Raw genomic sequence first — 57,671 nt, 5'->3', positions numbered from 1 at the left:
TTTTTGGTGGAGATAACGATGATGTGATCTTTGGACGGGAAGATAATGATCTGATGTTCGGAGATGGGGGTAATGATACCATCCGAGGGGGTTTGGGAGATGATACCCTCGAGGGGGGTGCAGGTGGCGATCTCTTGATTTCGGATGCCGGAAATGATGTTTTCTACTATAGCAATCAGGGTCAAGGGGTTGATATTATTAGTGACTTTGATCAGGCGGGTAACGATCAGTTCTTTATTTTTTCATCGGGAGTGAGTTTCCCCGGTTTGGTTTCAAATGTGGGTACGTCTACACCTCTGCAAAGTATTATTATCAGCAGCTTGGGTTCGGAAGGGGATGATATTACGGGCCGACAGTTGATCATTTTCCGAGATACTTTTGATGATGTTCAAGCGGTAAATGCTCAACTGAAAAATCAAAATGGTTCTAATGATAGTTCGGCGTTAATTGTCTATCGAAATAATCTCAGCTTCCCGGGTTTTCCAGGGAACTATGTTCTCGCTTTTGATCCAGACTTGAGCGATGATAGTTTACCTGCGTTTAACTTGGCTATTCTGGCATCTATTGACCCATCAACTGATAATATTAGTACGATTATCGGTTCGGACGACTTCACGATTATTTAGTGAGTCAGGGCGGGTTTATTAATATTGTTTTTGGGAAAATGTCAATATAAGTGAACCCGCCCCTAGAATGAATTGCCTGATTTTTTATGCTTTAATCCCTGGCTTTTTACGACTGATTTTTTTAAAAAGGAGTTAAAATTATGACCTCTACAGGTGTTGGTGTTTCAGAAATTTCTGCGGTTGTCGCTCGACGAGTTCAACCCAGTAATCGATTATTATTTGTAGGTGAAATTGCTGTTCTGGTTGAAACAGATACACCGGGTATTGTTCAGAGTATTAGTCCCGAAGATTTAGGATTTGGAACGTTAGTTAACCAAGGCGGACAACTGGTATTTGTTCCGAATGAAAACTATTTAGAAGCGGTATCGGTTGAAACGGGTCAACTGATTGTTTTACGTCCAGTAGAAGATGGCGGCTTTGAAACTCTTGCTGGTGATGCGGGAGAGGTTGAACCGGGGCCTGCGGGTTCGTTTCTGTTTACACCGGATGACTTTGAACCCCCCGAACCCGAACCTGACCCTGAACCGACACCCGCACCCACACCCGCACCTACACCCGCACCCACACCCGCACCTACACCCGCACCCACACCCGCACCTACACCCACACCTGATCCTGAACCGGAACCCGAACCTGAACCGGAACCGGAACCGGAACCGGAACCGGAACCTGAACCCGAACCTGAACCGGAACCTGAGTTTATCTTTATTCAAGGCGCTGGTGTGGGAACCGAAGATGGGGACTCAATCTTGGGTAGCGACTTCAATGACAATATTTCCGCCCTTGATGGTGATGATACCGTTTTTGGTTTAGCCGGAGATGACATTCTCAGTGGAGACGGAGGTGATGATGTTATTAACGGAAATCAAGGTAATGATGGCATTCAAGGCGGTGAAGGAAATGACTGTCTGCGAGGGGGTCAAGGTAATGACTTTATTTTAGGAGATGCAGGCGATGACTCAATTTTTGGGGATAAAGACTCAGACACGCTTTTAGGCGGAGTTGGCGCCGATACTATGTATGGCGGTCAGAATAATGATAGTTTAAATGGCGGTATTGGCGATGATGTTGTTTTAGGTGACAAGGGGAATGATACCGTTGTTGGCGGTGAGGGAAATGACTCTGTTTTTGGGGGTGATGAAAATGATCTCTTGTTTGGAAACTCCGGGACTGATCTCCTCGATGGCGGTATTGGCGATGATCAACTTTATGGCGGTCAAGGTGATGATAGTGCGATCGGTGGCGAAGGGAATGATATTATTTTCGGCGATGTCGGGAATGATACGGCTTTCGGAGGGGCGGGAAATGATCAACTTATCGGAAATGCAGGTGATGATGTTCTCAGTGGTGATATTGGCGCCGATGGGATTTTTGGGGGTCAAGGCGAAGATATTCTCAATGGGGGTAAAGGCCCTGATACGTTATCGGGTGATATCGGTAATGATCTGTTAATTGGCGATCGCGGTGCTGATGTTCTGACAGGTGGCGAAGGAAGCGATATTTTCTCTATTGGTTTGGTGCTAAATCAGTCTGAGTCCGGTGGTAGTATTATTATCGGAACTACAGGGGGTCAAACGATTGAACAGGCTGATATTATTACAGATTTTGATGCAGGTGTTGACAAAATTGGATTAACAGGTGGGCTTGTTTTTGAAGATCTATTAATCGAAGGACGAGGAAGCGATACGGTTCTGATTGATAAAAATACAGGGGAATTTTTAGCGGTTCTCCAAGGTGTTAGTAGTGCGAATTTCACCACCACAGACTTTATTGAAAACCCAGATAGTCCTATCACACCGACGCCTACAGATACACCGACGCCTACAGATACACCGACGCCTACAGATACACCGACGCCTACAGATACACCCACGCCTACAGATACACCCACACCAACTCCCACACCGACTCCCACACCAACTCCCACACCGACACCGACGCCTACAGATACACCTACACCGACAGATACACCTACACCGACAGACACACCTACACCGACAGACACACCTACACCTACACCTACACCCAGCCCCACTCCAGGGGGTTCACCTACGCCCTCACCTACTCCCCCAGAACCCACGCCTCCCCCTGCTCCCACTCCTACACCGAATACAAACCCTCCAGAACTCAGTGATGATAACTTCACTGGATTACAAAATGAGCAATTGACTATTAGTACAACTCAACTGTTAGAGAATGATTTAGCAGCAGGTGGACTGATCGATATTTTGACAATTACTCAGGTCGATAACACCACAGAAAATGGCGGAACAGTTACAATTAATAGTCAGTCGTTAATTTATACGCCCCCAGAAGGTTTTTCTGGTGTTGATTCGTTTACTTATACAGCCGTTGATAGTAATGGTCAAACGGGAACTGCAACCGTTTTTATTAATGTTGAAATCAATAATGATCCGCCAATTTTAGATCTCGATAGTACAACAGACGGAAACAATTTAACCACTACATTTACCGTCGGAAGAACTACCGTATCAATTGGCAATAAAGTTGATATTACCGATACGGATAATACCAATTTGGTATCAGCGACGGTAACACTTACCAATCCTCAAGATGAGGGTGAAACCCTAACTTTTACGGGTACTTTAACCAATGCAATTACAGTCGGTGATTTTAATCCAGAAACGGGAATCATTACGTTAACGGGAACTGCACTCCTCGCTACTTATGAAAGCGCAATCAGCAAAATAGTCTACAATAATACTGCGGAAGTTCCTGATACGACTAACCGTATTATTGAGGTGGTTGTTAATGATGGAATCGAGGAGAGTAATGTTGCTACTGCAACGGTACAAGTTAACTTTGCACCGGAGTTAGACTTGGATGAAACCGCAGAGGGAAGAGGTTTTAACACCAGTTTTACCGAGGGAGGTACTGCCGTTAATATTGCAAATTCTGTGAGTATTACTGACTTTAATAATACCAGTCTAGAATCGGCGACTATTGCGATTACAAACTTGCAAGATGGCGATGCTGAAAGTTTATCAGTGATCAGTGACGGAAGTTTACCTGCACCGATTAACTTTGGCTATAATACATCTACTGGAGTTGTTTCACTCACAGGTAGCGCAACGTTAGAAGATTATCAAACTGCAATTGAACAAATTGTTTATACAAATACCTCCGAAAATCCCACTGATGTTAGCCGAGAAATTGAGGTAACGGTTAATGATGGTTTGAGTAGTAGCAATATTGCGGTGACAAATCTTGAGATTATTCCAGTTAATGATCCGCCGGAACTTGTTCTCGATACGACTGCAACAATTACAGACTTTACGAATACATTTACAGAAGATGGAGGCGCAGTTAGTATCGCAAGTTCTGGGAATATTAGTGTTGTTGATCCAGATAATTCTAATATTGAGTCAGCGACCGTTACTTTGACTAACATTTTCGATGGTACGAATGATATTTTGTTGGTTAATGGAGTATTACCTAGCGGAATTACTGCTGGTGAATATGATACTCAGACTGGTGTTCTGAATTTAACGGGATCTGCAACGTTACTACAGTATGAAACCGCTATTGGTCAAGTGGTTTACAATAACCTCTCCCAAAATCCCAACACCACAACCCGCACAATTGAAGTGTTTGTCAATGATGGTGAACTTAGTAGCAATACGGCGACTTCAAGCATTGATATTATTGCAGTTAATGATCCGCCTTTGTTGGATGTAGACACGACTACAACGGGTACTGATTACGCTAGCATTTTTACCACTGGCGGAACAGGTACAGCCGTTGTTAATGTTGGAAATACCAGTGTTGTTGACCCCGATAATACAAATATTGCGTCAGCAACAGTGACGTTAGTTAATCCTCCAGATGGCGTCAATGAGGGTTTATCTGTTAGTGGATTACCTGCGGGGGTGAGGCCGAATTACGATACCTCTACGGGGGTTTTGAGTATTACCGGAAGTGCAACTTTAGCACAGTATGAGGCAATTTTGGGACGGGTTATTTATGAGAATGAAGATCCCGATCCCGATTTAAGCGATCGCACAGTTCAATTTGTTGTCAATGATGGCGAACTTAACAGCAATACTGCAACAAGCGTTTTAGAGTTTAACCGTCCTCCTATTGCTAATGATGAGGGTACTTTTGTTACGAATAACAGAGATCCTTTCATCATTGATGTTCTCGCAAATGACAGTGATCCTGATGGTGATCCTTTAACAGTATCTTCGGTAACGGGTTCAGGTGCTAATAATGTAACAACCGATGGTTCCGTTATAGAATATGTTCGGATCACAACGACTGGATTTGATCAGTTTACATACACAGTTAGCGATGGTCGGGGTGGAATAGATACTGGTCGGGTTGGAGTGAATATACAAAACTTTTCGAGTGACAATCCTCAAACTTTCACAGGAGGAACTCTCAGCGATAACCTCAATGGTTTAGGTGGAAATGACATTTTAGACGGTCTAGAAGGAAACGATACTCTAAGCGGAGATAACGATAACGATAACCTGATTGGAGGTCTTGGAAATGATAGTATTACGGGAGGTCTTGGAGTAGATAACCTAACCGGAGGTAGCGGAAGGGATTTATTCCGTTATGTGAGTTCTGAAGATGGCGGAGGATTACCTTTTAATGCGAGTTCGACGGATGCAATTAATACTCAAATTGGTTTAGGTCAGTTTGATGTGATTACTGATTTTGAGGGTTTGGGTTCAACGGGTGGTGATCAAATTAAACTGGAGTTTGGTACAACTATCAACATTGTTACTACTGTTCAAACTGATATTTCAACGAATATCCTAACTGAAGGGGAAGCGGGAATATTTGCGTTTGATGATGGTAGCGATACTTATCTGATTTATGATGGAGATGGTAATAATCTCATCGGTGATAATTCCCAGATTATTGCTCAACTTCAAGGTGTAACAGGAATCACGGAACTGTTAGCTGATGACTTGATTATTATCTAGCAAAATTTAGGGAATATTTTCTGTTAAAATCAGTAAGTGGGTGTCAAGAGATGCCCACTTTATTTTAGGGCTAATTTTCAATAAACAATCAAGTCCCCGGAGCGATCGCTTTGTCGAATTTGTCCCTGTTCCACTGGGTCTAAGCCCGCTAACAATAGCAGTTAATTGACTTTTCCCTATTCCCTCAGTCCCGACTTCAGTCCAATGCCTTGATGAGTATAAATCTAGGTTGACCGAGTGCCAAAGTTGACAAAAACTGATCACTAAAAAACCTTGATTTTAATCAAAGATGATCTTATAATTGTTACAGTTTGTTATAGTGCTAAACTATAAACAAACATTTGGTAGAAGCTTTTCCCACTTCCAGAATTGTGACAGTTTGAGTTCTGGAACAAAATTTATAGACGTTTTGATTTTGAACAGGAATCATTCCCGATTGTTCAGGATAGTTTTGAGAGTGCATCACGTCAAAGCGCCCGTAGACAATAGAGAAGAATTATCCTGAATGTCAGGGGGCATCGTTGAAAACCGATCAAAAGACGAACAAACTTTAATTATGGCTGTCAAGTCTCAACCCCTGAATCAAAAGGCATTAACCCTCGTTTCCTCTGATGTTTATTCAACATCTGAAACTGTGCAATCTCAATCTAATCTCTCAGATCAGTTCTCCCAACTCCAGATTGAAATCCAACAATTAACAGATACAATCTCTCAACTGGAAACGCCTTCAATTTTTCAACCCCCTCACAGACTGATGCCGTTAGAGGAGCGTTTACAACTCCATTTTCAGTCTATCAAAGGTGAAAAAGATCGAGTCAAACAGTTGCAGCAATCCAAGCAAACTTTAGCTTTGAAACAAGAGGAACTCAAGCAACTCGAACCGCAACTCAACCAACGCAAACTCGAAGCTGCTCAAGCCATTAAACGTTTAGAACGAGTAGCCCAAAGCGTTAAACAAACTGAAAGTGCTTACTCTCAAGCGATTGAGGAGTTTCAAGTCATGGCTGAACTGGCTCATCAAGCTTTAATAGAAGCCTACGGTCAACAGGGCCAGTTTATGCTAGAAACTGAGATGACACCGCAATACTTGGCTCTGGGCAAATCTCTTCCTCAACTCACGCCAAGTTCCTAAATTCAAAAATACTCCGATTTGTAGGGCTTATACATCAGAAATCCTCAACAACTTTCTGATCTGTAAGTCCTTTAAATTTGGTATTATACAAGATTGTAAGCTCAATAAAGCTAACCTCATCAAAATTGATGGATAACTCTGCAAGATTTTTAGTCAGTGTTAAACTGCTAAAAGCAATTCTATTTCCAGAATGAGGTTATGTCTGCAACGAATGTATTAGGGAATGAACTCGAAGTGTGTTGTACCTCTCCGATGACGGGGTTTTATCGAGATGGAGTGTGTAATACAGGTTCGGGTGATTTAGGCGCTCATGTTATTTGCGCTCAAGTCACGTCAGAATTTTTGGAGTTTTCCCGCAGTCGAGGAAATGATTTGATGACACCCAATCCGTTATTTAATTTTCCCGGTTTAAGAGCGGGTGATTGCTGGTGTCTGTGCGCTCAACGCTGGAAAGAAGCTCTAGACGCAGGAGTTGCTCCACCTGTACGCTTAAAATCAACTCATGTCCTCGCATTAGAGTATGTTAGTTTAGAAGAACTAAAAGCTCATGCACTTGATGTTTAAAGGGCAAGAATCAACATTTATTTTAAGACTGAGTAGAACGTGAAGTTTTCTCATCTGTCATGTTTTTTAGAGAAGATTTAGCAAAATGATCATGTTCTGCTAGTCTTTTATTTTGAACTCTTCTGTGCGGTCAATTTTACTGAATAGCCAGATTCAAATAATCATCAGTTCAGCCGTTATAACCGATGAATAAAAAAGCAGAAATTAGGATAAAACAAAGAAGGAAAAAACTAAAATTGTCAGAAGAAAAATTTAAAAAAGCATTTCAAAATCTGCCGTTAGCTATCAAAATTAGCAGTCCTAATGATGGAAAAATAATTGATGTCAATGAAAGTTTTCTTCGGCTGATGGGTTATTCTAAATCAGAAATCATTGGTCGAACGAGTCTTGAGCTAAAACTCTGGAATAATCTTGAAGAACGTACTCAAATTATTCAAAAGTTAAAACAACATCAAAGAATCGCTAATCAGGAAATTCAATGGTGTACAAAATCTGGAAAAATTATTGATGTAGAACTGTTTGGAGAACAAATCGATTTAGACGGACAAACACGAATTTTACTGATCGGTTCAGATATTACCCAGCGCAAGAAAGCTCACAGAGAACGAGAACTGCGTAAAGTGCATTTGCAATTTCAACAAGTTGTAATGATGGAATTGTTCCAATGTCCAGAAATTCATAATGGAAATCTACAAGCTGCACTGCAAACGATCACTCAAATTGCGGCTCATACGTTAAATATTAGCCGAGCGGGAATTTGGTTTTATAATCAGGAATGCTCTAAAATTACTTGTTCTAACTTGTATGAACTGTTACTGAGCCAACATTCTCAGGGTCAAGAAATTTATATTTCCCAGTATTCCACTTATTTTAAAGCGATAGAAAACGAACAACTGATAGCGGTTGAAAATGCTTCCACTGATCCTCGAACTCAGGAATTGTTTCACTCTTACCTACTCCCTTTGGGGATTACATCAATGTTAGATGTTCCGATTTGTTCAGGGGGTAAAACAGTGGGAATTTTGTGCTTAGAACATATTGGAAAACCGCGAACTTGGCAGCTAGAAGAACAAAATTTTGCAGCCTATTTAGCTTATATCACATCTTTGGCTATCGAAACTCGCGATCGCGCTAGAGCGGAAACTGCATTGAGACAGAGTGAAGAACGATTTCGTCAACTTGCAGAAAATATTGAAAGCATTTTTTGGATGATCGATCCTCATCAACAACAAACGATTTACGTTTCTCCCGCCTATGAAAAAATTTGGGGTCGTTCTTGCCAAGAATTATATCATAAACCTCTATCTTATCTTGGGGAAGCGATTCATCCAGGAGATCGTGAGTCTGCTTTAACAAAAATGACTCAAAAGTTTCAATCCCATCAAGATTTAGAATATCGAATTATTCGACCTGATGGTGAAATTCGCTGGATTCGCGATCGCTCTTTTCCGATTCGCAATGAAGCCGGAGAAATTTATCGGGTTGCTGGAATAGCAGAAGATATCACTGAACGCAAAAAAGCTGAAAAGACACTTCAACATCGAGTCGAACTTGAACAACTTGTTACCAGTATTTCCACACAATTTATCAATCTCAATGCTGATGAAATTGAGAGCGGAATTCAAGGGGCTTTGCAGCGAATCGGTGAGTTTATGGGAGTTGATCGGAGTTATTTATTTTTACTCTCTGAAGATGGCATCTATATGAGTAATACTCACGAATGGTGTGCAAGCAATATTTCACCTCAGCGACACTGCTTACAGAATATTGCGGTTGAATGCTTTCCGTACTTACTGGAAAAACTGAAGCGATTTGAAGTGCTAAATATTCCTAATATTGCTGATCTTCCTGACGCTGCAATTTTGGAAAAAAACACCTGGATGAAACAGTCTCTTCAATCTATTCTCTGTGTTCCGATAGTTTCTCGCAGTCAACTGTTTGGGTTCGTCGGATTTGATGCAGTTTGTTATCGTAAAACCTGGAGTGAAGCTAGTATTAATATACTCAAATTAATCGGAGAGATTTTTGTCAGCGCCTTAGAACGTCAACGGGTTGAAGAAACATTACAATTAACTCAATTTGGAGTAGATCGAGCGATTAATGCGGTATTTTGGATTGATAAAAATGCTCATTTTTTATATGTCAATGAAGCGGCTTGCCAGTCTTTAGAATTTTCTCAAGAAGACCTTTTAAAAATGACGGTTCACGATATTGATCCGGAGTTTCCGTTAGAAAGTTGGTCAGAATATTGGCAGAAAATCAAAGCTCAGGGTTCAATGACATTTGAAAGTTTGCATTGCACAGCAAGTGGTCGTATTTTTCCGGTTGAAATTACCGCTAATCATCTTATATTCGGAAAACAAGAGTTTAACTTTTGCTTTGTCCGTGATATTAGCGAACGCAAACAAGCTGAAGAACAAATGCAAGCTTCATTAAACGAAAAAGAAGTCTTATTGCGCGAAATTCATCACCGGGTTAAAAACAATCTTTATATTATCTCTAATTTACTCGATTTACAATCAGATTTAGTTCAAGATGAAAGATTATTAGCTTTCTTTTCTGATAGTCAAACCCGCATTCAAAGTATGGCATTAATTCACGAGCAACTCTATCAATCAACGGACTTAGGACAAGTCAATTTTGGTGATTATATTCATCGTTTAGTCGATAATCTCTTTTTCTCATTGGGCGATACTCAAGGTTTAGTTAAATCAATCGTTGATGTAGAACCCATTAAAATTAATTTAGAAACTGCTATTCCTTGTGGTTTGTTGATTAATGAATTAATTACCAATTCTTTAAAACACGCTTTTCCTCATGGTCGTTCGGGAGAAGTTTATGTAGAATTGTATAAAGATTTAGAACAAAAACTTCACCTGAAAGTTCAAGATAATGGGGTGGGAATTTCTTCTAATCTCGACTGGGACAATTTAACTTCATTAGGACTAAAGTTAGTGCAGATTTTATCTAAACAATTGAGAGCAACCCTGAACCGAAACTTTAGTCAGGGTACCTCTTTTGAATTAATTTTTGCTCAATTAAAGTACAAATCTCGATTTTAAAACGCTTAATTTCTTCGAGAAGGGAATCGCCTTTGTCGAGTTTCAGAGGGCTGCTTTTCTAACGAAACGACTTCAGCTTGATTACTTTCTCGAGCGACTCGAATCAATAATCCAGCCAAAGCTAAACTCGCTATCATCGAACTTCCACCATAACTAAATAGCGGTAAAGGTAAACCCGTAGTCGGTAACGCCCCCGTCGCCACAGCAATATTTAAAATAGACTGACCCACCATCACCACCATCACGCCAACAGCGATTAATTGATGTTCAATTTGACGAGCATTTAAAGCCACTCTCAAGGCAATTGTAGCATAAACTGCCAACAGCAAAAATAAGAGAAGACCGCCAATAAATCCAAATTCCTCAGCATAAACGGCAAAGATAAAATCACTATATTGAATGGGTAAATAAAACAGCTTTTGCTGTGATAATCCTAACCCCGTTCCCCAAACTCCACCTGACCCGACAGCCAGCAAACTTTGAATTAATTGATAGCCATCATTCATCGGGTCAGCCCAAGGATTGAGAAAAGACAAAATCCGACGTCGTTGATACTCTTTAAAACTGACACTAATGGTTGCTAAAAGTATCCCTCCTAAAGCCGTTCCTCCTAAATAAATGAGAGGGAGTCCAGCCGCCAAGGCAATCAACCACAACGTTATACCAGATAAAGCTGTTGTACTGAGGTTAGGTTGAATTAAAATGCTTAATAAAACAATTGAAAAAATGCCTAACCAAGTGAGTCTAACTTTCCAAGTGAGGCGGTTCCAATCCGAAAAAAAGTGAGAACCTTGTAAGACTAAAAAAGGCTTCATCAACTCAGACGGTTGTAACAGCAAAGGACCCAGAGAAATCCAGCGCGTCGCCCCATTAATTGAAGTTCCCAAACCCGGAATTAAGGTCAGAACCAGCAACCCAAGAACGCTAAAAAGACCAACTCGCGCCGTTTTTAAGACTGAATAAATGGGAGTTCTGACAATGATATTAAATCCTACCATTCCGACCAGCGTCCAGAGGACTTGTCTTTTGAAGTAATACAATCCATCTCCATGTTCAGCATTCGCAATCGGATAGGAAGCCGAAAAAACCACCACCAACCCGACACTCAGCCAAAGAAACGTTAACCACCGTAAGAGGCGGGCTTCCATTGACCAATGTTCGACAGTGGGATCAAAAAAGGGAATCAGATATCGCCAGTTCATGGGAGTCGGTTTAGCTTAACAATGACAAAATTTGCTGTAGCGAGGATTTGACAGTCTGCGAGATTACCCCCTGAGTAGGAGTTAGCATAAAAAAGCGCTTCTGTCTATCTTATTTACAAACGATTACAATACTAAGAATAAACCCAATTTGGAAAGGCATCGTGATCTCTAACCTTGCTCAAAACAGTTCTCGCCAAGCCCAAATTGTTGAAGTTGTCTTCCGCAACGGTTGGGACTATATGCGCGGCTTGCTAACAGGTGGCAAAGCCGATGAACCCAATTTACCAACACCTGCGGTCCTTCGCAATATTTTAATCGAGTTAGGCCCGGTTTATGTCAAGTTAGGACAATTACTCAGCACCCGTCCTGATATTTTACCCGCCGACTACATTGAAACCCTCTCCACTCTACAAGCTCAAGTTCCGCCTGTCCCTTGGGTAGAAATGGAAGCTTTACTGTGGGGAGAGTTAAAACAGCCATTAGAAAATGTATTTGCTCAAATTAACACTGAGGCTGTCGCCGCAGGTTCTATTGCTCAAACCTATCGTGCTACCCTGAAAACGGGTCAAGAAGTCGCCCTGAAAGTTCAACGTCCGGGTATTGATCGGATTATCGAACAAGATATTTCTGTTCTCAAAGGTTTGGGAGAATTAGTTGCTTTAACGGACTTCGGCGAAGATTATGATATTGTTGCCTTGGCTGAAGAATTTGGCAATGCGTTGAGAGCCGAATTAGACTTTAGAAAGGAAGCGATACATACGGATCAACTGCGAACCAATTTATCTGAAAGTCGTTGGTTTGACCCGACAAAAATCATGGTTCCCAAAGTCTATTGGGAGATGACAACAGCGAAGTTATTGGTGTTAGAGTGGTTGAATGGAAAACCGATTTTAACGGCAAAAGTAGACGGTCAAAATTACAACGGAGATGCTACGGCCGAACGCCAAGCAATTAGTACCCTCGTTTGTCGCGCTTTCTTCAAACAATTTTATATTGATGGTTTCTTTCATGCTGATCCTCATCCGGGTAATTTATTTTATCTAACCGATGGTCGAGTCGCTTTACTAGACTGTGGAATGGTGGGTCGTCTTGATCCCCGGAGTCAACAAATTTTAACGGAATTGCTCTTAGCGATTGTCGATCTCGATGCTCAACGCTGCACTCAATTAACGATGAAAATTGCTGAGTCTGCCCGTCCTCCCAGTTTAGCCAAGCTGGAAAATGACTATGCAAAAATGTTGCGAAAGTATTATAACTTGAGTTTGTCTGAAATCAAGTTTTCTGAGGTTTTTTATGAGATTTTAGCCTTGGCTCGTCATCATAAAATCAAACTTCCCAGCAGTTTAGGATTGTATTCTAAAACGTTAGCAAATTTAGAAGGAGTAGCCCGATCTTTCGATCCGCAGTTGAATTTGTTGGAAGAAATTAAGCCGTTAATGACGGATTTATTTCAACGTCAATTGTTGGGAGAAAATCCGATGGAAACGTTATTAAGAACTGCATTGGATATGAAAAGTTTATCTTTGCAGTCTCCTCGTCAAGTCGAACAGTTATTAGATCGAGTCACCTCTGAAACGCTCAAATGGAATATAACCCTGAGTGAGTTAGATCCCCTGCGTCGTAGTTTAGATGATTCTGCTAATCGACTTTCATTTAGTATTGTTGTTGCAGCCCTGATTATTGGAGCGGCAATTGTCACGACAGGCGCACAAACTCCTCAACTTACTATTTTAACAAATGCTTTGTTTGGGGTTGCGAGTTTCTTTGGATTATGGCTGATTGTGAGTATTTTACGTTCAGGTCGTTTAAAATAGTATTGATACGCTCATAAATTCGGGGAACTTCAACCATCAGATCGGGAAAATTAACATGGCATACAGTGAATTTACCCTCAAGAAAGTCAAGTCAGAATTCGGTCTGCAAACGATTGAAAACTTCTCTCTATTTAGTGATGCTATCCCCTTGAAACTGAGCGATTATTTACAACAAACCTTACAACGAAATGTTCCGCTAGCCCTGGCTATTAATACCGAAAAAGCGCGATCAGAGTTGATCATCATTAATATTCTGCTCGAAATTAAAGAGAGGCTTTCAGATCGGATTAGTCTGTTTTCAGGGATTGATTTTAATGTAGATAAAGAGCGGGGACTCACTGGATTTTGTGACTATATTTTGAGCGCTTCAGCAGAACAATTCTATTTAGAAAAACCTGTGATTGCCATTGTTGAGGCTAAAAACGAGAATATTGTATCCTGTCTGGGACAATGTATTGCTGAAATGTACGCGGCTGATGTTTACAATCAGCAAGAAAATATAAGCTTGCCTTGTATTTATGGGGCAGTAACAACGGGGGATGAATGGAAGTTTTTAAAGTGGGTTGAGAAGACTGCTTATATTGACCGCGATTCTTATTATATCAGCGAGGTTGATAAGATTCTCGGTATTTTGTTCAACATGGCACAGCATCAAGTTTGATATTCTTTAGGTTTAATCCAAAGTGCTGTAAAAAATATTGGTGTACCGCCAATCAATCCTAATATTAACCATCGATTGAAACGGCGACCTTTTTGTTTGGCAATCAGTGCAGCAATTCCGCCAATCAGACAATGAAAAAACAATAAAAATAGGGCAAGTTGGGAATCGATTTCAACATTAAACATTCAGAGAAGGCTTGGTTTTATCTAATGACGACTTTCTCAGCATAACATAAATTCACTCAAAAGATAATTAGGATTAAAAACCCGGTCATACCCTGTCCGGTTGCTCAATTCTGTTATGGGGGAAGGGCGGGTTTAAACAGTGACCAGTGAACAGTAAACAGTGACCAGTAGGGGCGGGTTGCGAGTCAATCTATGTTTTCCTAGAAATAATAGACATAAACCCGCCCTTAACAGTGACCAGTAACCCGTGATAACTGTAAAAACTGATAACTGATAACTGTATAACTGTAAACTGTAATGAACCCGCCCCTACACAATGATCATTGATTAATCGGAGATGATATCACTCTTAGGAAACCGGGTTTTTGGGTTGATCTCTAGGGATGAAATAATCGACTATTTCTTCTGTTTTTTCGCGGCGGGTGCTTTAGGTTTGGGTGGGCCGAAATAGCCTTTAAAAATCTCATGGGCGATGGGTGCAGCCGACACCGAACCATAACCCCCCGCTTCTACCGCAACCGCGATCGCAATTTCCGGTTTATCTGCTGGCCCAAAAGCAATATACATGGAATTATCGGGTTTTCCTGGCATTTCTACTGTACCTGTTTTACCCCCCGTTAACGGAATCGTACCATCATTTAAACGTCGTCCAGTTCCTTCTTTGACCACATCAATTAACCCCTGACGAACAACATTTAGAGTAGCAGCAGAAATCGCTGTTTTCACTCGTTGAGTTTCCTTTGTATTCGTTTGAGAGGCTAATAAATGAGGTTGAACTCGCCATCCGCCATTGGCAACGGTTGAAGTCATCACCGCCAATTCTAACGGCGTGACTAACACTAACCCTTGACCAATTGACATCGAAACGGTATCCCCTAAATACCAAGGTTCACCGTAATTTTTTTCTTTCTCCGCAGGGGTTGGAAGTTGACCATGATTGGCGCCATCTAGTCCTAAAAGATCTAAATTAATTGAACCGCCAATCCCTAATTCTCGACCCCATTTAGAAATTTGTTCGGGGCCTGCTTTCATTCCGACTTGATAGAAAAAGGTGTTGCTACTCACTGCTAACGCCTTTCTAAATCCAATCACTCCATAACCCGATTTATTATGTTCGTGGAAGGAAATATTACCGACTCGAAGTGCCGCCGAAGTCATCAATGTAGAATTGGGTTTAAACTTCCCAGATTCCATCCCCGCGATCGCAGTAACAACTTTAAAGGTACTGCCCACAGGATATCCTTGTACCGCACGATTAAGAAGTGGATTTTCTCCCCCTTGCAATTGATTCCATTCTTTCGTTGTTAACTGACGAGTAAACTGATTCGGGTCATAATTTGGACTACTTGCCATCACTAAAACAGCCCCGGTTCTGACATCAATTGCCACCACTGCACCCCGTCTGTTACCTAATTGTTCTTCTGCAATTTTCTGTAATTTGTAATCGAGAGTCAGTTGAACAGGTTTTCCAGAAATAGGAGATTGTAAGCCTAATTCTTGAATTTCATTTCCTCGCGCATCGACTTCGACTAAGCGATTTCCCCAAGCACCTTCTAAGTCAGAATTCGCTTTACTTTCAACGCCTGATTTCCCAACTATCATCCCCATCGGATAATTGGGGTTGGCTTTGAGTTCATCGAGGGTGGCTTCTCCAATGTATCCTAATAGATGAGAGGCTAAATTATTATTCGGATAGTTACGCCTGGACTCACCACGAATTTCAATGCCTCTAGATTTACCCATTTCTTCAGCAAGACCGACGAACATTGAAGGGCTAATATCTTGATAAATTCGCACGGGAAGCCGAGAATTATATCCCGCTTTTTCGAGTTGTTCTAAGATTTGAGTCTCAGGAATTTTGATAATTTCGCTTAACTGATTAGCGGTTTTTTTCCATTGTTCGGGGGATTGTTCTTGCGGCCACAAATAAACGGAACGAGACAGACGACTGGTGGCGAGTATTTCTCCTTTGCGATCAAGAATTTCTCCTCGTTTAGCCGGAACAGGTGACAAACGCAGACGATTCGTTTCAGCCCAAAGTCGATTATATTCTCCTTGAACAATTTGCAGTTTAGCAAGTTGAAGGGTATACACACTCATCAAACCACTAATTACCAATAGCAGAATAATCCCTTTGTGCAAACGGGAACGTCTGACGGTGGAATCCTGCACATCGTCTGCTTTTGTTACATACTTGGGTTGATAGTCAAATAAGGTTTCCGTAGTCATAGGAATTACATTAGTGTATTATTTCTTATTCCCGATGAAGGGAGGTGAAAATCCGGATAAGACGATAAATTTTTGAGTTCCTGTTGAAAATCTAACAGGAAGTACGAGGGGTTTCTTGTTGAGAAAACCATCAATGAGTTGCGAAACTCATCGCGGTGAACCTACTTTTTAAAGCGAGATGAAGAGTAATTGATTCAATAACCCTTCTTTTCTGATTCTGAGAAATCCGTAGGGTTATTCATCTTTGGTTTCGGTGATTGATAGTTTTAAGGACGTTTAACTCTGGGTTAAAGTTCCTCAATAATTGCTCAATTTTTGATCCGTTCTAGACTGCTTCGTGATCCGAATCTTCTCACCCCCTAGATTGTGTTAATAATGCAGTTTGATAATTTTTGACTTGAATATCTATTCCCGTAATAGCCGTCCCCACAACCACCGCAGTCGCACCTAATTTGATTGCTTTTTTTGCTTGTTCGGGTGAAGAAATACCGCCTTCACAAATCACCGGAACTTCGAGTTTCTGCACCATCTTTTCGAGGAGATCAAAGCCAGGAGGAGACAGATTTTCAGTTGCTTTTGTATAACTATAAAGGGTCGTCCCGACAAAATCTGCACCTGATGAAGCGGCTTCAATTGCTGCTTCTAAAGTGTCTATATCTGCCATTACCTGTTTACCTAATTCTTGCTGAATTTTCGGAATCAGGGTTTTGAGGGTTTCTCCGTTGGGACGGTTTCTTAAGGTCCCATCTATGGCTATGATATCAGCTCCCGCCTCGGCGATCGCAACTGCATCTGCAAACCGAGGTGTAATATAAACTTCAAAGCCAGGAATCTGTTGTTTCCACAGTCCAATTATCGGCTGTGTTATCGCTTCTCGCACCGCTTTGACGTGATTGGGTGTATCGACTCGCACTCCGACTGCACCTTGGTTTATAGCCGCTTTCGCCATCGCTGCAATCACAATAGGATGATGCAAAGGGGAGTCAACCGGCGCCTGACAGGAAACAATTAAAGATTGAGGGGGAATAAGATTTTTCTCATAGGCCATCTTTGCTGAATCCTGTAATTTTGCTTATCTTATCTAATTTAACGGCTATTTATTATTAACGGTTTAATCTTTTTAGTAAATTTTATATTTCTTAAATTTTGGGGAATTTGTACCCGGAAAGGACGCAAGCCGCAGCGCCCCTACAATATTTTTCGCTTGCTGTTGTCCAACGAGGGTTAAACTTCTGCTTGAACTGTCTTTTTGCTCACAGTTATTTTCGGTAACAGCGTGTATTTTAAAGCATAACCCAAATAGGTCAATAATACAATAATCACGGCACCGATTCCGACTGGACTGGGTATCCAAAAAACGGCTTCTAAGTGGTTGACTTCACCTGATTTTAACGTCCAAACGAGTTGACCGTTTTGTTTGGATGTCACCGTTAAGGGTTTTGCTGTTTCCGGGTTAACTGCTTGAGATTCTATGAGTTTAGCGCCCCAAGGGGTATTTAAACTAAATTGTAACTCTAGCAAGTCTCCTGAATTAATTAAAACCTGTTGATTGGTTGTCAGTAAAGCTAGCGATCGCAAATCTAGTTCTAAACTTAAATGATTCCGCAAAACAAAAATAAAGTTATTTTGGGTTAAATCTAAATTGGATGAAAATTGAGGTAAATTCTTTTCGAGTTGATCTTGATATCTTGGCTTTTTACTCAGGTCAATGGGATTAAAAAACTGTTCAAATTTCTTTTCTAAATCCGCCCCATTATTAAACGGAATCGTCACTAAAATTCCCCGTTCTGAAACTTGCTGGGTTCGCCCCTGAACCTCTCTGACTCGATGTCTGAGACTGCGTACCCACTCATTGACAATCTCACGGCTAAAGCCCGTTAAACGTTCAGATAGCTGTATTTTTTGCTGAATAGTTCCGTGCGTTTGGCTATTAAATTCAATGCCAACATCATACTGAACACAGCCACTCAGCAACAAAGAAGTGAGAAAAACGATTAATAGGGTTCGGATCGTTTTCATGGTTTTAACTGTAGATACTGAATCAGAAACATTTGAACGGTTTTAAGACTTTCGGGCGGCGACTCCCAACTGTTTAAATAGCATACTGGGAACATTTGATCCGCCGCCTACCCATTCAGGGCGATCGCTTAAATCCCCTAACTGTTTAAACGCTTCAAAAATGTTACCTGCTACCATTGTATTCTTTAAACGGCCGACAATTTTACCGTTTTCGACTTTATATCCTAAATCTAAATTAACTGAAAATTCTCCCGCCAATTGATTCGACTGACCCGCCCCCAACACTTGATCAACAATTAATCCTTCATCGATACTCGCAATTAAATCTTCTGTAGAAGTGCTTCCCGGACTCATACAAAGATTCACTAAAGAAGGCCCCGGACGCGATAACCCACCGCGAAACCCATTTCCGGTTGGTTCAACTTGACCTCGAACTGCCCACTGTCTATCCCAGTAAAACCCTTGAACGGTGCCTTTGTCAATCAATGTTTTTTGAGTGGTGGGGGTTCCTTCATCGTCAAACTCACAAGCCGAAGGCCCAAATTTGGGATCTTCATACAACGTGAAACGAGGATCAAATAGGGTTTGACCCAGTTTATCACTCAAAGGTGAGGATTTCTGCACAACCGCCTGACCTGATAACACCGTTTTAAATAAACGCCCCAACACCATCGCCACCGCCCTGGGAGTAAATAAAACAGGAAAAGTTCCGCTAGAAATGGTTGCTTTTTGTTCAGCGAGACGGTATTTTTCAATCAATTCTGATAACAGGCGATCGCTATCTAGAGAACGATCTCTGGCAATATCAAAACTAGAGATTTCGAGAAAATCTTCTCCTCTGACGAGATTTCCGCCCAAACTTCCGGTGACAATTTGACTCGATTGTTCGGCAAAAACATCTTGATTTGTGGCAATTTGTACCTGTTGAGTCCGAACATGAAAGCCAACATTAACGAGAATTTCTGAATTATAGTTGTGAACTTTTTCGATTAACGAGTGACCTAATTCTACTAAGTCTTGAGTCGTTGGGGGAATATAAGAGGTTTTGGGGCTAGAGTGATGAAAATTTGCAGCGAGTTCAAAGTCTACGGGATCACCAATTTCTGCGGTTTGAATGGCTGCATCAATTAAGTCATCCAGTCGAGTTAAATCTGTTGAACTCGCAAACCCTAACTTTCCGTTATGAATGACTCGTAAAGCAACGCCCTGTTTCGCTTTCGTTTGTAGGGATTTTAGGCGATTATTTTCAAACTCTATCGGTGTATCTTGAGACGAGAGAAAATACACCTCAGCCGCCTCTACTTTTTGACGGGTTTGTTCTAAGAGTTGTTCGACAATTGAGTTTACCATAAAATTACTGTTGATAGGTTTGTTGTTTTTATTTTAAAGGATCATGTTGCTGTCGGGGCGAATTCCACTCAGATTGAGGTTTTTCACAAACAACTTCAAGAAACCCGCCCTGACTCTCTTGTTTATTCCCAACTTTTTGTCCACAGAGTTTCATTAATCTCAGCTAAAATTTCATCAGGATAAAGAATCTCCTTTTGAGTTTTTTCAGCGAGAACATGAATTTCCAATCCTTCCGAGGGTTCTAAGGTTTTCAAAGAAGATTCAGTCGCTAACCGCATCGGCACAAAAAACTGATCATCCGAATCTAAACTTGCATCAATATACCGCTTAAAATTCAGTTCGACAACCGGATCACAAAGTAAAATCAAAACTCTCACCAACTCAATATGATTTTCAGGATTATTACTATTTTCAGGGGGAAAAGTTTGTACTTGAAACGTTTCCATTTTTTGATCAAACCATTGTTGATAATCCTCCCCTGGCCCCCATTGCGGATAATCACATTCAATATCAGCGACTCCATAACCTTTAATCTGATGAGGATGAACCCATAAGCGATTAAATAAACGGTACATGGGAACTTTTTTATAGATTTCTTTGAGTAAGACTTTAGAATTCATGAGAGGATTAGAATTGTAGATAGACTAAGTTTAACGATTTTTAGACGGAAAAAAGAAAAACGATTGAGCAGACTGAGCAAAATGTCCGACAGAGAAAACGTCAAAATGTCTCAGATGAGCTGAAGTTTCCCTTTTCAGGTAAACTGAGTAAAGTGTGAGAAATCTAACTAGATTTTGACTCAACCCGAATTACCCCGTTGCCTTCCACTTAAATATTAAATCACAAATTATAGTGTAGGCTAAACTCAAACTGGATTTTGAACGTTATGACTGGAACACCGCAAGACAACCCCAACCCACAACCGTCGAATGAAACCGGGAATGTAGAAGAATTAGTCCAATTACTCCGTCGCAAAGAAGGAACTTGGGTAGACTGGGGACAAGCCTGTGCGACGCTACAAAAATCGGGCTACAATTCCCAAAACCTGTTTGAAGAAACGGGGTTTGAACCGATTCAGCAAAATCAGGTGATTGTCGCTTCTCAAGTATACAACTCTTTGGTAACAGGCGGCGCTTCTGAACGGGTGCGATCGCATTTTATGCAAAAAGGAAGTGATATTCTCTATGAATTTCGCATTTTAACGCAACCGGAACGAATAGAAGCGGCAGAATTTACGATATCCCAAAATATTGACGCCGACGAAGCCAAAGATCTCGCCAAAGCGATCAAAGATCTCTCCCGTGTGAGTCGTTTACCCGAAGGTTTTACGCGACATCCCGGTGATGCGATCGCCTATCAATGTTGGAAAGCTGCGCGACAACATAGCGATCTTCAACAGCGATCGCGTTTAATTGCCAAAGGGTTAAGATTTGCTAATTCTCCCGACGCCCGACAACACATTGAAAAACTATTAACTGATTTTTCCGTTGTTTCCACTCATCCCGCCCCTCGTTTACCTGTTTATCGGTTAGAATCAGATGAAGATTTACCGCGTATTCTTCCGGTTGTCGGTGAATTTCCGTTAACTGTAGAAGATTTAAAAGCGGTGCCAATAACTGATGAGTTTGAACCGTTTCGCATGGTTAAATTTGAGGGTTCTGGGGCGTGGATACCGCTTCCGGGTTGGCAGGTGATTACGAAGGCAGAAGATCCGGTTGTTATTATTGGTAAAAGCGACACTTTACCGAGTCCTTTACCGGGAAAAGTTGAACCTGTTTTAGTCGTAATAGATCGTTCACAACGTCAATGGGAAGCGGATCGTTATTTCTTGGTTGAACAGGATAATAAACTGGAATTACAGTGGTTTGAAGAAGATCCCAATTTATCACTGTTAGGACAATTAATTTTAGTTATGCGTCCGAAAAAGGTGTTAGATGAAAGTCAAATTGGGAATTTAATGCAATTTGAGGATTAATTAACCTCTCCCTGATTATATTCCCCGATCATCCCCCGCCCCCTAAATCCCCCGCCCCCTAAATCCCTGCCCCCGTGACCCCCGCCCCCGTGACCCCCAACATTGGGGGTATTGGGGGTAGCTGGGGGTATTTCTGGGGGACTTTTACAAGATCCCCCTAAATTCCCGTTAAAAAGGTGTAGGGTGGGTGACTTTCCTTAAAATTGGTGATTTATACTAGAAATTGATTGTCACCCACCCTACTAATATTGGCTGGGTGTAGGGTGGGTTATTTTCCTCAAAATTGGTGATGTTTACTACAAATTAATTGTCACCCACCCTACAAAGAGGAATGGTTGTTATTTGTATTTTATACACAAAATCCCCAACCGTAGGGGCGCAAGGCTTGCGCCCTAAACCTGATAAAAAACCCCTAAACCTGATAAAAAAAACCCAACCTACCGAGGTCGCCACAATTTAATCGTATTGTCATCACTTCCACTGGCTAACGTGTTACCATCGGGGCTAAATGCAACACATTTAACCCAATCTGAATGTCCTTTTAAAGTAGCAATTTCAGTTTGAGTTTTCACATCCCACAATTTAACAGTTTTGTCATAACTCCCACTGGCTAACGTGCGACCATCTGGGCTAAATGCTACAGACCCTACGCAACCTGAATGTCCTTTTAAAGTAGCAATTTGAGTGTGAGTTGCGATATCCCAAAGTTTAACAGTTTGGTCATCACTTCCACTGGCTAATATTCGACCATCGGGCCTAAATACTACAGACCTTATCCAATTTGAATGTCCTTCTAAAGTAGCGATTTCTCTGTGAGTGGAAACATCCCACAATTTGATAGTTTTGTCAGCACTACCACTTGCTAAAATATTCGCTTTCTGATTCAATGCTACACAAACAACTGAATTTGAATGTCCTTTTAAGATGGCAATTGTTTGGTGAGTTTTCACATTCCACAAGCGAATAGTTTTGTCAGAACTTCCACTGGCTAAAATATAACGATCTTGACTCAATGCTATAGACCTTATCCAATCTAAATGTCCTTTTAAAGTCGCAATTTCCCGGTGAGTTCTGATATCCCAGAGTTTGATGGTTTTGTCCTCACTCCCACTCGCTAAAATACGACCATCTGGGCTAAATGCGACAGAAGTGACCCAATGCGAATGTCCTTTTAAAGTAGCAATTTGAGTGTGAGTTGTGATATCCCACAATATAATAGTATGGTTATCACTTCCACTGGCTAAAATTCGACCATCGGGGCTGAAAGCAACAGACCTAACATGATTTGAATGTCCTGTTAAAGTTTTAATACAGGTTGCATTTTTCCAAGAAACAGGTGAAGTAGCAGTTTGAGAAGATTGAGGAATTTGAGAACTTTTTGTAGAATGCGATCGCAAAGCTGTTAAAATATCAGAAACAGACTGATAACGTTGCCGAACGTCTTTTTGCAGTAACTTAGTTAGAACTTCCTTTAATTCCTGACTAATAGATTGCTTGAGATGTTGTTCCCAGTTGCGAGTCCAACCATAACCTTCTTCTAAGAACAAATCATAGGGATGAACTTGAGTTAACAGATAAAAACAAGTTACCCCCAAACTAAATAAATCACTCGCCGGATAAGCTTCCCCGCCTTGCAGTTGTTCGATAGGTGCATAACCATCGGAACCAATACGAGTCCCAACTTTTGTTTGTAATACCGTTGTTGATAACTGTTTTGCAACCCCAAAATCAATTAACACAAAACATTCATCGCCCCGACGTTGAATAATATTATCCGGCTTGATATCCCGATGAATCACCTTTTGTTCGTGAACAAATTTCAAAACGGGTAATAAATTATCCAACAGTTGTTTAACTTGCGGTTCCTTCCAAACTCCCCGCTTTTCAACTAATTGTGATAACGTCTCGCCTTCGATATATTCCTGAACTAAAAATAACTGTTTTCCTTCCTCAAAATAGGCGTATAATGTGGGAATTTGGGGATGTTTGCCGAGTTGCTGAAGTTGTCGGGCTTCCTGTTCAAACAGTTGTGTGGCTTTGTTTAACGCCCCGGTTCCCTGAACGTTTGCGGTGAATTGTTTGACCACACAATATTCATTCAATCTATCAATATCTTCCGCGAGATAGGTTCGACCAAAACCCCCTTCTCCTAACAGTTTTATCACCCGATAATGACCTCTCAAAATGGTAATTAATTCGGTGCCACAAGTTTGACAATAGCGGTTTCCGTCGGGGTTGTCGGGTTTAGGACAGTAGGGGTTTAAACAGCAGGTCATACGGTGTGAGATAGTTGAGGATCTTATCTCTATTTTCTCTCAAGTTCACCCCAAACGTAAACCTTTATTGTTACCTCTCTTCTAATTAACCTCCATCTGAAAAACCCGGTTTCTTTGAGAAACCGGGTTTTTATCCACTACTCTCAACTTCACCTCAAACGTAAACCTTTATTGTTACCTCTCCCTTGCCCCCCTTAATCCCCCCTTTATCCCCCCTTAAAAAAGGGGGGGTGGGGTTAGGCGAGGGGAGTATTAAATAATAAGATATAAAAGGGGGGTTGGGAATTAATTATTGTTAATACTTACGGTTTATAGATGTTCATCCTTTAAATCGTTAGTCCCTAAAAGCCTATCCCAAAAGGTAAAATACAATCCATAATGTATTTGATAATTGCGATGATGAATGGAATGATAGGTGGCACTAATGAGCCATTTTCCCAGCCAATGATTGGGGAAAGCCGGAAATAATTCAAACCCCAGATGATTAACGACAGCCCAAATCGTCATTGTTGTTAGTAATAAACCCAAAACGATAAAATGAACGGGGATAATGAAAACAACAGCGATTAGAAATAATCCTTGAATCAATGCTTCAAAAAAGTCGAGGGCAAAAGATGTCCAAGGCGTTGGATAATTCGACCTGTGATGACCGCGATGCAGCCATCGAAACAATTTAGGATGATGAAATACTCGATGAAAAAAGTAGAAGCAGGTATCTTGTAAAAAAATCACACCGAGGAAACTGATCACTAAATAAAATAGTCCATAATCATCAATTGAAGAATACAAGCGCGTTGCACCCGAATCGTGTATATACATGACTAAGGCAGTGCAAACCGAAAAAACGAAAGTCGAGATGATTGAAAGTTCAATATCGTTTTTAATTAAATCCCTGTTGGGGGACTGAAAATCAGAATATTGTTTTCCAAAAAAGCCCCCAAAAAACGAATAAAACAACCAGTATGTGCCTCCAGCGATCAGAAAGTAGCGAATCAAAATAATTGCGAAAAAAGCGAAGAAATAAAAGAACCAAAGCTTCATAGTCTTGAGTAATTCTTAAAGATTAACGATAACATTAAAATTAGCGATAAAATAAAGGGACTTTAGCTATAGAGCGATTAAACTCTTTTTTAAGCATCACAGTTATTGCGAGAAAGTTCATCTATCTAAAGGTGCAGTACAGTAGCCATTCCCGCTCAGTAGATGAGCAGTCTAGACCCTTGGGCTAGCAGATATAGCATTTTTATTTTAAATGAAAAGCGAAGCGTAACTCATCCTACAGCCACGCCAAAATCGGATATTGTACGGATACGCCTCACCAGCGCTAGAAAAACGAGGGGGACTGTCTGTGTAACGAAAATCTCTTGTTACCAAAAATTGCCGCACACGCCCCTACCTTCAGGTATGGGGATATAAGGCTCTTTCTAATGCTATAATAACTCAACTGGCAGGGTATTCAACCAGTTGAAAAACCCAGCATCTAATCGATGCAATGAACCTTGAAAACTTAAGGTACGGGGTTCTTGCCAGGAATGCTTTGGCAAGATAAAACCTTAAAGCACCAAGTACAGAGAATCAAGCATTTTTTTCTCAAGTACGGTAGGGCATACCGAAACTATCTCTGAAATGAGATGAACGACTGGGGAGACTCACCCCTCTGGAGTTGATTGGGAAACCAGTTGGCTGTAAGGGTTGTCAATGAATCAGTAATCCAAAGCCGTGAGGCTTGGAGAATCCCCTTTCTTTAGAAATGGGGAGTATGTCAATGAACCCAATCTCAGATATTCTATTAGATTGTTGTCTGACTTGTGGTGTTAACCCTTCACCCGAAAAATGCTATGAAATGGATACGTCGAGGAGTGAACAACCTACGCCGAGATACCCGTCAACCCGCCAACCCAAAGCTAACACGCTTTCAACACAAAGCCGCTATTAGCATCTTTTTTGTGTTTATGGGATTGATGTTAACTCAGGTTCAAGCTTATTCTTTACCCCCAAGTTCAATTTATACCAATCTTCCGGTGCCGAATGTTGAAAAACCCGAAGGAGAATTGCTTCAAAAATTGCGCTCAAATCTGTTAGAAAAACGGCAATTTTTAAGAAATCGTCTTCATGAAGTTTTTCCCGATTTGCCAGAAGTTCAACAAAAATTAGGAGAATTAACGGCAGAAGTTGAATCTCTCACTCAAACTGCAAAGAGTTCTGAAAATAATCTAGAGCAACTTTTCCCAGATTTACCAGAAATCAAAGAACAATTAGGAAAATTAACGGCAGAAGTTGAATCTCTCACTCAAACTGCAAATAGTCCTGAAAATCGTTTTCAGAAAGTTTTTCCCGATTTATCAGAAATCAAAGAACAATTAGGAAAATTAACGGAGGAAGTTCAATCAATTTCTCAAGCTGCAACTATTCCTCAAAATCAGCAAGCTACTGGCCTCGATAATGTTAACCATCAACGGGAATTTCGCGGGGTTTGGGTGGCATCGGTTGCGAATATTGATTGGCCGAGTAAACCCAATTTACCTGTTGCTCAACAAAAGTTTGAACTGTTAGCAATTCTCAGCCGCATGGAGGAGTTGAATCTCAATGCGTTAGTGTTGCAAATTCGACCGAATGGGGATGCGTTTTATGCCTCTCAAATTGAACCTTGGAGTGGTTGGTTAACGGGGGCGCAAGGTGTGCCGCCAAACCCCTATTATGACCCGCTCCAATACGCGATTGAAGAATGTCATAAACGGAATATTGAACTTCATGCTTGGTTCAATCCCTATCGCGCCAGACTCGCCCGCCAAGACTCTCCTTTTTCCCCCAATCATATGGCAGTTGTTTATCCGCAATATGCCTATCGTTATGGGGATTTAGTCTGGATGGACCCCGGTGTTAAAGAAGTACAAGATCGCACCTATGATGTGATTATGGATGTGGTGCAACGCTACGATATTGATGGGGTTCATTTGGATGATTATTTTTATCCTTATCCGGTATCTGGCATTGATTTTCCTGATTCTAATACCTACGCCGCTTATCGGGCTTCAGGTGGAACTTTATCGCTCTCAAATTGGCGGCGTCAGAACGTTGATCTGATGATTCAACGAATTGCTGAGGGCATTAAAGCGACTAAACCTTATGTTAAATTTGGGATTAGTCCGTTTGGTATTTATCGGCCTGGAAAAGCACCCGGAATTGTCGGATTAGATCAATATGAATCATTGTATGCGGATGTCAAATTGTGGATGGAACAAGGTTGGGTGGATTATTTGGCTCCCCAATTGTATTGGCGAATTGATCCGCCGCAACAAAGTTATCCGATTTTGTTGAATTGGTGGTTAAGAAATAATCCTCAACAACGTCATATTTATGCGGGAAATTATTTGAGTCAATTAGATAACGGTTGGCCGATTTCTGAGTTTGAACGTCAAGTGGAAATTTCTCGTCAGAATTCCCAATATTTATCGCTGGGAAATATCTTTTTTAGCATGAAGATTTTCCGGGATAATCGTCAGGGTGTGAACGATATTTTTAAATCGGGGTTGTATTCAAAACCTGCGTTAGTTCCGCCGATGACGTGGCTCGACAATGAACCGCCGCAACCGCCAACGGATGTAATCGTTCGTTATGATACGGTGAGTTGGAGTCCATCTTTATCGGAAGATATTCGTTCTTGGACGGTGTATCAACAGCAGGGAAATAGTTGGGAATTATTGAATATTCTCAACGCTGAAACAACGACGGTAAGGCTTCAACCCGGAACCTATGCGATTAAAGCAGTTGATAGAATGGCGAATGAAAGTGTTGAACAAGTGGTAGCGGTTCAGTAAGCAATCGCATTTTAAAATTAATTAAAAACCCGGTTTCTCATCAGTTACCGGGTTTCTCTTTGAGGTTGAGTCAGGTTATTTGTTGGAAGTTCTAAATCTCTGTGAACCTGCCGCTACACTGTTCACTAAAAACACCTACCAAGGACTACTAATAAGAGTAAATCCTGACCAATAAAAAGGATGAGAAAAGTCTGTTTCTCCCAAGGCTGGTAAAGTTTCAGGTAAAGGCATTTCTCCCCCTGATAATATCAACTTTCCGTTTAAACGAACCTTTCCTTGAATCATTTGAATTTGGGTTTGTCTGAGTGTTTCTGCTTTAGTCGGTGCGGTTTTTAACTGTTGATAAAATTCACTCATTAAGGCTAACGTTCCTATGTCGCTGACATACCATAAACTGGCTAATGCAGACTGAACCCCCGCTTGTAACGCGAGTCCTGCAAAACCTAACTCGACATCTTGATTTCCGACAGCCGTTTGACAAGCACTCAAAACTAATAATTCAGCCGGGGGATTATCCCAACTAATCTCTTTCATTTGATTTAAATGCAGTTGAGTATCCCAAAATTGGATATAGGAATTGTGCGGTTTTCCGGGGAGAAATTCGGCGTGAGTTGCTAAGTGAATGATGTTGAAGGCTTTAGAGTCAATTTGAGTTTTGAAGTTGTCTAAGGTAAAGTTTTGATTGAGAAATAATTTTCCCGGCCAACCCATTGGAAACATTTTAGTTGAGATATTTTCTATTGAGTTAGACTCCATAGAGTTAGAATTAACAATGCTTGAGAGTTCAACGGGAACGGCAGGTAAAGGCGCTTGTTCTTGAAATTCTGAGGCACCCATCGCCAGAATTCTGGCTTTTTTGATGGGTGTATAGTTGGAGTCAATCAGGTTAAATGCAGGGATAATTGAGAGGCTGTATTTTTCTACCAAAAATTGTTTTCCATCGTGTAAAGCGGCTATCGGTAGGGTACGCAACCCTTTTCCTAAACAAAATAATATCGTGTCTATTCCTTCTGTTTTTAGATTGGCTTCAAAGGGTTTTATGAGCCATTCATAGAGTGTTTTAGCCTGACTGAAGTAGGAATTTTTGTAGAGGTTTCTAGGATTAGTAATTTCATAATGAAAGGCTTTGACTGCATCAATTAGAGCTTGACGCTTGAGGGTATATATATCTTGAACGAGAGGGTATTTCCCAGGAGAAATAAAGACTAAATGCAAATATTCTGGTTCAGGAATCATCCAAAACACGGCAGGTTTAATGTTACTCTCTTGGCTAATTTTTAACAAAGTTTGAGCAATTTCATCACCATTCTGTTCAGCGTTGGTGAGGTTTCGTTCAAAATAAACCTCATATTCTTTTTTCAATCTTTGCTCCATTTGCATGACTTTCTCTGATACAGTGGCTTCAGAAGCAATTTTGAACGAATTGGGTTGATTGAGATTTATGTCTTGAGATAGAGTTTTTTCGGAATTCAGGTTGATAGAATAAAAAGTTGAAAGAATAAACAAAACAGTCACTAGACAAGCCTTGTATCTGTTTTTGGAAGAGAATAATTTTCCCAACATACAGCACCTCATTTGATGTTTTTTTCAATGTAACAAATATTAATCTAAATGGCTTGATTTTGAGTCAAAATGTGATAAAATATCCTTTATTTTTAAGATTTTAAGTTGCAGTTTATTAAGTAAAATTACAAATTAAATACAAACTTAAATTTTAATTTTATAAAAAAGTTTTTCACCCCAAGACAAATATTATATATATCGACAAAATACACATCTTATGCAGTTTGTTAATTTAAGCGGTAAAGTTCATAACAAAAACGTTAACTTTATGTATGTGAGGTAGATATACTTTTTGTGTATAAATGAAAGGTGCTGAATTTATTGTTCAGAATAAAAACACAAGACGCATCAGATTGTGTTCAATTCTCCGAATTTTTGGGGATATTATCAGACGCATCAAGTTAACGATTAGAGGAATCAAGTTATGACGACGACGACAGAACGGTTTAAAAAGTTTACGATTTTGCATTCCAATGATATGCACGGAGATTTTTTAGCCGAATCAAAAACAGGAGAAGGTCATGTGATAGGAGGTTTATCGCTGCTTTCTGGATATATCAATAAAGTTCGCCAGGAAGAGAAAAATGTCCTGTTTGTTATTTCTGGGGATATGCTTCAGGGTTCTATGATTGATGCCGAATATAAAGGCCTTTCAACCATAGAAATTATGAATTATTTAGCGCCGGATGTCGTCACTTTGGGGAACCATGAATTAGACTATGGTTTTCCTCATTTATTGTTCCTCGAAAAGATGGCGAACTTTCCGATTGTCAATGCCAACTTGTATATTAAAAAATACAATAAACGCTTGATGAACCCCTATATCATCCTGAATGTTGATGGATTTGATATTATGTTCATCGGTATTGTCACAGAAGAAGTTCTCAAGTCATTAAAGCTAGATACCAGTATTGGCACTTTTGTGAATTTAGAAGATGCTGCTGCTGAAGTTGGAAAAATTTGCAACGCCTACAAAAACGAGGATATTGATCTGACAGTTCTTCTAACCCATATTGGTTTTGAAGAAGACAAAAAACTTGCTGCGATGCTCGATCCGCTTTGGGGTGTTGATATGATTATTGGCGGACACTCTCATACAATTCTCGATCAACCTGCAAAAGTTAATGATATTTTGATTACGCAAGCCGGAGTCGGTAGCGATCAAATTGGACGTTTTGATATTGTAGTCGATGATGATACCAATAGCATTGTAGAATGGACATGGCAGTTGATTCCTGTCGATAGTAATCTAGCTGAACCTGATGTTAATTTGGAAAACTTTATTGCGACTTTCAAAGAAGCAGTAGATCGCAAATATAACCGACTGATTTGCCGTATCGCCCGTCAACTTCTGCATCCGAAACGGGAAGAAGAAACCGAATTAGGGAATTTATTGACTGATATTATTGCCGAACAAGATCCCTTATCAGATGTAGTGTTTCTGGGAAGTGGCTCAATTCGTGGCACTGAATTAGGGCCTTTAGTAACATTAAGTGACCTGAAAAAAGTTTATCCTTATGACGGCCCTCTCTTCCGAGTGAAATTAACTGGGGTGCAACTGAAGATGATCTTTTCTCATTTTATGAAGCCGGAAAATCGAGTTCCCGGTGAAAGTAATTGTTTCCAGGTTAACAAAGCTGTTCAAGCCGTTTATAATGATACCAATAAACAGCTTGAATCTTTGAGTGTTAAAGGTGAACCTGTACAAGATGATGCCCAATATACGCTTTGTCTCCAGGAATATCATTACAAGAATTCTGTTCAAAGTCTGAATATGACGATGGAAGAACTCAGTCAATTAGGTGAAGCTAAGGTAATTTCTACCTCATCTCAAGATGTTCTAGAAGAATATTTCTGCTCTCATCAAAACATGAACAGCTATGTAGAAGGACGATTGGTTTACAAGTCCTAATTTTTCCATTCACGAGAGCTTGAAATCCCATGTAGACACCTGTCACGGCAGGTGTTTACAATGCTAGGAAAATCTTCTCAAAGCTGACAGTGATCGCCTTGTTGCAGTTGACGAATTTTAGATTGTTCTGGAGATATTTTGCTAGAATAGTTAGCATTTGTTTTCAAATAGACAGTGCTTCCTGTCGCGACTAAGGCTAATGCAGAGGGAACGAAAGGTATCCAACCTCCTTGTAAAAATACCCCCCAACAACTGACGTACAATGCGATTAAAATCGTTCCTGTTGTGATGATGAAAACTTGAGGCGATCGCACATTTATAACGATCATACCGCCAATGATTGACCAACTCAAAATAAAAATCGCTTCTCCCCAGTCTGGAAACCACCAAATGAGCGGTTGATCATCTAAAACGCTACTCAAAATTTGACTCACCATCTGCGCCTGAATTTCAATTCCTGTCGTTTTTTGAAGGGGTTGATAATGGTAACTGTAGGGTGTTAACCAATGATGATCATTAAAACTTGATGCCGTTATTCCGACAATAATAATCCGATCGCGTACCCATTCCGGTTTAACTTGATCGGCTAAAACTTCAGATAGTGTGACTTGTCGAGCAATTTGTTGAGTTCTACGATAGTTTAGCATGATTTGATGTCCACGCCAGTCTAAACCAGCCTGATAAGCACCGCTTCCCTGTTCTAAAATATTGAAGATCATCTTTCCTAGCTTTAACTTTCCTTCTGATGTTGTTTCAGAAAATATTTGATCATCCACTAAATAACGTTCGGCTAGTTTCCAACTCAAAGAAAAGCGAGTTTGACAACTAGATGCGGCTCCCACTGATAATAAATTGCGACGAATAATCCCATCTGCATCAACCAAAATATTACTAAATCCTTGACGTTGTAAAGGCACTTCTGGGGGCGGAGAAACACCAGGCGTTTCCAGATCACCATATCGACAAATCACAAAAAAGCGATCACTATTTTTGAGACGATCGCTGAGAATTTTATATTGCGGATCAAGGGCGGTTTCTCGAAATAGATGCAAACCAATCACTCGAGGTTGATATTGTTCTAACTTTTCGACTAATAAAGCTAGCGATCGCTCTGAAAGGGAATATCCTTTTCGTTCTTCTGGAGGCTGTGACTGCACATCATTTTCTGTAATCGTAACCAGTAATAATCGTTCATCTAAACCTTCATCGGGCTGCATTTGCATGAGATGATCATAGGCTTTGAGTTCCCAAGCTTGTAATCCGCCTAGCGATCGCACTCCCCAAATCATACCTGTTATGGTGATTGCAGATAAGAAAATGTTTGGTAATTTCCATCGCCAAAATCTATATTTTTTCTGAGATAAACCGGGTTTTTTCTGGGTGTTAAAACCAAAAAAATTGGCTTTATTTCCGGCTAAATCTTCCCAACTGGGAGGACTATAAGCTGGATTTTGACAAATCACTGGAAGCCAACTCGCACAGGGAAATTCACGCTCAAAATCATCATGTAATCGTTCTCTTGCTTCGCGTACTGCCAAATAAAATGGTTGTCCTTGGGCAAAATTTGTGAGAAAATGTTTGAGAAATTCTTGAGCAACGCGATCGGGAACTAACTCCCGCATAACGATCATTTGAGGAATATTCAGATCATCAAGTTTTCTCGCAAGTCCTAACCCATCACAAGAATTAAAAATTGCCAGTTTTAACCCTTTTTCAACAGATTTTCTTAAACCGAACCACAATTCTTCTATCGTTAAACTGTCTTGAGGATTAATATAAATTCGTCCGGTTTCGCCTTCCGTTTCACTATGTCCGGCAAAAAAGATAATATCCCAAGGTTGTTCCCAAAGTTTATCATTAATTTCCTTATGTTCCGGTTCAACCAAGACAACCGAATCACAATTGGGTAAACTTTGAATAATTTTCAGGTCTTTTTCAATATCAATTCCTTCACTATGACCCAGAATTACAAGAATTCTCACTCGGGAGTGAATCGGATTATTTTTACTGTCTTTAACCGCTTCAATTTCAACCGGACTTAAGGCTATTTCTGCTTTTTTATAACTTTCAAAAAAATCCCATAGGTGTAGGGGTAACTTGTGGAGATCAGCATTATCAGTGCGGATTAAAACCCGAATTTCTTCCTCTTTATTTAGTTCTTCTCGCAGTCGTTTATCAATCAGACGGAAGCTATCAGCCTCTAACCATTGGCTAATGTGAATGCTTAACGTTTGAGCGGAAGTTTGACAGTCTTTAATCCGTTCGGGAATTGAACCTTGACGAATAATCGCCTGCGGTTTTATTCTGTAAGGGGCGGCTAAACTGCGATATTTTTCTTGCCAGTGATATCTTAAATGTTGAGCCAAAGCCGGATTTTCGGGTAAATCCCCTTGTTTTTCTAACAGCGTTTTCCCTTCAGGCGAACGAACTTCTAGCGTGACTCGGAAGCCTTCGGTTTCAAAATCTCCTTCAAATTTCAGGACAACGGATTTACTCATCAACAAACACCCCCGAAATTTTTTAGATTACTATATCACAAAAGCTTCTGTGATGCTAATGTCTCCCCATGCTATTTTAATACTAAACTGTTCTCCTAACTCTCCACTAAACTTAAATAATAGTCTTTCACTTCCTCCCGCTTCGGCTTGCATAATTGATTTTCCGCTATTATCGAGTATCATCAATTGTAGTTGTTCGGGAAGATGACTATAAACTTGAGTGGGATAGAGTTCGACTGAAATATTCAATTCTGAGGGGGTTGTAGGAGTCAGTCCCACCAACAAAGCCATCTCTGTTCCCGTTGGTTCGAGAGAGACTATTTTCACTCGTTCTATCGCAGATGTATGAGAGTCTGAAGTCTGAGAAGGAGTTCGATGATGTTGACGAACATTCCATCCTAATTCTAGATGAGAAGGTTGGGTAATTGTTTCAATTCCTTCCCAAGCACTCTCAAAAATTCCCTGTAACCAATTCCCAAGATTAACATGAAAATTATAAGACTGAACCGTTTCTAATCGTTCAATCACATCTAAAAAATCCTCAAGCGATCGCCATTGATCCAAAGGAATTTTTTCCCGATCAACTTGTTCAAGAAATCCGATAAATTTAGCTTGGGTAAAACCTTCATCAAACTGAATCGCGAGATAACCGATTCTCTCGTGCCAAACCTCAGCCGGAACCTCCACAACCGAAGCATCAAACTTGACAGGACGACATTCAATTTTTCCTAAGTTAGCCAGGGATAAATCAGCCACATTGCCTAAAGTTTGTGTGATCGGATTCCAGCTATCACTTCCTTTTAAATCAGTCAAAATTTCCATCCACTGACAATAATGATTAACAGCTAAAACCGCTAAACTATTGTAGTAAACTTGCTCTCGCTTTTGGGGTTGAGATTGTTTCCCAGAAAAACTCTCAGCAATCTTTCGGTCTTTATTTGTTATGGGCATAGTCATCAATGAGTTCATGGCTTTTTAGTTTTGCTGTTTCAATCAGAACATTATTAACCTTTAATTTGGTTTTTAATTTCAACCGAGAACTGCTTGATACATCGTTGATAAAAATCCGATAGCGTTGAAATTTTTATCCCAAAATCAGTAGAAATATTTTCCCAACTTTCCTCTGCGATAATCCGACGCCTGAATATCTCCTGAAAATTGGCTTGAGGATAACCCCGAATATGTTTGCTGGCAAAAATACCATTGACATCTTCCTCTATTGACTGTCGAACTAAATCTGATAAACTCGGAGAATTTTCACCTGATGTTAAACTGCAAGTATCTACAGAATCTGAACCCTGAATTTCCTGATTTTTTCTACCCATGACTTCACGAACTGCCTCTGTAAAAAATCGTCTTTCTAAAAGGAAATTAACCCATCGCATGACCGGAGCCTTATCGGACTTATACTTATCAATATTAGTGCAAATATAAAGCATAAGATTTTGAACCGCAATCTCATAAATTTCTGGATAGTGATCGACAAATTGACTGGGATGAGGATGACACAACCGACCCGAGTTTAAAAGTTCCTGAGTCAGTCGAGTCAGCGCAAGGCGTCGAGAACGACTGAGACGAGGGTGTTGTTGGGCTGTCAAAGCCAACTGTTTGAGGTATTCGTCCTGTTGTAGATACTGATCTCCTGAGTCCACAATTTGTGTTACTCCTTTGAGGTTGACCGCCACCATTACGGCCTTTGACTTCTCTATCAAAAATGAAAGGCTGATTTTACGTCAAGTCAGTCACAGATTAACATAATTTGATTTGAGTTGGACTCTTGATCCTCGAAACTCCAGCCCTGAAGTCTTTTCAGCCTAAACTTCCAAAAATATTCCTCCTCATCCGTAAAAATACCGAAGCCAAACCGATAGAGAAGACGAACGCCTACAACGTTCCGAGCCATGACCCGTTTTGAACCTTCTCCATCAGGGGTTCAGGCTGCATTGACTCTCGTTTATTCGATAAAGGAGTTCTGACGGATGAGGACATCTGCACTTGACATCTACTCAACCCCCCAACAACACAACCCCAGATTATTTTCTGTGGGGAAAGCTAAAACTCAATATTGGGAGAATTTCTACAACTTAAAATCACCAAAATTGCACTCAAATTCGACATCAAACTCCGAGCTAATTTTAACTCAGGTTCGCTTAGATGCAATTGAATCTGAACTGGCGACGGCTTGTTCTCGGTATATTCAACTCTGTCAAGAACTCGATGCAATGACTTTCCAGAATGAACGATATTCTTGCTGTTGTCTCGACTTAGAACGAGAGAAAACCAGCCATGAAATTTTGGCAATTATCCAGACAATTGGTCAGCTTGAACTCGAACGTATTCACATTCAATTTAAGCTGAGTTCCCTCACTTCTAATCGGGAATCAATTCACCTTTCATCTTATTAACCTTCAAGCTTTCTTTTTTAGGGGTAAACAACATGGTTTTTCTTCAAGAAACTGCATTTTTTGACACGCAAAACACGGGTATTTTAGTGGGAACTTCCAGTTCCGATCAAATTCTCGGACTAGAAGGCAATGACTTTATTTTTGGGGCTGAAGAAGCCGATCAACTCTTTGGAAATTCGGGTGCTGACACCATCTACGGACATCAAGGAAATGACCTGATTCATGGCGGTTCAGAAGCCGATCTGCTGTTCGGAGGTCAGGGAGATGACGTCATCTTTGGGGATGCTGGAAATGATACAATTTATGGGAACAAAGGAACAGATATTCTCATCGGCGGTGAAGGTGAAGATCTTTTTGTCCTGGAAATTGGATCGGGTAACTTTAACATCACGGCAACCGACCTAATTTTTGATTTTAATGTCGCGGAAGACCAGATTGAATTAAAGGATGGTTTGACCTTTGAAGACCTCAGTCTGGAAGGAACACCCGCAGGAGATACAGCAATTATAGATATTAACTCTGGGGAAATATTGGCGTTATTGCAAGGGGTAAATTCCGAGACTTTAACACCAGATATTTTTCTGCCAAATCCAAGCAATACAGATACCGAAGAACCCATTACTCTATCTCTAGCCAATGATACCGGACTCGATAATAATGATAATATTACATCCGATCCGACTCTAACAGGAACCGTTACCAATGACGTTGAAATTGCCGGATTAGAAATCAGTTTGGGTGAAGAATTTGTTTCAATAGAGGCAGATATTGCCGACGATGGTTCATTTACCCTGACTCAAAACCAGCTAGAAGAAGCATTAGATATTTCCTTCACAGATGGTATCTATACCGTACAATTACGAACCGTAGATAGTTCAGGATTGCGATCGCTAGAAGTCGCAGAAATAACGTTTACAATTGCTCCCGATGATAATAATGTTACTCCTGGGGAATTAGTGCCTCCTGGAACGGATTTTATAGAACCTACAATTACCGCCGAATTAGCCAATGATACCGGAACAAATGATAGTGATGGCATTACTTCTGATCCAACGATAACGGGAACCGCCACCGATAATTTTGGCATTGCAGAAATTGAAGTGAGTATTGGTGAAGCATTCGTTCCCATTCAAACCAACATTGCTGCGGATGGTTCATTTACCCTAACTCAAAACCAGTTAGAAGCCGCATTGAATACTTCCTTCGTAGATGACAGCTATACTGTGTTTTTACGAGCGGTTGATACCTCCGAATTGCGATCGCGAGAATTAGCAGAAGTCACCTTTACTCTTGATCCCACACCCCCAACAATTACAGCCCAATTAGCCAACGATACAGGCGATAGTAATAGCGATCGCATAACCACCGATGCAACCATTATCGGAACCGTTAGCGATGATAATGAAATTGTCGCTTTACGAGCCGGATCTGATAATAATTTATTAGATGTCACCAATCAATTAGAAGCCGATGGAGGCTTTGAATTTGACCCCTTGCAAATCGAAGCCTTCTTAGGAGAAACCCTAGTAGAGAACCAAACTTACACACTCAAACTAGAAGCAGAAGATGAGTTTGGTTTAGTTTCTCAAACCACAGTCAATTTCACTTTTGCAGATATCCCAGACGATACAACGCCAGCTATTGAACTTCCCCCTCCCGAAGAAGTTCAGATCATCAACGATGATGACAATGAAATCCCTCCCCAGACGGAAATTGAAGAACGAGAAGTTACCGAAGATCCGGGTAATACCAGCCAAGACGCTTTAGAGATAGCCGTTAGTTCCAATGGCTTAATGTACAGCGAGCAACTCAGTGGTGATGACTTAGAAGACATTTATACTTTCACATTAGGAGCAGCCGGGAATATTTCCATAGACCTAAACGGTTTAAGTAGCGATGCGGATCTATTCCTATTAGATAGCAACCAAACCATTATTGACAGTTCCGAAGTGATCGGAATTACTTCAGAGTCAATTACTCGACCAATCGAAGCCGGAACCTATTTTATTCAGGTCAAATCCTTTGATGGTGAAACAACAGATTACGATCTCAACGTTGCCTTTACCTCACGCATTCCGGGTATTGATCTAACGGGTTCAAATGAGGGATTATTTGAGATCCAAAGCAGCGAATCTAGTCAATTAATTAATCTAGAACCATCACCAGCCGATCCGAACTTAGAAAGCTTCCGAACCGACCCCCGTTTTGAAGGAATTGATGGCAGTAACTTCTCGGTTGTAATTATTGACACGGGTATCGATTTAGATCACCCCTTCTTCGGCCCAGACAATAATGGAGATGGCGTCGCCGATCGCATTGTTTACCATCAAGACTTCTTCGATACCGATGGAGATAAACGAGGAGTCGATAGCAATGGTCACGGTTCCCATGTTTCCAGTATTATCGCCTCCGAAGATAACCTCTATCCCGGCATCGCTCCGGGAGCGAATATTATTCACTTGAAAGTGTTCCCCGATGGTGGAGGAGGGGCAAGTCCTGCGGCTCTCGAACAAGCGTTATCCTGGGTGGTTGAGAATACCGACGAGTTTAATATTGCCAGCGTGAATATGTCATTGGGTGGTTTCAACTTTTCAGAAGCCATAACACCCGATCTCCTCGAAGCCCTTGACGATCCGACGTCACCGAGTATCGTCGAAGAATTTGCAGAAGATTTTTCTGGAATCTCTCAACTTTTAGAAGAAATCGTTGCTCAGGATGTTATCGTTGTTTCCGCATCGGGTAATAATTTCTTTGGCTCGGCCAGTGTACCGGGTGTAGCCTATCCCTCAGCCGATATCAACTCTCTGTCCGTTGGTGCAGTCTGGGATCGTGAAACTGATGATATTACATTCTGGGATAGTGGTGCTATCGACTTTACCGCCGACGCCGATCGCATTGCCAGTTTCTCTCAACGTGACCCCATTTTAACTGATATCTTTGCACCCGGGCCATTTAGCATCGGAGCCGATGCAGATGGCGGAATCACCACTGAGGGAGATACCAGTCAAGCGGCGGCTCATATTTCAGGAATTGCGGTTCTGGCTCAACAACTGGCGGTGGAAACACTCGGACGCCGTTTAACTTTTGATGAATTCCGCACGTTAATTCAAGATACAGGTGAGACGATCTTTGATGGTGATGACGAAGATGATAACGTTGTCAATACCGAAGAAGAATACAAACGAGTTGATGTGTTGGCTTTGGGTGAAGCCATTTTAGAACTTGAGCCGACAACAGAACTTCCAGAAGAACCCGGTTTAGTTCGTTATGACTTTGCTTACCTCTACGATGGCGAAAGCTTTGATAACGATTACTACTTCGGTTATACCTACGCAGAACCCGGCACCTTTAACCTCAACACCTTGTACGATGACTTCTTTCTAACCAACGAAACCGGTTCTAACGGTTTGTACTTCGTGTTTGATAATAGCGGCGAAGTTCCCGATGATGCCATCTTAAATTGGGTTTATGTAGATACCTACGTCGATCAAGATAGCACTGGCGAAGTCTTCACACCGTTCTACTTTGAAAACGGCTTTGCTTCCGGTTTCAATGGTCTGGGTAGCGAGTATGATTTCATCAGTTTAGAAGATGGAACTTTCGACGACTTTGGTTTGGATTTTTATGATGCCAACGGAGTTGAGCAGATCTTTAGTAATACTCGCTTTACCCGAACCGACTATCTTGCTAATAGTGTCCCTGGAGATCTGGTTAATGCTGATCTCGATAATGATGGTGCCGATGAATTAATTGTTGCCAATACTGACGATTTTGATAGCGGTTTCTCCATCCTGTTCAATGAAGGAGATGGTACCTTTGAACGACCCCTTGATTTTACAACCGATTTCTTCTCATCTGGAGCGGGAGATGATCCTTCCTTAGATGTGGGTGATATTGATGGGGATGGTAACATTGATTTGATTGCTGTTAACCCAGACACTAACGAAGTTTCGATCTACTTTAATGAGGGTGACGGCGACTTATTCACTCCATCAACCTTTGATGCAGGCGCTCGCCCCGTTATTAGCGAAACGGCTGATATTGATAGCGATGGTAACACCGACGTTGTGTTGATCAACTCCGAAGAATTTGACTTCCCCTTCTATACTGGAGACAGTCTATCTGTGTTATTTAACCGGACGGATAATAGCAATGTCACTCTGCCAGCAGGTGAAGGGGTTCGAGATGTGGTTGCGGCTGACTTAGATGGAGATGGGGATGTTGACTTGGCGACAGCAAACGAAGTTGAGAATACCGTATCGGTACTATTCAACCGGGGAAATATTACCTTTACTTTACCGTTGACCTTCAATGTCGGAGATCGTCCGGTAAATATTGTAGCCGATGATTTTGATGGCAATGGAAGCATCGATCTGGCGACGTCTGACTTTGGTTCGGATACCGTTTCTGTGTTAAGAAATAGTGGCAATGGCTTCTTTGCTCCGGCTGTACTTTATGAGACCAATGAGTTTCCAAGTACCATGACTTCAGGTGATATTGATGGAGATGGCGACTCCGATCTGGTGATGCGAAATTCAGTGTTCTTTGATGATGGCGATCGCGAAGGAAACTTGATTTCTGTTCTGCTCAATAATGGCGATGCTACATTCAGCGCTCCCATCAGTTTTACCGTTGGAGAAGTACCGGTTGGACTCATCCTTGAAGATCTCGATGATAACGGTAAGCTCGATATTGCCACATCCAACTTGGAAAGTCAGGATGTTACGGTTTACTTACAATCCTAGAAAATTTTAGAGCAAATACACCTCAGAAACTCGGTTTCTCTGTGTGCCACATGATTTATTTAATGGGGTAATCTCACAAGATTGCCCCTTTTTTTTTTCAAGACAGATAAGCCTAGCTTGTTTCGGGGATCAATAAAAATTTTATGAATAAATTGGTTAAATATGTTACTTGCATAAGTTAAAGAGTCTTGGAGATATTCAAGGGATATTTTTTTGTAAATCAATACTCTTTTTATAAAGAAAATTGTTAAAAATATGACTTGCATAAGTCAAAGTCTCTGAGAGATATGTAGAGTCAAAGGGTGCTTTACAAGCAACTTTTTAATCTAAATAGATTCAGGATTTTGAAAAAAATGAAATTTTCTAAGTTGCTAATTCCTACGGCATTTAGCCTTATTTGTCTTGCAATTTTGACCGAAAAAGAGGTTTTATCTGAAGATTTAACCTCATTAACAACTCACCCATCCCATTCAATTTCAGATGTTTTTATAGATATAAAACAGATTTATTCAAATACATCAGATGTAGCAGATAATGGAACACCAGAATCTGAAGCAACGGGTTCTCAAGGTCAATAGCATCCCTGGAGTCATCTATCTTCAGAGAGATAAAAATTGAATAAATTTAGCCAACCGATAGAGGACAAGATCTCAATTATTCAGATAGACTATTCGTTAGTATTCCCAAAGTTTGGAGTCAATGATATGAGTTGGTTAGGTAGACTGTTTGGTAAAAAGGAAGAAGAGAAAGCCAAAAACTCAAAAACAGCAAAAACATCAGTTGCTCAAGCTCCCGCAGCAACAGGGGGTGGTTCTATTCCTTCAGAAAGAGTAGGTTTAAATGGAGAATATGATGAAAGTGGCTTGGCAAAACGAGTCGCTTATGCGTTTGATCAAGATAATCAACTTGATGATATTGAAACACTCTGGGTAGCGCAAACAGGTAGCACAGTCGTTCTCAAAGGAAAAGTTCCCAGTCAAGATCTTTTAAATAAAATGGTTTCTGTTGCCAAAAAAGTCGATGGTGCAGCTAGCGTCGATACTTCTCAAGTGACAGTGAGTTAACCCAACTAAAAAACAGAACAAAAAAGCACTATTTGAGTCGGGCTATTTTGCTCAATAGTGCTATTATATGGATGTAGGTAAACATCATAAATCACCGATTTTTTAATTTGACGAGAGTATTAACTGAAAAGGTTAGAGAAAATTTTCAAGAAGAATAACAATGGAAGAATCTAAACAAACTTCATCTGCTCAATCTAAACCAGAAACATCCTCTAATGGAGATTTAGGAAGCTGCATCTCGGAAACACTAATAGATTTTCAAGGGGTGATTGATAGCAGTTTGGGTGTGGCAAGCCAAGTCGTGCAAGCGAGCGCTATACAAGTTCAACAACTCTTTGAAGAAGCAATTAAAGGAACGGGAAATACAATGGCAGCGATCGCTGAAAATCCCGTTGTAAAAATCATCACCAAATTCTTTGGCGGAGATTGGCTAAAAGTAATATTGGGTCAAGTCAATATTGAAGAAGCCGAAGGAAAAGTCAAAAAATTGCGGCAAAAATATCCCGATGAAACTGCCGATCAAATTGCCCACCGGATCATGGTGGACAAGTCAATACAAGGTGCAGGAATTGGATTAGCTACAAATTTTATTCCTCCTTTAGCGGCGGCACTTTTTGCCATAGATTTAGCGACAACAACTCGACTACAAGCGGAAATGGTTTATGAAATAGCAGCCGCTTATGGTTTAGATCTAAATAATCCAGAACGTCGGGGAGAAGTCTTAGGAATTTTTGGCTTATCTTTGGGCGGTTCTAGTGCTTTAAAAGTGGGATTTGGTGTGATCGAAGTTATTCCCGGTATTGGTGCATTTGTCGGGGCTTCTTCTAACGCTGTTATGCTGTATGCACTGGGTTATGCGGCTTGTCGGTTTTATGAAACCAAACTTCAACCCGATGGCGCAAAATTAACGCCGACTGAGTTTTATAAAGAACAGGAAGACTATTTCAAAAAAGCGTTCAAACAAGAAGAAATTATGGATCAAATTCTGGTTCATACAGTCTTAGCAAGTTCCCCGGAAAAATCTTGGTCTGATGTCGTCTCTGAACTGTTACAGCAGGGAAATTTCAACTCACAAACGGCTGATACTATCGAAAATCACCTAAAAAATCATCAGTCATTAGAAAGTTTATTGCAGCAACTCCATCCTGATTTTGCTCCTTCTACCTTGATGCAATGCTATCGAATTGCTCAAGCTGATGGTGTGATTACAGCCAAAGAACGGAAAGTTTTAGAGGCAATTGCTGATCAATTTGACTTAAACCTGAATGAAATAGAGGAAAACTATCAAACTCAATTGAGCCAACAAGCTTCACAACTATAACTGTATCTCTGAAGATAGGGTGAATGAATCTATCCGGCGGTAGAAGTAGGATAGATCAGCACTAGATAAACTAAGAAGGTCTAGTAAAAGTATTTAAAGAGAGTGAATTAATAAGTGAGTATTGATCTGGTTGGTGGTTTAACCCCTGTTTTTCTGTGCTTTCACCTAAACTGTGAATTGAAGTCAGAAAATCAGGGGCTTTTTATTCAAGATGCAAATGATGAGTTGATATAAAGGAGTTAATAATGGCAACCGAATCTTCCCCAAATTTTCCCGCTCAAAATCAGCCTGAATATCAAACAAAAGTTATTCCAGATACACCTGTAGCAGAGACGAAGGATGCAGTTCCTGAAGGTCACGATACAGAAAGTATTGCCGATGCGGCGGGAATTGATATACCCGATGGTGAACCTCTAGAAGTTAAATCAAAGCTAGATGAACGAGACGAAAAACGATGGCAACTTGATCCAGATTCGGCGGAAGATCATTAATGAGTTAGCGGATTTTTTAACTCTTTAAAGTCGGAGTATTTGAGGGACGCAAGGGGGGCGTCCTGAAGAATAATATTTGCTGTAATTAAAGTCATTAATCGATAGTAATACCCTTAGACTGATCGCAATTCTATAGAAAGGTTGGTAAAATAAGAGATTGGTTTTTTGATTTTCGTATTCCAGTAATCACTACCTAATCATCCAGAGATTTTCCAACTTATATCAAAAGGAAGATGAATCTCTTCTCAAGCTGCGTAACTATAGAAGACAGGTTTTACAAATCCTGTGTAAGAGAGAGAGAAAACGATGCCTATCACATTAACCGATGCCAAACGAGCTACACTTGCTGAAAAGCTAGCAAGTATGCGAGAAATTCAAAATTTAATTGTGGCGAATGAGCGTCAATTTATTCAAGAATGCAGCGATAATGATATTCGCAGTCGTTTGCAGGATATGCTCGAAGATGACGAGAAAAACTTGGGCATCATTGAAACAGTAATTACTCAGTACGGGAATCCTGCTGAACCGAAAGAAACAGTTCAAAAAATGGTGAACCACGCACAAGAAATGATGCAAGGTTCTGAGTTGAATTTGTATGAAAAAATGGCTCAACATGAACTGCTCAAGCATGGTCAAGTTCTGTCGGGTTTAATCGTTCATAAAGCAGCACAAGTTGTTGGTGCTGATGTGCAGGAAGCTCTCGCACCTTTAAATGCAGTAAACTTTGAAAATCGCGCTCATCAAGAGCAATTAAAAGGCATTCTAGAATATGTGGGTACTCGTGAACTCACGGGTCAAGAACCCGATGATGGCTTTTGGGCGCAAATTCAAGACGCATTAGCCGCCATGACAGGTGTATTAGGAAGTGCAGCAACTCAAGCTTCTGATGCTTCTGATATGGATATTTTGACCTTGATTTTCATGGATCATCAAAAGACAAAAACACTGATTCGTGAAATTGAAAAGAGCAAAGATCCCAATAAAATTCAGGAGTATTTTGGACAGCTTTACAAAGACCTAACTGCTCACGCTAAAGCGGAAGAAGAAGTTGTTTATCCCCGTGTTCGTTCCTTCTACGGTGAAGCCGATACTCAAGAACTTTACGACGAACAAGCTGAACTCGAAAAAGTTCTCAATGAAATGAAAAACAGCGAACCCACCGCCGAAGCTTTCCCACATCTGTTAAAGCGTGTTAAAGATATGGTTGGCGATCATACTCGTCAAGAAGAAAGCACCATGTTTGCGGCAATTCGGAAGAACATGAATGATAGTCAACGTGAGCAGATGGCAACTGAGTTTAAAGAAGCGAAGAAACGCTTGCAAACTCAAATGAAATAATCTCGAACTGAAAAACCCGAGACGGAGTTTTTGATGCTGTTAAAATAATCTAAAATCTCGGAAAAAAACAGCAAATTTCAACGAATTTCAAGAGTGCTATCTGGATCGGCAAGCCGGAAAAACATCTAATATTGTGCTAATTTCCGGCTTTTTCTATTGTATAATCTTTTCAGACTTCGCCACAGTAATCTGACTTAACCCTCTAAGATTTTAGGAGTTAACCATGACAATTACACCTGATCAAATTCCCGCACAACATCAAGAAAGAAAACCCGGATTAGAGTCAGAAATGACTCCTAAACCTGAATACGACGATCCGAATTATAAAGGCAGTGGTAAACTGCAAGATAAAGTTGCTTTAATTACAGGTGGCGATAGTGGTATTGGCCGTTCGGTTGCAGTGTATTATGCAAAAGAAGGTGCTGATGTTGCTATTGTTTACTTAAATGAAACTAACGACGCTCAAGAAACGAAAAAAGCCGTTGAAGCTCAGGGTCGGCGTTGTTTATTAATCGAAGGTGATATTCGTAACGAAAGCTTTTGTCAGGAAGCTGTTAAAAAAACCGTTGATGAGTTCGGTAAGCTCGATATTCTCGTTAACAATGCTGCTGAACAATATTATGAACCGAGCATTGAGGAGATTGACTCAGCTCGACTGGGTAGTATTTTTGCGACTAATATTTTCTCAATGTTTTACTTCACGAAAGCAGCTATGCCTCACTTAAAAGAGGGTAGCACGATCATCAACACCACTTCAATTAATGCTTATAAGGGTAATGCTTCTTTGTTAAGCTATTCTAGCACAAAAGGGGCGATTTTAGCCTTTACTCGCTCCCTTTCTCAACCTTTAATTGAGAAAGGCATTCGGGTTAATGGTGTTGCTCCAGGCCCCATTTGGACACCTTTTATTCCTGATGCTTTTGGTGGCGATGATGTGAGTAATTTTGGCAAGCAAGTCCCGATGAAACGTCCGGGTCAGCCTAAAGAAGTTGCTCCCTGTTTTGTCTTTTTAGCCTCTGAAGATTCCTCATATATGGCGGGACAAGTTCTTCATCCGAATGGCGGTGTTGTCGTCAATGCCTAAATCAATTAATTGACCAAGATCCGGGATTTTTCCCGGATCTTTTAGTTAGAAAATATGAAATTATGATTCAACATTTACCTAAAAAATCTCAATCATTTTGGCTCGATTTCACATCAGCCTCTAACTTTCCTTCCCTCTCTCAAAATATCTCCGTAGATGTTGCAATTGTTGGGGGAGGTTTAGTCGGAATTAACGCTGCGAAGTTACTCAAACAAGCGGGAAAAACTGTTGCTATTTTAGAAGCCGAAGAAGTGGCGGCTGGCGTGTCGGGACATACAACAGCTAAAATAACCTCATTACACCAGCTTATTTATGCAGACTTAATTAAGCAGATAGGTGAACAAAAAGCGCGTTTATATGGCGAATCTAATCAAGCCGCAATTGAACAATATGCAAGGATTATTCAAAGTGAACAAATCGACTGTGACTTTGAACGTAAAGACGCTTATACCTTCGCATCTTCTATTGAAAACTTAGATAAAATTAAAGATGAATTAGAAGCCGCAGTTCAACTCGGACTACCCGCTTCTTTTGTTAAGGAAACAGACTTACCCTTTGAGATAGCCGGATCTGTAAAATTTTCCAATCAAGCTCAATTTCATCCCCGGAAATACGTTCTACATTTAGCTAAAACGATACAGGGTGAAGGAAGCTACATTTTTGAACAAACTCGGGTTAAAACAGTTGAAGGAGAAAACCCCTGTAAAGTCATCACAGAAAATGGCTATATTGTCACTGCTCAAGATGTCATTGTTGCCACAAATTTACCGATTTTAGATCAAGGATTATTCTTTGCTAAATCCTATCCTAAACGCTCTTATTTAATCGGAGCTTGGATTGATCCAGCCCAAGATCCGGGAGGAATGTTTATCGGTTCTGGTCAAGATTATCAATCGATTCGGACTACTCCCCACGACGGAAAAACACTGCTGATTATTGGTGGAAAAGGACATAAAGTTGGCGAAGCTGAGGATACAGAAATCCTGTACAAACAACTAGCTGATTATGCTAATTCTACCTTTGGAGTCGAAGAAATTGCCTATCGATGGTCAACTCAGGATATGGTATCTTTTGATAAATTGCCTTATATTGGCAAGCTAACTCCCTTCAATAATCATACCTATGTCGCAACAGGTTTTAGTCTGTGGGGAATGAGCAAATCAATGATCTCAGCAATGATATTATCTGACCTCATTTTAGGTAAAGAAAACCCTTGGGCGAACCTTTATGATGCGACTCGTCCGACACCATTTGTGACTCAAGAATCGATTAAACAAAATCTTGATGTCGGTATACATTGGGTTGGCGATCGCTTAAAAGGTCTGTTAGATTCTCCTGAAAAAGTTGGCATCGGTGAAGGTCAAGTTGTTACCGAAAATGGTGATAAAATAGCCGCTTATCGAGATGAGTCCGGCACCTTACATAAAGTGTCGGCTGTGTGTACCCATTTAGGATGTATTGTCTCTTGGAATCCGGCCGAAAAAAGTTGGGATTGTCCTTGTCACGGCGCTCGTTATAACTGTGAAGGAGAAGTGATTCAAGCTCCTGCTGTTAGTGATTTGAAAAAATACTAATCATCTAAAAACACAAAATTGGAGATTGCTAAACCTAAGTAATCTCCAAGAAAAGTCAGGGTAAATAAAAGGTTTAAAAAATGCGTCAGTTATGGGTTAAAGTACCAAACGGTCAAGGAAAAAAAGTTCTTAGTATTGCTGAAGCTCATCAAGGGATTAACTTAGCTCGGTTCGCCGTGATTGATGACCAAGAGTCACAAGAATTAGTGTTAATTCACGTCTCAAATAAACAAGTTGAAAGTCTGCTAAACCAGTTAGATAATATTCCCAATTTAGAGGTTACTTTGATTCCTCATGGTATCATTGCTCTCCATCCTCCCGCTTCCGAAGCTGCTGAACAAATCAAAGAAGTACAAGAACGCAGTCCCATTGAAATCTTCCTCGGAGGCTTACAAAGTGTAGGCTCTTGGCGAGGATTTTTAGGTTATGCAGGACTCGCCGGAGTTGTGGTTTGGATTGGTTTATTTACGAATACTAATTATTTGCTGGTTGCCGCGATGTTAATTGCTCCTTTTGCCGGGCCAGCAATGAATGTTGCCATCGCCACTTCCCGAGGGGATTTAAAATTACTATGGCGGAGTTTATTGCGTTATTTTGTAGCAATTATTGTCACGGTTTTAGTAGCAGCAATTTTGAGTTTAATTCTCCGTCAAGAAATCCCCACGAGCTTGATGCTGAGTAACAGCCAAATCTCCGCCGTAGCCGTTTTACTTCCGATAACAGCAGGAGCGGCAGGAGCGATTAATTTAATGCAGTCAGAACGCAGTAGTTTAGTATCAGGAGCGGCGACTGGAATGCTCGTAGCTGCTTCTCTCGCTCCGCCTGCGGGGACGGCAGGTATGGCACTGTCTCTCGGAAGAATGGATATTTTTATCGGCAGTGTTTTTTTAGTCCTATTGCAACTGGTTGGGATTAATTTATCGGCAGCACTTTTGTTTCGTTTTTATGGAGGTTTATCGCCGAAAGGAGCGCGTTACAATCGCGGCAAACAATGGGTATTTCCGATTACTTTAGGAGTGACAACTTTAGCATTAATTGGATTGCTCAATTGGCAATTTATCAATTCACCCGCTTTTGAACGTTCCAGTCGCGCTCAACGGGCTACGGCAGATATTCAACAAGTCGTTAAAGATAATCCGTTAGTGAAACTTGTTGAAGCTAATGTTCGCTTTACACGCTCAAATATTGAAGCACAAGATACATTACTTTGTGTCCTGTATGTACAACGAGATACAGGTGTAACAATCTCCAAAGATCAAATTAGTGAACGTCTCACCCGTGAGATTCAAAATTATGTGAATGAAGCCGGATATAACGTCACGCCTTTAGTGCAGGTTACTGTTCTTGATCCTCCCAGTTTATTGTAAATAATTTTTGATAGAATCTAGCCAAAAGAGACGTGCCGCAACACGTCTCTAGAGTGGAGTTGAATTCAGACTCCTTAGTCTTTGTGAACTTTAATAATTAATCCACCTCAACCAGTTCAATGTCAAAAATTAGGTTCTCATCTCCAAAAGAAGAATTAACAACAGACAGGACTATATTTGATTCCGAAATCTCCATAATTATAGCGGGGATTGAGGCATGAACATTCGGCACACGAACATAAACTTGTTGACCGACTTCAATTGATATATCGGCGGGCAAACTTTGCCGATCAAAAACAAGAGTTGATTCTCGATCAGAAGAATTATAAGCTTGTTTTGCGGGAATATTTATTGTTTTCGATTCTCCCGGAGTCATACCCACAATTGCCTGTTCTAAGTTAGAGACCACCTCTCCTTCTCCTACACAAAACTCTAAAGTTTCGTTATTCGTTGAAGAACTCAATACATCACCATTTTCAAGTTTGCCAACGTAGTTTACTTTGACTTGACTACCGACTTTAGCCTGTGACATTTCTTTTTTCTCCCATTGTTTTAAATGGTTTTAATTTGATAAAAATTCCTTAAAATTAGCCTCTTTCTTTGGATGTTATAAACAAAATAAATCTAGAAACGGAGCAAGCGTTCCTTTTATTAATCATCTACTAACAGCCCTGGATTTTAAAATTTGCTTCTATCGATTCAGAAAAGTTTTGTACTTTTCTACTCCTCAAAAATCTTGCTCATCCTTTGATTATCTAATATATAGAAAACCACTACATCACTCTTGGGTTAGATCTTGGTGTACCTCGCTCGATTCTGATCGGATAACTCCCCAAGAAAAATAATTGCTTCTACTTATAGAGAAGCGGCTCGTAAAATCGGCGCTATTATAAAGATAATGGATGAGATTAGTGATATCATTGAAAATTAATAGTCACAGGATAGAGTCAATAAAACTATTACCATTCCCTCGGGTTATAACCCTCGGACGAATTTAATCCGTGTGTGATGATTTTGAGAAAAATATTCTCTAAGTTTTATAAGATGTCTAGCTTTCTAGTGACTACTGATTGACAACCATCAACTCATTAATGTCCTTAAATGCTACCGTTTGATAACTGGTTGAGTGTAATTCTGTTGATTGGGGTTAGCATCACCGTTGTAATCCTGATTGTTTTGTATGTTCAAGGTGTATTTCGCCGACGAATTCACTACAAAATCTTTAACTTTCCTTCCCCAACTGCTCCTGATTTTTCCCCGACGGTTGCGAGTTTATCAGATTCTTTTATCAGCAGCGCTGAGGCGACAAAATTTTGGGTAAAAGCTGATGAAATTCAACCCGCTCGTTTAAATGCAATTCGTTGCGCCCAACATCGAATTCTGTTTGAAACCTATATTATGACTCCAGGCGAACGAGCAGATGCTTTTGCAACAGCACTGATTGAAAAAGCAAACGCTGGGGTAACAGTACAAGTTGTTGTTGATAGTTATGGTGCCAAATCTGTTCCTGAACGATACTGGAAAAATTTAGAACTCAGTGGGGTAGAAGTTCGCTTTTTTAATCCCTTTAGTTTGCGCTCACCTTACGATTATCTCAAACGTAGTCACCGCAAATTACTCTTAATTGATGATCAAATTGCTTTGATTGGCGGCGCCGGAATTTCTGACTATTGGGATGGTATTCCCGAACAAGGAGATCGAGCGCCTTGGTTTGATTTTGAAGCTCAATTTGAAGGACCAGTTGTTGAACGTTTGCATGGTCTTTTTATTCAGCATTGGCTCGACTCAGGAACAACAATTGATCTGGGTAAAAATCCTTTAACTCAAAGTTCAAATCAAACATTACAAACCTCTCTACCAACGGTATTAATAACTTCCGGTGAAGATCCGTCTTATCGAGATTCTTCTATTCGCGCTCTTTACCAAATGTTAGTGATGTCGGCTCAAAGTCGAATTTGGATTGCTAGCCCTTATTTTTTGCCTTTTTCTAATATCCAAAACTTGCTTATTGATGCCAAACATCGAGGGGTAGATGTGCGAATTTTAACGATGGGTTCAAAAACAGATAAACCCTTTGTTCATTATTCAGCTCGGGAACTTTATAAAAAATTACTCCAGGAAGGAATAGAGATTTATGAATATCAACCCAGTATGATGCACGGGAAAACCGTGTTAATTGATGACAGTTGGGTAAGTATGGGAAGCGCCAACTTTGATCCGCGTAGTTTTTGGAGTAATGATGAGTTAAATGTCTCCACTGCACAACCTTTTTTATGTCAAAATGTTGAAAACTTTCTTTCAAATGGTTTTCGTGAAAGTCACTGCATTAGTTATCAAGAATGGAAACGCCGTCCTCTGATTCAAAAAATTCGCGGGAAAGTCATGCTATTATTTTATTTGCTGTTATAACATGGGTTAACACTAGCATCATCTAGCGACCATTTTAAATTATGCTCAAAGGCTTTAAACAAACGCGAATCATTCCTCACTTTCTCACCTTTATTTTTAGCTTGTGTTTCGTTCTATTTACCCTCAAACCCGCTTTAACAATTCCTCCCCCAGTCAGGGAAATTCGCGGAGTTTGGCTCACCAATATTGATAGCGATGTTTTATTTTCTAGACGGGGAGTTACAGAAGCCTTAAATCGCTTAAAAACCCTCAATTTTAACACCATCTATCCAACAGTTTGGCAAGGCGGTTATACCCTCTATCCCAGTGCAGTCGCTCAACAATATTTCGGACAATCTCTCGATCCCACACCCGGCTTACAAAGACGAGATGTTTTACAAGAATTAGTCACCCAAGGACATCAAAAAGGATTAAGCGTTATTCCTTGGTTTGAGTTTGGATTTATGGCACCTGCTAACTCAGATTTAGCCCAACAACATCCCGACTGGCTGACTCGTCGTTTGGATGGAACATTGATTAAAAAAGAGGGAAATGACGAACGAGTTTGGCTGAATCCTTTTCATCCTGAAGTCCAACAATTTATCCTCGATTTAATTGCGGAAATTGTCACAAACTATAAGATAGACGGGATTCAATTTGATGACCATTTTGGTTTACCCTCTGAATTGGGTTATGATGAATATACCGTGAATCTTTATCAAGCCGAACATCAAGGAAAATCACCCTCAGAGGATTTTTTTGAAACTTACTGGGTGCGGTGGCGAGCCGATAAAATTAACCAATTTGTGAAACGGGTATTTGAAACCGTTAAAGCTATTGATCAAGATTGTATCATTTCCCTTTCTCCTAATCCGCTTCATTTTGCTTTACCTGCTTATTTGCAAGATTGGTTTACTTGGGAAAGAAAGGGTTGGATCGAAGAAATTGTTTTACAAGTTTATCGTCCTGATTTAGAACGGTTTATCACCGAGTTAGAACGCACAGAAGTAGAACTCGCCAAAAATCATATTCCCTTTGCTGTGGGAATTTTAAGCGGCTTAAAAAATCGTCCAACACCCATAAACACAATAGAAAAACAAGTGCAAGAAACTCGTCAACACCAATTAGCCGGAGTCTCTTTTTTCTTCTATGAAAGTCTCTGGAATTGGGCGGAAGAAACCCCAGCAGAACGTCAAAATAAACTGCAAAAACTCTTTCCTACTCAAGCTTTACGTCCCTCGGTTTATGGATTAAATTAAACAGAGGAATTAAATACAAATAAAACGCATAGGGAAGACAGCTAAAATCACTCATCAATAGCGTTACTGGAACTAACCCCGCAATATTCCAAGGAATTAAAGGAGAGATCACGACAACGGTATTTTCCAGATCAACAGCTAATTGATTATTATTGAGTTTTAAGCTTTGATATCTTTTTTGTACGAGTTGTTGGGTGAGTAAAATAGCGATGGTTTGTGTACAACCATAGGCGGCTGAAACAGTTCCGATGAACATTGTCGCTAAAAATAATTGTCGTTGAGATTTGGCTTTGTTTAAAAACAGTTCAATGAAGTTTAAAATATGAGTTTCGGCTAATATTCCGGCTAAAGCTGTCGAGACAATCACAATTAAAACGACTTTTGACATGGCAATCATTCCGCCTCCAATTAAAATTGATTGTAACGGAGAAGGTTCATTCAGATAAAATCCCCTCAAGGTAAAATCCAATAATTCCAGAAGACTGTATTGTTGATAAAATATAGCAATCACACTCGCAATTCCGATACTAATGATCATGGAAATTTTGACTTCTACTTGAAAAACTGCTAAGATAAAGATGACTAGCGCAGGTAATAATAAAAGCGGCTGAGGATTGAAAGTTTGAAGAAGTTCTGAGTGCAAAATTGTATTTGTGATTGAGATGGGATACAATTGTGATAATATTAAATAGATAAAACTTGTGACAATAAAGGGAATTAATCCCGTTTTAATCATATTTTTAATATTAGTATAAAGTTGAGTTTGAGTCAGACTCGCGATTAAATTCGCACTCGATGACATCGGAGAACAGCGATCGCCAAAATAAGCCCCAGAAAGAATCGCTCCCGCCACTAAATTTGAATTTACCGCACTGTTACTCGCCATAATCATTAAAGCAATACCAATCGTTCCCACGGTTCCAAAGGAAGTCCCAATTAAGAGAGAAACCAAACTTGTTAACAGGAACGCTAATAGGATAAAATAGTTAGGGTTAATGATTTGAATGCCATAATAAACTAAACTTGGCACTGTTCCGGCTGTCATCCAAGTCGAAGTCACGGCGCCAATTAAAAGTAAAATGATGACAACAGAAAAAGACTTCTTCGCACCTGAAAAAGCCATTTGCATTAAGTCTTTAAGTAAAAAGCCTCGCCTCAGCAGAACAGCGATCCAAAGCAGTGTAGAAGCCAATAAGGAATAAAAAATAAAGTACCCTTTGAGGGTACTAAAAACTAACAAGATAAAAGATAAAATTAGGGTAACAAGTAAATCCATGCACTTCAGTAGATCACAGAGGAGACTAGAGACGGAATACGATGTTTAGAAGTTTTCTGACTCCATCAAGATGAATTGATATATTAACCAACTTAAAAACAAAAAGAAAGGCCAAAACTTTATCTTTTTTAGGGCTTGAATTGAGTCAGGATAAGTTCGATATCCATCCCAAATAACTCAAAAATGCTTTTTCTTTTTTTTGGTGAGTCTGATGCACCCCAATCAAGCAATTTAGTTAGAGTTTCTAATCCTCAACTCCTTTAAATCATCGTTGGCTTCCGTTTCCGTTTCCGTTTCCGTTTCCCTTGGGTTTAATTGCTGTTTTTTCTCGTATTTTTCCAGCCAATCTCGCCCCAACTGAATCGTCACATCAGACTCTAAAAATCCGGTACTTTCAACCACCACTTGTCCAAATCCTAAAGCCCGTTGAATCGCTTCTGCACTCTGAGTATCGCCATCTTGAGCAACAATTCGAGTCACATCTAAAGGCTGAGTCCAGGGTTTAGCAACCTTAACATTCCAGAATCCGTCTTCGTTAAGTTCCACCACAAAACCATCAACCGCAGCCCAATCATCTGTGCTATCTTGAATCGCAATTCTCAAATCTCGGCTATCAACATTTTCAAAGCGCCAAGAATCATAGCCAAAATCAAAATGTTTAGCCAAAATTGCATCTAAGCGGCTGTAGTCTGGTAGCCAATAACTGGCTTTATAATCTTCGGGATCGCTAAATTTCCCCGGAACCATCAACATCTCAATATCTTCGGGCTTGACGTGACTGGCAAAATTCACCAACGCCACTAATTCCTCTAAGCTTAAATTCGTATCGATATGAGACTGAATAATCGAAACGAGCTTCGGAAGTCGGGAAATCGTCCCCACATTTAACGCCTGTTCCATGAAAGCTCGCATCAACATTTGCTGTCGCTGAACCCGCCCAATATCGCCTAAACTATCCTGACGAAATCTCAAAAATTGCAACACTTGAGCGCCATTAAGGTGATGTTGACCCTGTTCCAAATTGATATATAAATGTTGGCTATCATCGCTATATTTCATATCCTTGGGAACATAAACATTTACACCTCCCAAAGCATCAATCAATTTTTCAACACCGAGAACATTCACCCGAACATAGCGATCAATACCCACCCCACCTAACAGTTCACTCGTTGCTTTTGCACTCAAAGCAGGGCCGCCAGAATAGTTCGCATCATTAATTTTAGTCATCCCTATTCCCTCAACATAGGTACGAGTATCACGGGGAACAGACAAAACTTTCAGCTTCTTTTCTGCCGGGTCAAACCTCAGCAACAGCATCGTATCCGATAACCCTTTAAACGAATCTACAACGGCGTGATATCCCAAATCTTCCTGTGATTCATCTTCCAAGTCAGACGTGAGAACCTTAATCCCTAAAACCAGAATATTAACGGGACGAGTTAACTCAGGAAAACGCAAATTTCCCCGAGCCATTTGACCCTTAGAAAACACAGCCGCCTCTTCCGGTGTCAGCTTTTGCTGCATCAACGGCGTGGTTGACAGGGAAACGGCGAGTAATGCGCCTGCGGTTGCAGAGATTGTGGCAACTCCCGTTAAGCCTAAAGCCAATCCTAGCCATCTTCCGGGGCCTGATTGGGTGAATTTCTTGAGAACAGGTTGAGCAGTTCGATGTTGGCGCAATAAATGGTTATGATTTCTACGAGCAGACACAGGCTTCCTCACACGCAAGATAAGGTTTTTACAAAAAAAAGAGTAGTTTTGATCAGATCTGAAAACCGGGAAAAACTGTCTCCAGACTTAAGAAAGATGTTTGCCAAGCAACCGTTCCGCCAGTTGACTCATTCCTGGCAACCATAGGGGCTGACGTTGCCAAAGGCGAATCATTAACCCAAAACAGACTATAAAATAACTTGTGGTCAACACGCTACTACCGAGCAATAGAGGCAGGCTCCAAATTTCCACCGCACTAGAGCCAGCCTCCAATGCCAAATGTCCGAGTAGCCAGCCCAGAGCCAAGGTCACAGCTAACCGACTGGTGCGGAGATGTTGCGGTGTTCCCTGACGGCGATATAAACTCCAAAGTGCAGGGAATACACCAATCACAGGAACCAAATATACAAACAGTCGAACGTGTTGGTCATCCGGATATTCTAGGGGATCGATTTTATTCATAGAACCTCTTGTCGCTCCTTAGGCTTTCCATCAATACAAGTATATGTGACACTCTCACGTCAAGCGAAGCGCTGTGACGTGAGCTTCTAAGGTCGCTCTTAGAAGTTCCTGCTTCGTAGCCCGACTATTATCTAAGGCTCCACAGGCTGACACCGTGAGACCCACGGCGTTTAATGCTTTTAACAAAATGTTAATCGCGGCGTTTTCGTCTCTATCCATCGACCGATTGCATTGAGGGCATTGATGAAGACGAACCGATAAAGTCTTCGGAACTTTCATTCCACAACTTGAACAATTTTGCGAGGTATTGTGAGGATTCACCTTGACCAAATGGACTCCGTATTTAACTACCACTGATTCCAGGATGGCAATGAATCTTCCCCAGCTCACATCGTAGATAGATTTAGCTAATCTTGTTCGAGCTAAACCACGAATATTCAAGTCTTCTACTGCTATCAAATCATATTTACGGCATAACAAATGGGCAATTTGATAATGAAACTTTTCCCGATGACGAGCGATTCTTTGATGAATCTTCGCCACGCGGACTTTGGCTTTAGTACGGTTTTTCGAGCCGTCTTTTTTCCTTGTTAACGCTCTCTGTTGACGGGCTAAGTGTTTCTGCGCCTTGCGATAAATCTGAGGCACTGGCACAAATTCACCCGTGCTTGTTGCCAAAAACTCTTTAAGACCCAAATCGACTCCAACAGCTGATTTCACTTCGTCCAGTGGCTTGGCTTCTGGAATTGTTGAGTCAACAGCCGAAATTGATACATAATAACCATCTGCCTTGAAACAGATGGTTGCTGTTTTTAAGGTAAATTCATCAGGAATCGGTCGATGGAGGATAATGGGAATCCGACCAATTTTAGGAATCCGAAGAATATTGCCTTCCAGAAAACAAACTGCTTTAGGGTGATTGACTCTAGAAAAACTGAAGCTTGGTTGTTCTCCTCGCTTCTTGAATTTTGGCCGACCTCCCCTTTTGCCCGTTTTGTCGGGAATCAGCCACCTCTTCCATGCGGTATCTAGCCTAGCAAGATTCATCTGCTGAACTTCAGAATAGATGGCAGCATATTCAGGAAACAGCTTTTTGGTTTCCTTGAGGGCTGATTGCTGAAAGTAATAATCTATTCGCTCTGATATGTCTCCGATTGGTTCGGAAATGATGGAGCATCGGTCAACCTGACACCTTGTACGATTTAGCCAGTCTAAGCGTTGCGATAAAGCAAAATTCCAGTGCCGACGCAGTAACTCGCTCCAGGTTTCCATTGTGGCAACCTGTTCGGGAGTGGGTTTAATTCGGTACTGGAATGTGATTATCATTAAAGCAATTATAGCAC

At 40.6% G+C, this 57,671-nt stretch carries 41 protein-coding genes (1 of these 41 running past the window's edge); 22 read left to right on the top strand and 19 right to left on the bottom strand.

What is annotated here, in order from left to right:
- The 5 genes from VB836_RS25410 to VB836_RS25390 form a co-directional block, all read left to right on the top strand.
- Positions 1-626, top strand: partial view of an Ig-like domain-containing protein gene (locus tag VB836_RS25410; RefSeq protein ID WP_323223682.1) — the 3' portion only. It extends 3,046 nt beyond the left edge of the window; only the last 626 of its 3,672 coding nucleotides appear in the window; its start codon lies beyond the left edge, outside the window; it ends in the stop codon at positions 624-626.
- A gap of 140 nt (positions 627-766) precedes the next feature.
- Positions 767-5,581 carry an Ig-like domain-containing protein gene (locus VB836_RS25405; RefSeq protein WP_323223679.1) on the top strand — a complete coding sequence of 1,605 codons (4,815 nt, stop codon included), beginning with the start codon at positions 767-769 and terminating at the stop codon, positions 5,579-5,581.
- Positions 5,582-6,137: 556 nt separating this feature from the next.
- On the top strand, positions 6,138-6,713 hold the full coding sequence (locus VB836_RS25400) for a hypothetical protein (protein ID WP_323223678.1): 576 nt from the start codon (positions 6,138-6,140) through the stop codon (positions 6,711-6,713).
- 198 nt (positions 6,714-6,911) lie between these two features.
- Positions 6,912-7,277, top strand: coding sequence for a DUF2237 family protein (locus VB836_RS25395; RefSeq protein WP_323223676.1), 366 nt, complete (start codon positions 6,912-6,914; stop codon positions 7,275-7,277).
- 185 nt (positions 7,278-7,462) lie between these two features.
- A complete protein-coding gene (locus VB836_RS25390) occupies positions 7,463-10,339 on the top strand; it encodes a PAS domain S-box protein (RefSeq protein WP_323223674.1) in 2,877 nt (958 codons plus the stop codon).
- Between the two features lie 5 nt (positions 10,340-10,344).
- Here VB836_RS25390 and VB836_RS25385 read toward each other — a convergent pair whose 3' ends face one another.
- Complete coding sequence (locus tag VB836_RS25385) at positions 10,345-11,541, bottom strand: FtsW/RodA/SpoVE family cell cycle protein (protein ID WP_323223672.1); 1,197 nt, start codon at positions 11,539-11,541, stop codon at positions 10,345-10,347.
- A gap of 164 nt (positions 11,542-11,705) precedes the next feature.
- Here VB836_RS25385 and VB836_RS25380 point away from each other — a divergent pair, with 164 nt between their 5' ends.
- Together VB836_RS25380 and VB836_RS25375 are read left to right on the top strand one after the other, a co-directional pair.
- On the top strand, positions 11,706-13,355 hold the full coding sequence (locus VB836_RS25380) for an ABC1 kinase family protein (RefSeq protein WP_323223685.1): 1,650 nt from the start codon (positions 11,706-11,708) through the stop codon (positions 13,353-13,355).
- A 55-nt stretch (positions 13,356-13,410) separates the two neighbouring features.
- Positions 13,411-14,016 (top strand): hypothetical protein, encoded by a 606-nt coding sequence (locus VB836_RS25375; protein WP_323223671.1) that lies wholly within the window; start codon positions 13,411-13,413, stop codon positions 14,014-14,016.
- On the opposite strand, the gene VB836_RS25370 is transcribed toward VB836_RS25375, so the two are convergent.
- The 6 genes from VB836_RS25370 to VB836_RS25345 form a co-directional block, all read right to left on the bottom strand.
- A complete protein-coding gene (locus VB836_RS25370) occupies positions 14,007-14,201 on the bottom strand; it encodes a hypothetical protein (RefSeq protein WP_046279493.1) in 195 nt (64 codons plus the stop codon). The genes VB836_RS25375 and VB836_RS25370 overlap by 10 nt on opposite strands.
- A 396-nt stretch (positions 14,202-14,597) precedes the next feature.
- Entirely contained in the window at positions 14,598-16,430 is a 1,833-nt protein-coding gene (mrdA, locus tag VB836_RS25365) for a penicillin-binding protein 2 (RefSeq protein WP_323223668.1), read from the bottom strand.
- A gap of 352 nt (positions 16,431-16,782) precedes the next feature.
- On the bottom strand, positions 16,783-17,478 hold the full coding sequence (locus VB836_RS25360) for an N-acetylmannosamine-6-phosphate 2-epimerase (protein ID WP_046279491.1): 696 nt from the start codon (positions 17,476-17,478) through the stop codon (positions 16,783-16,785).
- A gap of 176 nt (positions 17,479-17,654) precedes the next feature.
- On the bottom strand, positions 17,655-18,449 hold the full coding sequence (locus VB836_RS25355; RefSeq protein ID WP_323223666.1) for a DUF3153 domain-containing protein: 795 nt from the start codon (positions 18,447-18,449) through the stop codon (positions 17,655-17,657).
- Between the two features lie 42 nt (positions 18,450-18,491).
- On the bottom strand, positions 18,492-19,799 hold the full coding sequence (locus tag VB836_RS25350) for a TldD/PmbA family protein (RefSeq protein WP_323223664.1): 1,308 nt from the start codon (positions 19,797-19,799) through the stop codon (positions 18,492-18,494).
- Positions 19,800-19,921: 122 nt separating this feature from the next.
- Entirely contained in the window at positions 19,922-20,419 is a 498-nt protein-coding gene (locus VB836_RS25345; RefSeq protein ID WP_323223662.1) for a hypothetical protein, read from the bottom strand.
- Between the two features lie 266 nt (positions 20,420-20,685).
- Between VB836_RS25345 and VB836_RS25340 the strand changes: the two genes are divergently transcribed.
- Positions 20,686-21,774, top strand: a complete 1,089-nt coding sequence (locus VB836_RS25340; protein ID WP_323223661.1) for a RuBisCO accumulation factor 1 — start codon at positions 20,686-20,688, stop codon at positions 21,772-21,774.
- A 437-nt stretch (positions 21,775-22,211) separates the two neighbouring features.
- On the opposite strand, the gene VB836_RS25335 is transcribed toward VB836_RS25340, so the two are convergent.
- Both VB836_RS25335 and VB836_RS25330 read right to left on the bottom strand, forming a co-directional pair.
- A complete protein-coding gene (locus tag VB836_RS25335) occupies positions 22,212-24,050 on the bottom strand; it encodes a serine/threonine-protein kinase (RefSeq protein WP_323223660.1) in 1,839 nt (612 codons plus the stop codon).
- A 309-nt stretch (positions 24,051-24,359) separates the two neighbouring features.
- The gene (locus tag VB836_RS25330; protein ID WP_323223658.1) at positions 24,360-24,869 is read right to left on the bottom strand and encodes a sterol desaturase family protein; all 510 of its coding nucleotides are present in this window, start codon (positions 24,867-24,869) and stop codon (positions 24,360-24,362) included.
- 1,019 nt (positions 24,870-25,888) lie between these two features.
- On the opposite strand from VB836_RS25330, the gene VB836_RS25325 reads away from it, so the two are divergent.
- A complete protein-coding gene (locus VB836_RS25325) occupies positions 25,889-27,868 on the top strand; it encodes a family 10 glycosylhydrolase (protein ID WP_323223656.1) in 1,980 nt (659 codons plus the stop codon).
- A gap of 135 nt (positions 27,869-28,003) precedes the next feature.
- Here the strand turns inward: VB836_RS25325 and VB836_RS25320 are convergent, their stop codons facing one another.
- The gene (locus tag VB836_RS25320; RefSeq protein WP_323223654.1) at positions 28,004-29,383 is read right to left on the bottom strand and encodes a CHAT domain-containing protein; all 1,380 of its coding nucleotides are present in this window, start codon (positions 29,381-29,383) and stop codon (positions 28,004-28,006) included.
- 472 nt (positions 29,384-29,855) lie between these two features.
- Between VB836_RS25320 and VB836_RS25315 the strand changes: the two genes are divergently transcribed.
- Complete coding sequence (locus VB836_RS25315; protein WP_323223652.1) at positions 29,856-31,343, top strand: bifunctional metallophosphatase/5'-nucleotidase; 1,488 nt, start codon at positions 29,856-29,858, stop codon at positions 31,341-31,343.
- 77 nt (positions 31,344-31,420) lie between these two features.
- Here the strand turns inward: VB836_RS25315 and VB836_RS25310 are convergent, their stop codons facing one another.
- The 4 genes from VB836_RS25310 to VB836_RS25295 form a co-directional block, all read right to left on the bottom strand.
- Entirely contained in the window at positions 31,421-33,841 is a 2,421-nt protein-coding gene (locus VB836_RS25310; RefSeq protein WP_323223650.1) for a CHASE2 domain-containing protein, read from the bottom strand.
- Between the two features lie 30 nt (positions 33,842-33,871).
- The gene (locus VB836_RS25305) at positions 33,872-34,792 is read right to left on the bottom strand and encodes a DUF1822 family protein (RefSeq protein WP_323223648.1); all 921 of its coding nucleotides are present in this window, start codon (positions 34,790-34,792) and stop codon (positions 33,872-33,874) included.
- A gap of 53 nt (positions 34,793-34,845) precedes the next feature.
- Positions 34,846-35,493 carry a hypothetical protein gene (locus VB836_RS25300; RefSeq protein ID WP_323223646.1) on the bottom strand — a complete coding sequence of 216 codons (648 nt, stop codon included), beginning with the start codon at positions 35,491-35,493 and terminating at the stop codon, positions 34,846-34,848.
- An 86-nt stretch (positions 35,494-35,579) separates the two neighbouring features.
- Positions 35,580-35,744 (bottom strand): hypothetical protein, encoded by a 165-nt coding sequence (locus tag VB836_RS25295; RefSeq protein ID WP_323223645.1) that lies wholly within the window; start codon positions 35,742-35,744, stop codon positions 35,580-35,582.
- A gap of 76 nt (positions 35,745-35,820) precedes the next feature.
- On the opposite strand from VB836_RS25295, the gene VB836_RS25290 reads away from it, so the two are divergent.
- From VB836_RS25290 to VB836_RS25245, 10 genes are all read left to right on the top strand, one after another.
- Positions 35,821-36,246, top strand: a complete 426-nt coding sequence (locus tag VB836_RS25290; RefSeq protein ID WP_323223643.1) for a hypothetical protein — start codon at positions 35,821-35,823, stop codon at positions 36,244-36,246.
- 32 nt (positions 36,247-36,278) lie between these two features.
- Entirely contained in the window at positions 36,279-40,991 is a 4,713-nt protein-coding gene (locus tag VB836_RS25285; protein ID WP_323223641.1) for a S8 family serine peptidase, read from the top strand.
- 353 nt (positions 40,992-41,344) lie between these two features.
- Positions 41,345-41,569 (top strand): hypothetical protein, encoded by a 225-nt coding sequence (locus tag VB836_RS25280; protein ID WP_046278017.1) that lies wholly within the window; start codon positions 41,345-41,347, stop codon positions 41,567-41,569.
- Positions 41,570-41,605: 36 nt separating this feature from the next.
- Positions 41,606-42,055, top strand: a complete 450-nt coding sequence (locus tag VB836_RS25275; protein WP_456085768.1) for a phospholipid-binding protein — start codon at positions 41,606-41,608, stop codon at positions 42,053-42,055.
- A gap of 160 nt (positions 42,056-42,215) precedes the next feature.
- Positions 42,216-43,376 carry a hypothetical protein gene (locus VB836_RS25270; protein WP_323223639.1) on the top strand — a complete coding sequence of 387 codons (1,161 nt, stop codon included), beginning with the start codon at positions 42,216-42,218 and terminating at the stop codon, positions 43,374-43,376.
- A 245-nt stretch (positions 43,377-43,621) separates the two neighbouring features.
- Positions 43,622-43,867 (top strand): DUF6335 family protein, encoded by a 246-nt coding sequence (locus VB836_RS25265; protein ID WP_323223638.1) that lies wholly within the window; start codon positions 43,622-43,624, stop codon positions 43,865-43,867.
- Positions 43,868-44,173: 306 nt separating this feature from the next.
- Positions 44,174-45,205: a hemerythrin domain-containing protein gene (locus tag VB836_RS25260; protein WP_323223636.1), complete on the top strand. Its 1,032-nt coding sequence runs from the start codon at positions 44,174-44,176 to the stop codon at positions 45,203-45,205.
- A gap of 223 nt (positions 45,206-45,428) precedes the next feature.
- Positions 45,429-46,289 (top strand): SDR family oxidoreductase, encoded by an 861-nt coding sequence (locus VB836_RS25255; RefSeq protein ID WP_323223634.1) that lies wholly within the window; start codon positions 45,429-45,431, stop codon positions 46,287-46,289.
- Between the two features lie 62 nt (positions 46,290-46,351).
- Positions 46,352-47,863 carry an FAD-dependent oxidoreductase gene (locus VB836_RS25250; protein WP_323223632.1) on the top strand — a complete coding sequence of 504 codons (1,512 nt, stop codon included), beginning with the start codon at positions 46,352-46,354 and terminating at the stop codon, positions 47,861-47,863.
- An 80-nt stretch (positions 47,864-47,943) separates the two neighbouring features.
- Positions 47,944-49,230, top strand: a complete 1,287-nt coding sequence (locus VB836_RS25245; RefSeq protein WP_323223630.1) for a DUF389 domain-containing protein — start codon at positions 47,944-47,946, stop codon at positions 49,228-49,230.
- Positions 49,231-49,327: 97 nt separating this feature from the next.
- On the opposite strand, the gene VB836_RS25240 is transcribed toward VB836_RS25245, so the two are convergent.
- A complete protein-coding gene (locus VB836_RS25240) occupies positions 49,328-49,762 on the bottom strand; it encodes an FKBP-type peptidyl-prolyl cis-trans isomerase (protein WP_323223628.1) in 435 nt (144 codons plus the stop codon).
- Between the two features lie 569 nt (positions 49,763-50,331).
- On the opposite strand from VB836_RS25240, the gene VB836_RS25235 reads away from it, so the two are divergent.
- Both VB836_RS25235 and VB836_RS25230 read left to right on the top strand, forming a co-directional pair.
- A complete protein-coding gene (locus VB836_RS25235; RefSeq protein WP_323223626.1) occupies positions 50,332-51,639 on the top strand; it encodes a phospholipase D-like domain-containing protein in 1,308 nt (435 codons plus the stop codon).
- A gap of 41 nt (positions 51,640-51,680) precedes the next feature.
- On the top strand, positions 51,681-52,877 hold the full coding sequence (locus VB836_RS25230; protein ID WP_323223625.1) for a glycoside hydrolase family 10 protein: 1,197 nt from the start codon (positions 51,681-51,683) through the stop codon (positions 52,875-52,877).
- Here VB836_RS25230 and VB836_RS25225 read toward each other — a convergent pair.
- The 4 genes from VB836_RS25225 to VB836_RS25210 form a co-directional block, all read right to left on the bottom strand.
- Positions 52,837-54,153, bottom strand: a complete 1,317-nt coding sequence (locus tag VB836_RS25225) for a Na+/H+ antiporter NhaC family protein (RefSeq protein WP_323223623.1) — start codon at positions 54,151-54,153, stop codon at positions 52,837-52,839. The genes VB836_RS25230 and VB836_RS25225 overlap by 41 nt on opposite strands.
- Positions 54,154-54,384: 231 nt before the next feature.
- The gene (locus VB836_RS25220) at positions 54,385-55,866 is read right to left on the bottom strand and encodes an LCP family protein (RefSeq protein ID WP_323223621.1); all 1,482 of its coding nucleotides are present in this window, start codon (positions 55,864-55,866) and stop codon (positions 54,385-54,387) included.
- Between the two features lie 87 nt (positions 55,867-55,953).
- A complete protein-coding gene (locus tag VB836_RS25215) occupies positions 55,954-56,328 on the bottom strand; it encodes a hypothetical protein (RefSeq protein WP_046279577.1) in 375 nt (124 codons plus the stop codon).
- Positions 56,329-56,382: 54 nt separating this feature from the next.
- The coding region (locus VB836_RS25210) for an RNA-guided endonuclease InsQ/TnpB family protein (RefSeq protein ID WP_323223618.1) at positions 56,383-57,671 on the bottom strand (1,289 nt) is incomplete at its 5' end.

The sequence above is a fragment of the Limnoraphis robusta BA-68 BA1 genome, from assembly GCF_034932365.1.
Taxonomy (GTDB): Bacteria; Cyanobacteriota; Cyanobacteriia; order Cyanobacteriales; family Microcoleaceae; genus Capilliphycus; species Capilliphycus robustus.
The sequence above is the reverse complement of the archived record's forward strand: the minus strand, read 5'-3'. Positions and strand labels throughout refer to the sequence as shown.

What these genes read in the sequence shown, in the direction of transcription:
- VB836_RS25405 (WP_323223679.1), top strand. Translation starts at nt 767, where the DNA reads ATGACCTCTACAGGTGTTGGTGTTTCAGAAATTTCTGCGGTTGTCGCT.
- VB836_RS25400 (WP_323223678.1), top strand. Translation starts at nt 6,138, where the DNA reads ATGGCTGTCAAGTCTCAACCCCTGAATCAAAAGGCATTAACCCTCGTT.
- VB836_RS25395 (WP_323223676.1), top strand. Translation starts at nt 6,912, where the DNA reads ATGTCTGCAACGAATGTATTAGGGAATGAACTCGAAGTGTGTTGTACC.
- VB836_RS25390 (WP_323223674.1), top strand. Translation starts at nt 7,463, where the DNA reads ATGAATAAAAAAGCAGAAATTAGGATAAAACAAAGAAGGAAAAAACTA.
- VB836_RS25385 (WP_323223672.1), bottom strand. Translation starts at nt 11,541, where the DNA reads ATGAACTGGCGATATCTGATTCCCTTTTTTGATCCCACTGTCGAACAT.
- VB836_RS25375 (WP_323223671.1), top strand. Translation starts at nt 13,411, where the DNA reads ATGGCATACAGTGAATTTACCCTCAAGAAAGTCAAGTCAGAATTCGGT.
- VB836_RS25370 (WP_046279493.1), bottom strand. Translation starts at nt 14,201, where the DNA reads ATGTTTAATGTTGAAATCGATTCCCAACTTGCCCTATTTTTATTGTTT.
- mrdA (WP_323223668.1), bottom strand. Translation starts at nt 16,430, where the DNA reads ATGACTACGGAAACCTTATTTGACTATCAACCCAAGTATGTAACAAAA.
- VB836_RS25360 (WP_046279491.1), bottom strand. Translation starts at nt 17,478, where the DNA reads ATGGCCTATGAGAAAAATCTTATTCCCCCTCAATCTTTAATTGTTTCC.
- VB836_RS25355 (WP_323223666.1), bottom strand. Translation starts at nt 18,449, where the DNA reads ATGAAAACGATCCGAACCCTATTAATCGTTTTTCTCACTTCTTTGTTG.
- VB836_RS25350 (WP_323223664.1), bottom strand. Translation starts at nt 19,799, where the DNA reads ATGGTAAACTCAATTGTCGAACAACTCTTAGAACAAACCCGTCAAAAA.
- VB836_RS25345 (WP_323223662.1), bottom strand. Translation starts at nt 20,419, where the DNA reads ATGAATTCTAAAGTCTTACTCAAAGAAATCTATAAAAAAGTTCCCATG.
- VB836_RS25340 (WP_323223661.1), top strand. Translation starts at nt 20,686, where the DNA reads ATGACTGGAACACCGCAAGACAACCCCAACCCACAACCGTCGAATGAA.
- VB836_RS25335 (WP_323223660.1), bottom strand. Translation starts at nt 24,050, where the DNA reads ATGACCTGCTGTTTAAACCCCTACTGTCCTAAACCCGACAACCCCGAC.
- VB836_RS25330 (WP_323223658.1), bottom strand. Translation starts at nt 24,869, where the DNA reads ATGTATATACACGATTCGGGTGCAACGCGCTTGTATTCTTCAATTGAT.
- VB836_RS25325 (WP_323223656.1), top strand. Translation starts at nt 25,889, where the DNA reads ATGAAATGGATACGTCGAGGAGTGAACAACCTACGCCGAGATACCCGT.
- VB836_RS25315 (WP_323223652.1), top strand. Translation starts at nt 29,856, where the DNA reads ATGACGACGACGACAGAACGGTTTAAAAAGTTTACGATTTTGCATTCC.
- VB836_RS25310 (WP_323223650.1), bottom strand. Translation starts at nt 33,841, where the DNA reads ATGAGTAAATCCGTTGTCCTGAAATTTGAAGGAGATTTTGAAACCGAA.
- VB836_RS25305 (WP_323223648.1), bottom strand. Translation starts at nt 34,792, where the DNA reads ATGCCCATAACAAATAAAGACCGAAAGATTGCTGAGAGTTTTTCTGGG.
- VB836_RS25295 (WP_323223645.1), bottom strand. Translation starts at nt 35,744, where the DNA reads ATGGCTCGGAACGTTGTAGGCGTTCGTCTTCTCTATCGGTTTGGCTTC.
- VB836_RS25290 (WP_323223643.1), top strand. Translation starts at nt 35,821, where the DNA reads ATGAGGACATCTGCACTTGACATCTACTCAACCCCCCAACAACACAAC.
- VB836_RS25285 (WP_323223641.1), top strand. Translation starts at nt 36,279, where the DNA reads ATGGTTTTTCTTCAAGAAACTGCATTTTTTGACACGCAAAACACGGGT.
- VB836_RS25280 (WP_046278017.1), top strand. Translation starts at nt 41,345, where the DNA reads ATGAAATTTTCTAAGTTGCTAATTCCTACGGCATTTAGCCTTATTTGT.
- VB836_RS25270 (WP_323223639.1), top strand. Translation starts at nt 42,216, where the DNA reads ATGGAAGAATCTAAACAAACTTCATCTGCTCAATCTAAACCAGAAACA.
- VB836_RS25265 (WP_323223638.1), top strand. Translation starts at nt 43,622, where the DNA reads ATGGCAACCGAATCTTCCCCAAATTTTCCCGCTCAAAATCAGCCTGAA.
- VB836_RS25260 (WP_323223636.1), top strand. Translation starts at nt 44,174, where the DNA reads ATGCCTATCACATTAACCGATGCCAAACGAGCTACACTTGCTGAAAAG.
- VB836_RS25255 (WP_323223634.1), top strand. Translation starts at nt 45,429, where the DNA reads ATGACAATTACACCTGATCAAATTCCCGCACAACATCAAGAAAGAAAA.
- VB836_RS25250 (WP_323223632.1), top strand. Translation starts at nt 46,352, where the DNA reads ATGATTCAACATTTACCTAAAAAATCTCAATCATTTTGGCTCGATTTC.
- VB836_RS25245 (WP_323223630.1), top strand. Translation starts at nt 47,944, where the DNA reads ATGCGTCAGTTATGGGTTAAAGTACCAAACGGTCAAGGAAAAAAAGTT.
- VB836_RS25240 (WP_323223628.1), bottom strand. Translation starts at nt 49,762, where the DNA reads ATGTCACAGGCTAAAGTCGGTAGTCAAGTCAAAGTAAACTACGTTGGC.
- VB836_RS25235 (WP_323223626.1), top strand. Translation starts at nt 50,332, where the DNA reads ATGCTACCGTTTGATAACTGGTTGAGTGTAATTCTGTTGATTGGGGTT.
- VB836_RS25230 (WP_323223625.1), top strand. Translation starts at nt 51,681, where the DNA reads ATGCTCAAAGGCTTTAAACAAACGCGAATCATTCCTCACTTTCTCACC.
- VB836_RS25225 (WP_323223623.1), bottom strand. Translation starts at nt 54,153, where the DNA reads ATGGATTTACTTGTTACCCTAATTTTATCTTTTATCTTGTTAGTTTTT.
- VB836_RS25215 (WP_046279577.1), bottom strand. Translation starts at nt 56,328, where the DNA reads ATGAATAAAATCGATCCCCTAGAATATCCGGATGACCAACACGTTCGA.